The 56,174-nt window shown below is 61.9% G+C and carries 45 protein-coding genes and 1 riboswitch; of the genes, 8 read left to right on the top strand and 37 right to left on the bottom strand.

Annotated features, from left to right (window positions below; genetic code table 11):
- The coding region (locus tag AB7F49_RS17995) for a Na/Pi cotransporter family protein (protein ID WP_428524772.1) at positions 1-1,720 on the top strand (1,720 nt) is incomplete at its 5' end.
- Between the two features lie 2 nt (positions 1,721-1,722).
- On the opposite strand, the gene AB7F49_RS18000 is transcribed toward AB7F49_RS17995, so the two are convergent.
- Both AB7F49_RS18000 and AB7F49_RS18005 read right to left on the bottom strand, forming a co-directional pair.
- Positions 1,723-2,862, bottom strand: a complete 1,140-nt coding sequence (locus AB7F49_RS18000) for an MFS transporter (RefSeq protein ID WP_428524774.1) — start codon at positions 2,860-2,862, stop codon at positions 1,723-1,725.
- Between the two features lie 243 nt (positions 2,863-3,105).
- Positions 3,106-3,399 carry a virulence factor gene (locus AB7F49_RS18005; protein ID WP_428524776.1) on the bottom strand — a complete coding sequence of 98 codons (294 nt, stop codon included), beginning with the start codon at positions 3,397-3,399 and terminating at the stop codon, positions 3,106-3,108.
- A gap of 113 nt (positions 3,400-3,512) precedes the next feature.
- A riboswitch (cobalamin riboswitch) is annotated at positions 3,513-3,720 on the top strand.
- A gap of 359 nt (positions 3,721-4,079) precedes the next feature.
- Between AB7F49_RS18005 and AB7F49_RS18010 the strand changes: the two genes are divergently transcribed.
- Positions 4,080-4,928, top strand: coding sequence for a LysR substrate-binding domain-containing protein (locus tag AB7F49_RS18010; protein ID WP_428524857.1), 849 nt, complete (start codon positions 4,080-4,082; stop codon positions 4,926-4,928).
- A gap of 33 nt (positions 4,929-4,961) precedes the next feature.
- On the opposite strand, the gene AB7F49_RS18015 is transcribed toward AB7F49_RS18010, so the two are convergent.
- Positions 4,962-5,270, bottom strand: coding sequence for a non-heme iron oxygenase ferredoxin subunit (locus AB7F49_RS18015; protein WP_428524778.1), 309 nt, complete (start codon positions 5,268-5,270; stop codon positions 4,962-4,964).
- 122 nt (positions 5,271-5,392) lie between these two features.
- Here AB7F49_RS18015 and AB7F49_RS18020 point away from each other — a divergent pair, with 122 nt between their 5' ends.
- Both AB7F49_RS18020 and AB7F49_RS18025 read left to right on the top strand, forming a co-directional pair.
- Positions 5,393-6,658: an aromatic ring-hydroxylating oxygenase subunit alpha gene (locus AB7F49_RS18020; RefSeq protein ID WP_428524781.1), complete on the top strand. Its 1,266-nt coding sequence runs from the start codon at positions 5,393-5,395 to the stop codon at positions 6,656-6,658.
- A gap of 16 nt (positions 6,659-6,674) precedes the next feature.
- Complete coding sequence (locus AB7F49_RS18025; RefSeq protein WP_428524783.1) at positions 6,675-7,889, top strand: NAD(P)/FAD-dependent oxidoreductase; 1,215 nt, start codon at positions 6,675-6,677, stop codon at positions 7,887-7,889.
- A gap of 1 nt (position 7,890) precedes the next feature.
- Here AB7F49_RS18025 and AB7F49_RS18030 read toward each other — a convergent pair whose 3' ends face one another.
- From AB7F49_RS18030 to AB7F49_RS18075, 10 genes are all read right to left on the bottom strand, one after another.
- Positions 7,891-8,913 (bottom strand): alpha/beta fold hydrolase, encoded by a 1,023-nt coding sequence (locus tag AB7F49_RS18030; protein WP_428524785.1) that lies wholly within the window; start codon positions 8,911-8,913, stop codon positions 7,891-7,893.
- Between the two features lie 18 nt (positions 8,914-8,931).
- Positions 8,932-9,738 carry an FAD binding domain-containing protein gene (locus tag AB7F49_RS18035; protein ID WP_428524787.1) on the bottom strand — a complete coding sequence of 269 codons (807 nt, stop codon included), beginning with the start codon at positions 9,736-9,738 and terminating at the stop codon, positions 8,932-8,934.
- Positions 9,725-10,237 (bottom strand): (2Fe-2S)-binding protein, encoded by a 513-nt coding sequence (locus AB7F49_RS18040; protein ID WP_428524789.1) that lies wholly within the window; start codon positions 10,235-10,237, stop codon positions 9,725-9,727. Before AB7F49_RS18040 ends, AB7F49_RS18035 begins: the two co-directional genes overlap by 14 nt.
- Entirely contained in the window at positions 10,238-11,014 is a 777-nt protein-coding gene (locus tag AB7F49_RS18045; protein WP_428524791.1) for an ABC transporter ATP-binding protein, read from the bottom strand. It abuts the gene before it with no gap.
- Complete coding sequence (locus AB7F49_RS18050) at positions 11,011-12,777, bottom strand: ABC transporter permease subunit (RefSeq protein WP_428524793.1); 1,767 nt, start codon at positions 12,775-12,777, stop codon at positions 11,011-11,013. The genes AB7F49_RS18045 and AB7F49_RS18050 overlap by 4 nt, the downstream gene beginning before the upstream one ends.
- Complete coding sequence (locus tag AB7F49_RS18055) at positions 12,774-13,814, bottom strand: branched-chain amino acid ABC transporter permease (RefSeq protein ID WP_428524795.1); 1,041 nt, start codon at positions 13,812-13,814, stop codon at positions 12,774-12,776. Before AB7F49_RS18055 ends, AB7F49_RS18050 begins: the two co-directional genes overlap by 4 nt.
- 101 nt (positions 13,815-13,915) lie before the next feature.
- Positions 13,916-15,064: an ABC transporter substrate-binding protein gene (locus AB7F49_RS18060; RefSeq protein WP_428524797.1), complete on the bottom strand. Its 1,149-nt coding sequence runs from the start codon at positions 15,062-15,064 to the stop codon at positions 13,916-13,918.
- 12 nt (positions 15,065-15,076) lie between these two features.
- The gene (locus tag AB7F49_RS18065; protein WP_428524799.1) at positions 15,077-17,515 is read right to left on the bottom strand and encodes a xanthine dehydrogenase family protein molybdopterin-binding subunit; all 2,439 of its coding nucleotides are present in this window, start codon (positions 17,513-17,515) and stop codon (positions 15,077-15,079) included.
- Complete coding sequence (locus tag AB7F49_RS18070) at positions 17,512-18,570, bottom strand: 2,5-dihydroxypyridine 5,6-dioxygenase (protein WP_428524801.1); 1,059 nt, start codon at positions 18,568-18,570, stop codon at positions 17,512-17,514. Before AB7F49_RS18070 ends, AB7F49_RS18065 begins: the two co-directional genes overlap by 4 nt.
- 15 nt (positions 18,571-18,585) lie before the next feature.
- The gene (locus AB7F49_RS18075; RefSeq protein WP_428524803.1) at positions 18,586-19,224 is read right to left on the bottom strand and encodes an isochorismatase family protein; all 639 of its coding nucleotides are present in this window, start codon (positions 19,222-19,224) and stop codon (positions 18,586-18,588) included.
- Positions 19,225-19,416: 192 nt separating this feature from the next.
- Here AB7F49_RS18075 and AB7F49_RS18080 point away from each other — a divergent pair, with 192 nt between their 5' ends.
- Positions 19,417-20,187, top strand: coding sequence for a GntR family transcriptional regulator (locus AB7F49_RS18080; protein ID WP_428524805.1), 771 nt, complete (start codon positions 19,417-19,419; stop codon positions 20,185-20,187).
- A gap of 235 nt (positions 20,188-20,422) precedes the next feature.
- Here the strand turns inward: AB7F49_RS18080 and AB7F49_RS18085 are convergent, their stop codons facing one another.
- The 5 genes from AB7F49_RS18085 to AB7F49_RS18105 form a co-directional block, all read right to left on the bottom strand.
- The gene (locus AB7F49_RS18085; protein WP_428524858.1) at positions 20,423-23,011 is read right to left on the bottom strand and encodes an arylsulfatase; all 2,589 of its coding nucleotides are present in this window, start codon (positions 23,009-23,011) and stop codon (positions 20,423-20,425) included.
- Between the two features lie 108 nt (positions 23,012-23,119).
- Entirely contained in the window at positions 23,120-24,823 is a 1,704-nt protein-coding gene (locus AB7F49_RS18090; protein WP_428524860.1) for a DUF1254 domain-containing protein, read from the bottom strand.
- Between the two features lie 216 nt (positions 24,824-25,039).
- Positions 25,040-25,741 carry a hypothetical protein gene (locus AB7F49_RS18095; RefSeq protein WP_428524807.1) on the bottom strand — a complete coding sequence of 234 codons (702 nt, stop codon included), beginning with the start codon at positions 25,739-25,741 and terminating at the stop codon, positions 25,040-25,042.
- A gap of 63 nt (positions 25,742-25,804) precedes the next feature.
- Positions 25,805-26,350, bottom strand: a complete 546-nt coding sequence (locus AB7F49_RS18100) for a DUF992 domain-containing protein (RefSeq protein WP_428524809.1) — start codon at positions 26,348-26,350, stop codon at positions 25,805-25,807.
- A 36-nt stretch (positions 26,351-26,386) separates the two neighbouring features.
- On the bottom strand, positions 26,387-27,223 hold the full coding sequence (locus tag AB7F49_RS18105) for a hypothetical protein (protein ID WP_428524811.1): 837 nt from the start codon (positions 27,221-27,223) through the stop codon (positions 26,387-26,389).
- 306 nt (positions 27,224-27,529) lie between these two features.
- Here AB7F49_RS18105 and AB7F49_RS18110 point away from each other — a divergent pair, with 306 nt between their 5' ends.
- Complete coding sequence (locus AB7F49_RS18110; protein ID WP_428524813.1) at positions 27,530-28,519, top strand: helix-turn-helix domain-containing protein; 990 nt, start codon at positions 27,530-27,532, stop codon at positions 28,517-28,519.
- Between the two features lie 94 nt (positions 28,520-28,613).
- Here the strand turns inward: AB7F49_RS18110 and AB7F49_RS18115 are convergent, their stop codons facing one another.
- The 14 genes from AB7F49_RS18115 to AB7F49_RS18180 all read right to left on the bottom strand — a co-directional run bounded on the left by AB7F49_RS18115 (position 28,614) and on the right by AB7F49_RS18180 (position 47,502).
- A complete protein-coding gene (locus AB7F49_RS18115) occupies positions 28,614-31,565 on the bottom strand; it encodes an Ig-like domain-containing protein (protein WP_428524815.1) in 2,952 nt (983 codons plus the stop codon).
- A 446-nt stretch (positions 31,566-32,011) separates the two neighbouring features.
- Positions 32,012-34,354, bottom strand: coding sequence for a TonB-dependent hemoglobin/transferrin/lactoferrin family receptor (locus AB7F49_RS18120; protein WP_428524817.1), 2,343 nt, complete (start codon positions 34,352-34,354; stop codon positions 32,012-32,014).
- A gap of 312 nt (positions 34,355-34,666) precedes the next feature.
- Positions 34,667-35,104 carry a YbaN family protein gene (locus AB7F49_RS18125; RefSeq protein WP_428524819.1) on the bottom strand — a complete coding sequence of 146 codons (438 nt, stop codon included), beginning with the start codon at positions 35,102-35,104 and terminating at the stop codon, positions 34,667-34,669.
- Positions 35,105-35,218: 114 nt separating this feature from the next.
- Complete coding sequence (locus tag AB7F49_RS18130) at positions 35,219-35,848, bottom strand: biliverdin-producing heme oxygenase (protein WP_428524821.1); 630 nt, start codon at positions 35,846-35,848, stop codon at positions 35,219-35,221.
- Between the two features lie 49 nt (positions 35,849-35,897).
- A complete protein-coding gene (locus tag AB7F49_RS18135) occupies positions 35,898-36,701 on the bottom strand; it encodes a heme ABC transporter ATP-binding protein (RefSeq protein ID WP_428524823.1) in 804 nt (267 codons plus the stop codon).
- A complete protein-coding gene (locus AB7F49_RS18140) occupies positions 36,698-37,789 on the bottom strand; it encodes a FecCD family ABC transporter permease (protein WP_428524825.1) in 1,092 nt (363 codons plus the stop codon). Before AB7F49_RS18140 ends, AB7F49_RS18135 begins: the two co-directional genes overlap by 4 nt.
- Positions 37,786-38,742, bottom strand: coding sequence for a heme/hemin ABC transporter substrate-binding protein (locus tag AB7F49_RS18145; RefSeq protein WP_428524827.1), 957 nt, complete (start codon positions 38,740-38,742; stop codon positions 37,786-37,788). The genes AB7F49_RS18140 and AB7F49_RS18145 overlap by 4 nt, the downstream gene beginning before the upstream one ends.
- 10 nt (positions 38,743-38,752) lie before the next feature.
- Complete coding sequence (gene hemP / locus AB7F49_RS18150) at positions 38,753-38,899, bottom strand: hemin uptake protein HemP (RefSeq protein WP_428524829.1); 147 nt, start codon at positions 38,897-38,899, stop codon at positions 38,753-38,755.
- Between the two features lie 248 nt (positions 38,900-39,147).
- Positions 39,148-42,267, bottom strand: coding sequence for a choice-of-anchor D domain-containing protein (locus AB7F49_RS18155; RefSeq protein WP_428524831.1), 3,120 nt, complete (start codon positions 42,265-42,267; stop codon positions 39,148-39,150).
- Positions 42,268-42,605: 338 nt separating this feature from the next.
- Positions 42,606-43,196, bottom strand: coding sequence for a UbiX family flavin prenyltransferase (locus AB7F49_RS18160; RefSeq protein ID WP_428524833.1), 591 nt, complete (start codon positions 43,194-43,196; stop codon positions 42,606-42,608).
- A gap of 150 nt (positions 43,197-43,346) precedes the next feature.
- Complete coding sequence (locus AB7F49_RS18165; protein WP_428524835.1) at positions 43,347-44,129, bottom strand: ABC transporter ATP-binding protein; 783 nt, start codon at positions 44,127-44,129, stop codon at positions 43,347-43,349.
- A 3-nt stretch (positions 44,130-44,132) separates the two neighbouring features.
- A complete protein-coding gene (locus tag AB7F49_RS18170; RefSeq protein ID WP_428524837.1) occupies positions 44,133-44,909 on the bottom strand; it encodes an ABC transporter permease in 777 nt (258 codons plus the stop codon).
- Positions 44,910-44,918: 9 nt separating this feature from the next.
- Entirely contained in the window at positions 44,919-46,535 is a 1,617-nt protein-coding gene (locus AB7F49_RS18175) for a UbiD family decarboxylase (protein ID WP_428524839.1), read from the bottom strand.
- Positions 46,536-46,542: 7 nt separating this feature from the next.
- Positions 46,543-47,502, bottom strand: coding sequence for an ABC transporter substrate-binding protein (locus tag AB7F49_RS18180; RefSeq protein ID WP_428524841.1), 960 nt, complete (start codon positions 47,500-47,502; stop codon positions 46,543-46,545).
- Positions 47,503-47,651: 149 nt separating this feature from the next.
- On the opposite strand from AB7F49_RS18180, the gene AB7F49_RS18185 reads away from it, so the two are divergent.
- Positions 47,652-48,356 (top strand): GntR family transcriptional regulator, encoded by a 705-nt coding sequence (locus tag AB7F49_RS18185; protein WP_428524843.1) that lies wholly within the window; start codon positions 47,652-47,654, stop codon positions 48,354-48,356.
- A gap of 85 nt (positions 48,357-48,441) precedes the next feature.
- Here the strand turns inward: AB7F49_RS18185 and AB7F49_RS18190 are convergent, their stop codons facing one another.
- The 3 genes from AB7F49_RS18190 to AB7F49_RS18200 all read right to left on the bottom strand — a co-directional run bounded on the left by AB7F49_RS18190 (position 48,442) and on the right by AB7F49_RS18200 (position 50,121).
- Positions 48,442-49,023, bottom strand: coding sequence for a DUF697 domain-containing protein (locus AB7F49_RS18190; RefSeq protein ID WP_428524845.1), 582 nt, complete (start codon positions 49,021-49,023; stop codon positions 48,442-48,444).
- A complete protein-coding gene (locus tag AB7F49_RS18195) occupies positions 49,020-49,664 on the bottom strand; it encodes a hypothetical protein (protein WP_428524847.1) in 645 nt (214 codons plus the stop codon). Before AB7F49_RS18195 ends, AB7F49_RS18190 begins: the two co-directional genes overlap by 4 nt.
- A gap of 304 nt (positions 49,665-49,968) precedes the next feature.
- A complete protein-coding gene (locus AB7F49_RS18200) occupies positions 49,969-50,121 on the bottom strand; it encodes a hypothetical protein (protein ID WP_428524849.1) in 153 nt (50 codons plus the stop codon).
- Between the two features lie 632 nt (positions 50,122-50,753).
- Between AB7F49_RS18200 and AB7F49_RS18205 the strand changes: the two genes are divergently transcribed.
- Complete coding sequence (locus AB7F49_RS18205; RefSeq protein WP_428524851.1) at positions 50,754-53,909, top strand: type 2 lanthipeptide synthetase LanM family protein; 3,156 nt, start codon at positions 50,754-50,756, stop codon at positions 53,907-53,909.
- A 36-nt stretch (positions 53,910-53,945) separates the two neighbouring features.
- On the opposite strand, the gene AB7F49_RS18210 is transcribed toward AB7F49_RS18205, so the two are convergent.
- Positions 53,946-54,515, bottom strand: coding sequence for a hypothetical protein (locus AB7F49_RS18210; RefSeq protein WP_428524853.1), 570 nt, complete (start codon positions 54,513-54,515; stop codon positions 53,946-53,948).
- A gap of 208 nt (positions 54,516-54,723) precedes the next feature.
- On the bottom strand, positions 54,724-56,174 hold a 1,451-nt coding region (locus tag AB7F49_RS18215; RefSeq protein ID WP_428524855.1), incomplete at its 5' end, for an SPFH domain-containing protein.

Consider the following 56,174-nt stretch of genomic DNA (forward strand, 5'->3'; position numbering starts at 1 on the left):
CTGCGTCGCGAAGGGTCGACGCATCGTGAGCGGCACCCAGATCATCATTTCGCTCGTTGGCAGCGTCGCGCTCCTTCTCTGGGGTGTGCGCATGGTTCGCACCGGGATGACACGGGCTTTCGGGCCGGCATTGCGCCGTTTGCTCGGCGAATACGGAAGCAGCCGAACAGGCGCGCTCGCTGCCGGCATGGTCACCACAATAATCCTCCAAAGTTCGACCGCCACCGCTCTTCTGCTTGCCTCGTTCTCTTCCCGCGGCTTGATCGCGCTACCAGTCGCGCTCGCCGCCATGCTTGGAGCCGATATCGGCACTTCCGTTGCCGCTCAAATATTCTCGCTCGATGTGAAATGGATCTGGACCGTTCTGATCGGCGCAGGCGTCGTGATCTTCATGTCGTCGTCAAACGACAAGACACGGGGTATAGGGCGTATTGTACTCGGCATCGGCTTGATGTTGCTTGCGCTTACCCATATCGGAACGGCCGCGGAGCCGTTGCGCGATTCGGCGACCTTCCGCTCCCTTTTGTCCGGGCTCGCCGGAGAGCCAATGCTGGGGTTTTTGGTCACGATCCTGATCACCTGGTTCGCGCATTCCAGTCTGTCGATCGTGCTTCTGATCATGTCGCTCGCTGCAACCGGCGCGCTTCCCGCTCCTCTCACACTCGCACTCGTCCTCGGCGCCAATGTCGGTGGCGCGATCGCGCCTCTGGTCTCCCTGTCGGGATCGCCGGTCGGAGCAAGACGCGTCGCGCTCGGCAATCTCGGGATGCGAACCGCTCTTGCAATACCTGCATTGTTTGCCGTCGGACCGGCGGCAGACCTGTTCGCCATGTTGACCGCCGATCCAGGCCGGCTGGTGGTCAATTTTCACATTGGCTTCAATATTGCCGTCGCGATGATATTCCTGCCGATTACCGGCCTTGTCGCGAAGTTGACCGAGCGTATTCTCCCGGACCCTGCCAAACCTGCGGATATGGCAAAGCCGCGTCATCTCGAAGTGAACGTGCTCGACGCGCCATCCGAGGCATTGGCATGCGCGATGCGCGAAACTCTCAATCTCGGGGGACATGTCGAGACCATGCTGCGAGAGGCGCTGGTAGTGTTCGAGAAGTCCGATGCAAAGCTGATGAAAGAGGTGGAGCGAACCGACAATACCGTCGACTCGCTGCACGAAGCCATCAAGCTATACCTGGTCAAGGTCTCGACCGGCGAATTGACGGAGGAAGAAAGCCGACGATATGTCGAGATACTCACTTTCAATACGAACCTGGAACACATCGGTGACATTATCGACAAGAACCTGATGGAACTTGCCGCAAAGATGATCAAGAACAAGTATACCTTCTCCGACGAGGGCCTTGATGATCTGCGCAAGCTGCATGGGCGGGTGATGGATAATATGCGACTCGCCTTCAACGTGTTTGCGACTCGCGACGTCGCTCTCGCGCGACGCCTGCTGGCAGAGAAGGCCGCCATGCGCAATGCCGAGGTCGCCGCGGCCGACAGCCATTATGCACGACTTCGTGAGGCACGCCGCGAATCGATCGAGACAAGCGCAATCCATCTCGATGTCATCCGCGATCTCAAGCGGATCAGCGGCCATCTTACTTCCGTGGCCTATCCCATCCTTGAAACAGTCGGCGAAATTGCGGAGAGCCGTCTGCGGGTAAGCGATCCGGAGGAATCCGTCGCGCAACTTATGACACGGCCGCGCAGTTGAACTCAGCGTGATTTCAGCATCACGGCGACGACGACGATATTCGCCAGTGCGAGCACCACCAAGGTCGGGAAGAAAATGCCCTTGTCCCAGTGCTCGAGCGATAATGCCGCCGCCCAAGGGGCGAGTGCCTGTGCGATCAGGCTCGGGACGACCAACCTGCCCATCAGGGTCGCGTATCCGTCGGAGCCGAACAGCACGAGTGGCAGTGTTCCTCGCACAATATAACTGACGCCTGCACCGACTGCGTAGACCACGATGGCGATTGCGGCCAAGGTGGCGCTCAACGCAAGCATGGCGGTCCCGACACCCATCATCAGGCCCGCCGCGAGCGTGGTCCACAGCGGATGCACGCGCTTTCCGATCGCAAACTCGGCAAAGCGGCCGGCGACCTGGCTGGGCCCAATCAGCGCGCCGATCGCGACCGCCGCGGCTGACGTATATCCGAAGCCCTGCAAGACCGGGATCAGGTGAACGGAAATCAGGGTCACTATGATCGAGGATAGCATCATGCTGGCCGAGATCAGCACGAACAGCAGGCGGCGATGCACGACCGGATAGGCTTCGCGGGCCTCCGCCGGCGCCTGCGGCACAGCAGATCCGTTCGACGGCATAAGAAGGGCATGCAGCGGAAGCGCGACCACGAAGTGTATGGCCGCATAGATCAGGCACGTCCAACGCCAGCCCGCATTCTCAACAAGATAGGCGCTGAGTGGCCACAGCAGCGTTGATGCGAACCCACCCCAGAGCGTCACCGTGGTGATGAGAGGTCGAGCCTCGTGCCGATACCAGCGCCCGAGCGCTGAAAAGGCCGCGTCGTACAGCCCCGAGGCCATGCCCAGGCCAACCACGCACCAGGCAAGCCAGTAGCTCGGGAGATTCGGGGAGAGCCCTATGCCAGCCAGGCCGAGCGCAAAGCAAATCGAGCCGCAAGCGAGAACAGGTCTTCCGCCAAAACGGTCGACGAAACGGCCGATCCATGGTGCCGAAAGACCGCCTGCGAGGAGCCCGATCGAGACGCCGGCCGCAACTTCGGCGAGGCTCCACCCCGTATCGCTGGTGATGGGCGCGGCGAGAACCGCCAGCAGATAGAACGACGTCCCGTAACCCAGGATTTGGGTGAACCCGAGCGCAGTGACGACCACTCGGCGCGAATCGATCGTGGGCCGACTCGCTCTGGGCGCGCCATTCATGATCCGAACCCGCTCTATTGGCCGCATCCTCCGCCAGGGCGATCTGGCAGACCGGAGCCGGGATGTTGCGAGAGGGCTAACCAAGACGTTGGTTAGGCCTGGAGCGGTCGGGGTTCGTTCGAACGATGCCGCAAGTGGATTCAACAATAACCAAAACGACGACCAAGACCAGTCCTTCGGCTACAATCGGAGGGCTCAGATCTTCATGATCTGCGTGATCGCGGCGGATCGAATCTTTTCGTAATTGTTCTCAAGCTCCGCGACGATTGCGGCTGCGACGTCGTTGACACCGCCGGCGCGTTCGCCGTCCTTGCGCCGATTCCATTGCTCCAGATAGGCGTCCGAGCCTGTCAGATTCTTGCGCATCGCAACGAGATCGATTAGCTCCTGAAAGCGCGCGCTTAGTTGCCGCTTTGCTACGGACGCGCCGTCCCGCACCTCGACGAGTGATGGGATGTCCTGCCAGCAAACAATTACAACCTTGGCCATGGTCGAGCGTCCGGGTCCATTCCGAAACGCATTAAATGCGCTTTATGTTGTGCAAGCAATCTTGCTGCGTCGTTGGCCTCAAATGCTCCAATTGACATGCCGCGCCGGTTGGACTTCAATAATAGCGTGCAGGATTTGATCCAACTGGATCAGCAAGGGAATCCGGTGAGGTGGTCTTGAACAAGCCGTCAAGCCCGGAACTGCCCCCGCAACTGTAAGCGGTTAGTCTTCTTCCATAGTGCCACTGGGCCATTTCCCGGGAAGGCGGAGGCAAGACAGCGACCCGCGAGTCAGGAAACCTGCCTGCACAGTCACCCTTCCCACGCACGGGGTGTGCGTTCCGGGGCGGATTTCCGCACAGGTGACAGACGACGTGTCGCGGAGGCCAGAGCGTGGCCTCGTTAGTACCTGTCTTCGGGCAGGCCCAGGCTTGTTGTGCCTGCGCTTCCGCGACACTATTCTGATCGAACCTTTCGCGTCGCGGAAGAAGCCGCCTCGAACGGAGCGCAGCGACGGCGTTTGCATCCGCTGGCGTGAAACCGCGCACCACGCAACGATTTTGAAAAAGCATGATCAAACGTGGGGTAATCTGATCGTGCCTCGTTGCCTATGGACGCGTGGAAGATGCTGATCGCGCCTGCGCAAGCGACGCCTGTGCGAAAGGATGTTCAATGGACAAGATGCTGGATCTGGATTGCCTCCGGACTTTCTTGAGCATCGCGGAAACTGCCAGCTTTACCCGAACGGCTCATATTGTAGGCCGGACGCAATCGGCAATCAGCATGCAAATCAAGCGTCTCGAGGCCATCATCGGAGGAAAGCTGTTCGAGCGGCAGTCCGGATCGTTGCGTCTCACCAGCCGCGGCGAGACACTTCGCGACTACGCGGTTCAACTGCTTCAGGTGAACGAGGAAGCACTTGAGCGCGTACGCGGCTTCGAACTGAGCGGAAAGGTGCGGCTTGGCGTCAGCGACGATTTCGCAGAGGGGCCTCTGGGCGGAATCCTGTCGACCTTTCGCAAGGCACATTCGCGCGTCAATCTGGAGATTACGGTCAGTCTCACACACGAATTGCTGGACATGCTGGACAACGGAAGGTTCGACCTCGTGGTCGCGAAAAAGCCTTCGGCCGGACCGGAGCGGCCATGCGCCGTTCTCAATTGTGTGGATCTGGTCTGGGCTTGTGCAGCACAATCCGCCATCCTGGATCAGGAACCGCTGCCGATCGTTTCGTTCCCCGAACGCGCCTATCCGCGCGATATTCTGATCGCCGCCCTGAAGAAGCACGGCATTCGCTGGCATATCGCCGCAACCTGCTACAGCGTTGCCGCACTGCGCGCCGCGGTTGCCGCGGACTGGGGCATAAGCGCACTGGCACGTCCGGCGGTGCTTCCGCCGCTGCGGGTGGCATCGCCTCACCCGCGATTGCCCGCGCTGCCGAAATGCGAAACCGCGCTCTTCTGGTCGAGTGGCCGGCTCGGCCCGGCGGTCCATCGGCTTCGGAAATCGGTTCTGGCGGCTTTTCAATAGAACCCGCTCGACGCGATCCCCCTGCGCGCTCCGTCAGTCGATCAGGACGAAAATCCGATCCCCCTCGACCTTCACCGGATAGGTCTTCAAATCGGTCTTTGCCAGCCCGCCGCACCCCTTGCCGGTCTTGATATTGAACATCGCCTGATGCAGGGGGCATTCGATGCATCCATCCACCACATATCCTTCGGACAGGAAGGCGAACTGGTGGGTGCAAATATTCTGTGTCGCGAAATACTCCGCGTCGAGACGATAAAGCGCGATATCGGTGTCGTTCTTCTTGATGCCAAGCACATCTTGGCCCCCGAAATCACCAGTCCCGGCAACGTCGAACCAGGGCATTACACTCCTCGTATGGATGCATATTAAGATACATTCAGGCACAGCCGCTTAGAATTCGGTTGACCCGGGCTTGGCTAAAGCATTATATGTATACATATGTCAATTCCAATGAAGGATGGGCCATGGGCGCGAAAACCCTTGAAGCCGACGGTCGCGGGTATAAGGCACCCACGCATGTCGTGACATTGCCGGGCGCGCTCAGCCCCGAAGATGCGTTGCGCGCGGGCCCCCATTCCCTGGAACCGCTGGGTCGCGGCCTCGAAAGAACCAGGCTGCCGCTCGACCAGGCACGGCATACGCCCGGCTACTTCTATTGGCATCCTGAAGTCTTCCGTCTCGAGAAAGAGCGGATGTTCATGAAGGACTGGCTGATGGTCGGTCGCGAGGAGGAGATCGAAAATCCGGGCGACTACCTGGCCCTCCGCATTCTGGACGAGCCTGTCATTCTGGCACGAAACGACGATGGAAAGGTGAGCGCCTTCTACAATCGGTGTGCGCATCGCGGCGTGGCCGTGGCGCGCGACAGCGGCAACACCAGCGAATTCACGTGTCCTTATCACGGCTGGCTGTACGACCTCGAGGGCAAGCTTCTCGGCGCGCCTCACATGCGCAATTCGAAGTCATTCGATCCGAAGACCTGCCGTCTGAAGCCGATCGCGCTCGAGCGTTGGGGCGGATGGTTCTTCATCAATTTCGACGAGAACCCGGTTTCCTTTGGCGGGTTCATTCGTGATTTCGAGGAGGATTTCGGATTTCTGAAGCAGCAGGATTGCCGGCTCGCGGAGAAGCTCGACATCACGCTCGAATGCAACTGGAAATTCGTCAAGGAAAACTTGATGGATGCCTATCACAGCCCCGTTCTGCACAGCAAGACCATCGGCAAAAATCTCAGCCCGAACCGCTACACCGGCAACCGTGCCGGCAAGGGTGCATTCACGGCGTTCTATTCCGGACGGCCCATGACCTGGGACAACAATTCCCGATTTGGCGTCATGCCCGCGCTGCTGGAAAATGGATATGGGGAAGATTTCGCCTGTGCCGGCCATCTCAGTCCGAACGCGCAGCTCTTCGCGCGTGCGGACAATGTTCATCCGTTCGTGATATGGCCACTGACACCCACCAAGACGCGGGTTTTCTGCTATCAGCTCTTCCCCAAACAATGGTTCAACGTCGAGAACTTCGCGGCGAAGGTGAAGGACTATACCAACTATACGACCGAGGTTCTGAAGGAAGATTCTGCGATGATGGACACGCTTCAGGACGCTTCCTTCTCGCCGCGCTTCCAGCCCGGATACATGTCCGAGAAGGAACTGGGCGTTTACAACGTCATCAATCTGAACCTGGACCGGATTTTCGGAACGCAGGCGGCCAGGACCGCCACCGACTGATCGCCCACGACAGAGCGTGGATTCGCCAGCCAACATCGTTATCGCCGGCGCAGGCCTTGCCGGGCTGAGCGCCGCCGAAGCCCTCCGCCAGCGCGGATATGACGGCCGGCTGATCGTCCTCAATGCGGAGGACGATGCTCCATATGAGCGACCGCCGCTCTCAAAGGACTTCCTGTCAGGCAAGCGCTCGGCCGGGGACCTTCATCTCAGGACGCCTGAATTCCTGTCCGGCGCCATGATAGAGCTGCTGCCGGACACCGCCAGCCGCGTCGACGTCCGATCGCAACGCGTCTTTCTCGCGTCAGGCTCTGCCCTGCCCTTCGACCGACTGCTGCTGGCGACCGGATCGAAGCCCCGAACTTTGCAGGATAGCGCCGATGTTCCGCTGCATTATCTGCGGACGCTGGCCGATGCGCGCGCGGTGAAAGAGCAAATCAGGCCGGGACAGCGGATCGCGCTGGTCGGGGGCGGATATATCTCACTGGAGATCGCCGCGACGGCAGCGACGATGGGCTGCGAGGCCGTGATCCTGGAAAGCCAGCCCCGTCTTCTGCCGCGGATCAATATCCCGAGCCTGACCCAATTCATTACCGCCCGGCACGTCGCCGCCGGGATCCGGCTTCATCTGGGGTGCACCTTAAGGAGATTGCGTCGAACCGGGTCGGTCATGCGCATCGATCTTGATTCATCCCAGTCGGTGGAAGCGGATTGCGTGATCGTCGGAATTGGCGCCGCGCCCGACGTGGCGCTCGCGCAGGAGGCCGGTCTCGACATCGGCAACGGCATTCGCGTTCGCCAGGACATGACAACCTCATGCGAACTTGTCTATGCCGCAGGAGACAATGCCGAATACTGGAATGGCGTTCACGACTGCTGGCTTCGCACCGAGTCCTGGCAAAACGCGGAGCGCCAGGGGCGGATTGCCGCCGGGACGATGCTGGGCAGTCCCGCCATCTATTCCGAAACACCCTGGTTCTGGACAGACCAGTACGAGGACAACATCCAGCTTCTCGGTGCACCGACGCGATGGGATCGGGAAATCCGCCGCGGTTGTCCGGAAGATGGAAAATTCTCCGCCTTTCTGCTGCAGGACGGAATTGTCGTCGGCGCGGCATTCGTCAACGATGCTCGCAATGTACGCCCGACACGCCTGGCGATCGAGAAGAGACAGGCCGCCGATCCGGCGCTGCTGGAGCAGCCCGAAGTGCCGGTCGCGAGGGCCTTCGCATAGTTCACGCATCCAGGAGGTCGCCGATCGCCCGCTCCAGAAAGGCGATGTCCGCCGGGTCGGAGCCGGCCGCCGCGGCACGATGTCCCCACACCGAATCGAGCACCCGCATTTCCGCATTCGGCATATGGGAAACCGCCTCGGCGCAATCGACGGGTGGAAAATACATATCCGTTCGACAGGGCATGACGATCGCACGCGCGCTGATCGCGCGAAGCGCCGCGGGGAAGTCCCCCTTGAACCTTTCATTCGCCGAAATATCGGCCTGCTGCCAGGTGGATATCTGGCACAGGAGATCGTTTGCGTCTTTCGCGGTGAAATTCGGCTCCCATCGGACGCGCAAATATTGGTCGAGATTCTCGCTGCCATCCTGCCGGTTCAGACCTTGCGCGTAGAAGTCATGCGACAAGGCCCATCCCGCATAGATGCGTCCCATGGCCTTGAGGCCGCCATGTGGCGGCGTCCGATAATGCCCGCCCTGAAACGCGGAATCAGCCTGTATCACCGCCCTCACGGAATCGAGGAAGACATAATTGTGCGCACTGACGCGAGCCGCCCCCGAGAACGGCAGCACGCTACCCACGCAATCGGGGAAGTAACTGGCGAACTGGAACGCGGCCAGGGCTCCCATCGAACGGCCGAGAACCAGGCGCAGGCGATCAATGCCGAAATGCTCCGTCACCAGTCGATGTTGCAGCCTGACATTGTCCAGAAGGCCGACCGCGGGAAAGTCAGGCCCTGCAAACGGCGGTTCGGTGTTGCTCGGCGACGATGAAAGACCGTTTCCGAGCAGGTTAGGACAGATGACGAACAGCCTGGCCGGATCAAGCGCCTTGCCCGGTCCGATCAGCCATTCGTTTTGCCGGTCGATCGAAGAGAACCAGGTCGGAAACAATACCGCGTTGTCGCGGGCGGCGGAGAGACGACCATAGGTGCGATAGACCAGTCGCGCCCGCGGCAATGTCGCACCACCCTGCAAGGCGAATGCAACCTGTTCGAAGGTGCCCTGTTGCGATGGCTCTGGCACTCGGCTCAGGCTTTCCGTTCAGGACGCTTGTTGCAGCGATGCGACGGCACGGCCCGCGAGCACTCTGATCAGATGCGCGCGATAATCGGAAGCCGCGTGAATATCGCTGTTCAAGCCATCGGCAGGGACATTGGCACTTTCGGCCGCCTCCGGGGTCCAGGACACCTGGAGCGCGCGTTCGACTTCCCTGCAGCGAAACACGCAAGCCCCTGCGCCCGTCACTGCGACGCGAATCTCGCCATTTTCCAGTTCGCTCACCAGGACGCCGACCAAGGCAAAGCGCGATGCCGGCTGATGAAACTTCACGTAGGCCGCGCGGCGCGGCAGCGAGAAACGCACACGAACAATGATCTCGTCCGGCTCCAGCGCGGTTTCGAACATGCCGACGAAGAAATCGTCCGCCTTGATCGAACGCCTGTCGGTTTCGATTGCGGCGTCCAGCCCCAGCACTCCCGCCGGATAGCAGGCGGACGGATCGTTATTGGCCAGAGAGCCCCCGATGGTGCCCCTGTTGCGTACCTGCCGATCGCCGATCCCTGCAGCCAGTGTAGCTATCACCGGAAGATGGATCTGAACGACCGGAGACGCGGCGACGACGGCATGCCGGCTCATGCCTCCGATCGCGATCTGGCCGGCATTCAGCGAAACTCCGTTGAGTTCGTCGATACCCGAGAGGTCGACCAGATCGCTCGGGCCGATCAGACGCAGCTTCATGGCCGAAAGCAGACTCATCCCGCCGGCCAGGAACTTCGCCTCCGGCCGCCCGCGGACAAGCGCCGAAGCCTGATGAAGCGCGGACGGTCGATGATAATCAAACCTGTACATGCTGACGATTCTCGCCCGCCGCCGACAGGATGGCCTTGATGATGTTGTGATATCCCGTGCAGCGGCACAAATTTCCATCCACCAGGTTCCGGACTCTGGCTTCGTCGAGATCCGGATACTTCTCGATCAACTCCAGCGCGCTCATCACGAATCCGGGCGTGCAATAGCCGCATTGCAGCGCGTGGTGTTCGTGAAACGCCTGCTGGAGGGGGTGCAATTGACCATCCTTTTCCAGGCCCTCGATCGTGAGCACATTGCAGCCTTGCGCCTGCACCGCCAGCATCGTGCAGGATTTCACCGCATCGCCGTTCACGTGGACGGTGCAGCAGCCGCACTGGGCGGTATCGCAACCGACATGCGTACCGGTCAGCCCGAGGCCTTCGCGCAGATATTCGACCAGCAGGGTGCGGGTCTGCACCTGCGCAGTACGCGGCACTGCGTTTACCGTCATTGAGACGCTGAACGATGCGTCTCCAAGCGCTTCCGCGACATCGGTCATTCAACTCGCCCTTTTTCCCGGATGAGCCACGGCGCCTTTTCCCGGGCGCGCTTTGATCTTTGCCAGTCCGAGATAGGTGTCGATAATCCTTTGGTCGTTCGCGAGCTCGGCACTCGGACCATCGAGAACCGGCGCACCCGTCTCCAGAACGTAGCCGTAATCGGCAACCTGCAAGGCCGCTCGTGCATTCTGCTCAACAAGCAGGATACCGACGCCGGTTCGCTTCAGGTCGGAGATGATCTGGAAAATCTCCCTCACGATTAACGGCGCGAGGCCGAGACTGGGCTCGTCCAGCATCAGAATCTTCGGCTTCGACATCATGACCCGTCCAAGCGCCAGCATCTGTCTCTCGCCACCCGAAAGCGTTCCGGCATATTGGGACCGGCGCTCCTTCAGCCGCGGGAAGCGCAGATAGATTTCCTCAAGACCGGCGGAGAGATTGCGCTCGCCCCGGATATATCTGACGAACCCGCCCAGCGTGAGGTTCTCCTCGACCGTCATCGACGCAAACAGCTCGCGCTTCTCCGGAACGAGACTGATGCCCAAATCCACCCGGTCCTCGGTACTCAGCCGGTTGATCGACCGGCCTTCGAATTCAATTGTACCCTCGCAATCCAGCAGACCCATCAGAGCGTTGAGCATCGTGCTCTTGCCGGCACCGTTCGGGCCGATAACCGTAACGATCTGGCCTGCTCCGAGGGACAACGAAACATCCCGCAGCGCGGACACGTTGCCGTATGAGACCGCAAGCCGGCTTACGCTCAGGAGCGCCGTCATGCGACGCTCCCGAGATAGGCTTCGATGACCTTCTGGTTGTTCTGAATGTCTTCAGGCTCGCCTTCCGCGATCTTCTGGCCGAAGTCCATTACGACGATGCGATCGACAAGGTTCATCACGAAGTCCATATCGTGCTCCACCAGCAATATGGTGACGCCTTCGGCCCGCAGGCGCTGCAGGAGTTCGGAGAGCTCCCGCTTTTCGTGATGACGCAACCCTGCGGCCGGCTCGTCGAGCAGCAGGAGGAGCGGATCGGCGGAAAGAGCACGCGCGATTTCGAGCAGGCGCTGCTTTCCGAGCGCCAGGTTCCCGGCCTTTTCCGTCAGGCTATCGCCGAGCCCGACGCGCTCGAGTTGATACGCCGCCTCGGTTCGCAGCATCGCCTCTTCCCTGCGATCCAGATGCAAGGATGCCGGCACAATTCCGCTGACACCCCGCAGATGAGCGCCGATCATGACATTCTCGATAACGGTCATTTCCGGAAGCAGCTTCACATGCTGGAAGGTGCGCGCCAGCCCGCGCCTCGCGATGTCGCGGGCGTTCAGCCGGTCAACTCGCTCTCCCCTGAAATAGATTTCTCCGGAAGTCGCCGGCACGACCCCGGTGATCGCGTTGAATAACGTGCTCTTGCCCGCACCATTGGGGCCGATCAAGCCAAGTATTTCGCCGGCGCGTATTTCGAACTTCAGCTTGTTCACCGCGATCAGCCCGCCAAAGGCCTTAACGACGTCACGAACCTGCAGCACGACCTCATCGGCACCGGGCTTTTCGCGGGACTGCAATTTGGACTCAGTGTCCAGCACGATGGCATCGGGAGATCGCTTTCCGAACCGCGACGCGAACAATTGCATGATTCCGTCGCGCGCCCGTTGCAACAGGAGGATCATTATCAAGCCAAGCGCAATCAGTTCGAGATTGCCGCTCGAACCGAAAAGATTCGGCAACGCGTCCTGCAGCACCTGTTTCAGAACCGAGAACACCGCAGCGCCCAGGACTGCGCCCCAGACGAATCCGATGCCCCCGATCACGGCCATGAAGAGATATTCGATGCCCAGATGCAGGCTAAACGGCGTCGGATTGACGAAGCGAAGCAGGTGCGCGTAAAGCCAGCCCGACATTGCCGCCAGCAGCGCAGCGTAGACGAAGATGATCAGTTTCATCCTCGGGGTGTCGATGCCGAACGCCTCGGCCATCATGGCTCCTCCTTTCAGCGCACGGATGGCACGACCGAGACGGGAATCCAGGAGGTTCGTGACGAGGAGAATGGCGAGAAAGACCACCGACCAGATCAGAAAATATGTCTTGCGTCCGGTGTCCAGTTCGAGGCCGAACAGCGAAATCTCCGGCAGGCCTGCAATTCCGGTATGCCCTCCGAACAGGGCAAGATTTCCGAACAGGAAATATAGACTGATGCCCCAGGCCAGCGTGCTGAGCGGCAGATAATGTCCCGAGAGCCGCAGCGTCACGATCCCGATCAGAATGGCCGCAACCGCCGTCAATGCGAGACCCAGCAACAGGCCGATCCACGGAGAGGCTCCGAACGCGGTGGTCAGCACCGCGGTCGTATAGGCACCGATTCCGACGAATGCCGCCTGCCCGAACGATGTGATGCCGCCGACGCCCGTCAGAAGCACGAGGCCGAGCGCGACCAGACTGTAGAGGCCGATGTAATTGAGCAGGGTGATGTAAAACTCGGGCAGGAAAAGCGGCGCGACGGCAAAGCCCGCAACGATCCCGGCCACAATGACCGACGACCGTTTCACTCTTCGTCTCCCTCAATGACGAGGGTGTGCAGCGAACGCCAGAGCAGAACCGGCACGATAAGGGTGAAGACGATGACTTCCTTGAATGCGCTGGCCCAGAACGACGAGAACGATTCCAGCAGGCCGACCAGGATGGCCCCCGCCGCCGCCGCCGGATAGCTGACCAGTCCGCCAATGATTGCGGCGACAAATCCCTTGAGCCCGATCAAGAAGCCGGAGTCGTAATAGATCGTCGTCAGTGGCGCGATCAGCACCCCACACGCGGCCCCCAGGCCGACCGCAAAGGTCAGCACGATCCCGCCGGCAATTTCCGAGCGAATGCCCAGAAGTTTGGCGCCGATTCGGTTCACCGCGGTGGCGCGCAAGGCCTTTCCATAGATCGTGAGGCGAAAGAAGGCGTAGAGCCCTGCCATCGCCGCGCCGCTTGCAGCGATGACCCAGAGGCTCTGGCCGGTAATCGTCAGGACGCCGATTTCGAAACTCTGCGAGGTTACCGCCTCGGTGCGAACCCCTTCCGCACCGAACATGAGAAGGCCGATGCCGCTGAGTGCGAAGTTCAGCGCGACCGAGATGATGAGAAGCAACAATACCGAGGCACTTGCGACCGGAGCAAATACCAGCCGGTAGATCGAAGGCCCGAGGGATGTGACGATCGCCATGGTCAGCGCGATCTGCACCAGCAGCGGCGGCCGCATCGGCGCCAGCCAAAGGCTGACGCCTGCGACCATCCAGGGGATGGCGATGTAAACGATGCAGGAGCGCACAAGCGATCGCAACGACAACTGACGCCTGGACGACCATATCTGCGCCGAAGCAGCCAGCAGACCCAGCACGACCATCAGCCAGATCGTCGGCGGCACGCGCCCGTACTGGAACTCCGCCAGCGTCAGCGCAGCATACGCGACAAACTCGCCCTGCGGAATAAAGACGATCCGCGTAACGGCATAGACAAGAACCAGAGCAATCGCCAGCAGCGCGTAGATTGCGCCGTTGGTCAGCCCGTCCTGCCCCAGCAGCAAGGCGATATCGAGATTCATGTTCGTCCACGCTTTCGCGATATCCCGTTCGATCGGGACACGGATCAATCGAATACGCGTCGCGGTCAGAAGGACCGCGACGCGTGATTGGACCAGACCGGCTATTTGGCCAGCGCCCAGTTCCCGTCCTTCACGGTGATCATGGCCGGCGCCTCGAGCGAATAGCCGTTATGATCCTGCGGCGTCATGGTAACCACGCCATGCGTGGTCGGCAGGTTCTTGACCGACTCGATCGCATCCCGCAGCGCGACCCGGAATTCCACGCTGCCGGGCTTTGCCTTCTTCAGCGCTTCCGGGATCGCCGCCTGCAGAATGAGGATGGCGTCCCAGGCATTGGCGCCGAATGTCGACAAGGTGTTCGCCCCGAAAGCTGCCTCGTAGCTCTTCTTGTATTCCTGGCTCGGCTTCTTGGCGGGGTGTCCGTCCGGCAGCTGGTCCACGACGATGACCGGGCCGCCGGGAAGCAGCGTACCTTCGACATTCTTTCCCCCCACGCGCAAGAACTCGTTGTTGATGACGCCGGAGGTTTGATAGATGCGATTCTTGAATCCCCGTTCTTTCAGGGTGGCCTGCGGCAGGACCGCCGGCGTTCCCGCGGCGATGATCAGGACCGCATCCGGCTTCGCGGAGATGATCTTCAGGATCTGCGCGGTAACGGACGTGTCGGTCCGATTGTATTTCTCCGCTGCGACGACTTCCAATCCCTTGGCCTTCGCGACTTTCTCGAACTCGGTCGCCCAGCTCTCGCCATAGGCGTCGTTGAAGGCGATATGTGCGACCTTCTTCACGCCATTGCGCGCCATGTGCTCGACCACGGCAGCGGCGATGTTGCCGTCATTGTATGGCGTCTTGAAAATCCAGCGCTTGTTTTCGTCCTGCGGCTGTATCAGCACGATTCCCGCGGCCAGACTGATCACCGGCGTGCGGCTGCGCGCCGCCACCTCGGTCATCGCCAGAGTCGCCGGCGTGATCGAGGAGCCCACCACCACGTCGACATTGTTCTCGGTCGTGAACTTCTCGATGTTCTTGCGGGCTGTGGTGGTGTCCGACGCGTCGTCCAGGATGATGTACTCGATTTTCTGACCGCCGATCTCTTTAGGGACCAGCGACAACGTGTTCTTTTCGGGAATTCCGAGCGATGCAGCGGGCCCCGTAGTGCTCAGTGTGACGCCGACCTTGATCTGCGCCTGGGCCGAGGTTGCCGCCAACATGCCGATGGCAGTCAACGCTGAGAGCATTCTGTAGTACATGATCGATACCCCTTATTTCCCGGTCTGGACTTCAAGTTGCTCGTGCTTGCTCTTCTTCGGTCTTGTATCGGGCTTCTGGATCGCAGACGCTCGATGGCTTCCGGCGCCCAACATCGCGCGCCACACTTTCTGCGACGTGATCGGCATGGAGATTTCGCGGACGCCGAAATGCCACAACGCATCCACGATCGCATTCGCGACCGCGGCCGGCGCACCAATCGAGCCGCTCTCTCCCGAGCCCTTCACACCGAGAACATTGTTCGGATTCAACGTTTCCTGATGCCGGAAGCGGATCGACGGCAAATCATCGGCGCGCGGCATCGTATAGTCCATGAAGCTTCCCGCAACGAGTTGACCGCTCCCGGAATCGTAGGTGCATTCCTCCATCAGCGCCTGGCCGATGCCTTGCGCCACGCCGCCATGCAGCTGACCCTCGACGATCATCGGGTTGATCACGCAGCCGCAATCGTCCACCGCGCAGAAATCCCGCAGCGTCACGCGGCCGGTCTTTGCGTTGATCTCCACGACGGCGAGTTGCATCCCGGACGGGAAATTGCGATCCGGCGGATCGTAGAAAACGGTCTCTTCGAGACCCAGTTCGAAGCCGGCCGGCACATCGTGCCCGGTATAGGCCGCGCGAACGACTTCGCGGAACGACAGGACGCGGTTTGTCCCGGAGCGAATGAACCTGCCCTCGTGCACCGTGACCTTTTCCGGCTCGGTCTCCATCAGATGCGCCGCAAGCCGGGTCATCTTCTGCAAGACGCGGCGCGTCGCCTCCGAGATCGCGGGCCCCATCAGGAACATCGACCGGGACCCCCACGTGCCGAGCCCGGTGGGAATGCGGCCGGTGTCACCTTCCACCAGAAGGACATCCTCCAGAGGAATGCCTAGTTGTTGCGCGGCGATCTGGCAGAACGACGTTTCGTGACCCTGCCCGTGCGAATGCGTTCCGCAGAACAGCGTGACCTTGCCGGACGGATGCAGGCGAATCTGCATGGCGTCGTAGCCACCGATCCTGCGTCCGATCGCCTTGGCGGCCTTGCTGGGCGCGCCGCAACAATCGACGAAACCTGCAAGTCCGATACCGATCAGTTCCCCGCGTTCGCGTGCCGCGCTCTGCTCGCGGCGAAGCGCGGGGTAGTCGATCAGGCTGAGGGTTTTTTCCAGAAGACCCGGAGGATCGGCCACGTCGTATGAGAATCCGAAGCAGGTCTTGTAGGGAAAATCCTCGGCGCGGAGCATGTTGCGCCGACGGATTTCGACCACATCGATGCCAAGCTCGCGCGCTGCATTCTCCAGCAAGCGTTCCAGGACATAGATGCCTTCCGGCCGCCCTGCGCCCCGATAGGCCTCGACCGGGACGGTATGCGTATACACCCCGCGCACCCGGCAATGAACCGAGGGAACCCGATACAGGCCCGACATCACGCGCGGATAATAATGAGCGGGTATGCTGGGACCGAACGCGGTCATGTATGCGCCGAGATTGGCGATGGTGTCCGCTTCGATTCCCAGAATCCTTCCCTCGCGGGTCAGCGCCATGCGGCAGGTCGTGACGTGATCGCGGCCATGGGCATCGGTGATGAGCGATTCCGAACGTGTGGCCACGAATTTGACCGCGCGCCCGAACTTCTTCGCCGCCCAGAGAACCGCGGGTTCTTCGCTGTAATGGGTATTGCGAGGTCCAAATCCGCCGCCGACGTCCGGCGCGATGACCCTGATCTTGTGTTCCGGCTCGCGCAGTGAATCATCCGCAAGCCACTGGCGCACCAGATGAGGAATCTGGGTGCTCGCCGTAAGCGTGTATTCGTCGCGGCCGGCATCGTATTCGCCGATATAGGCGCGCGGCTCGAGCGCGTTGGCGGTGATCCTGTTCTGGATGACGTCGAGTGAAACGACGTGATCGGCATTCCGGAACGCTTGCCTTACGGCCTCCCGGTCTCCGAGTTCGTGATCGAAGGTGATATTCGTCTTGAGTTCCGGATGCACCAGCACCGTGTCGGTGGTCGCATCCGGCCCGTAGGCAATGGCGGGCAACGCCTCGTACTCGATGTCGATCAGTTCCAGCGCGTCGAGGGCCTCGCCTCGCGTCTCGGCAACGATCATGGCTACCGTGTCGCCGACATGCTTCACGAAGTCGACCGCAAAGACCGGGCGCGATACTTCGTTCATGGGCCTGCCGTCGGAGAACGGGACCGGCGCGATCGTGGGCATGGCCCCGCGCCCCTCCGCCTGCCATTCGCGTCCGGTCAGGACGCCGATCACTCCCTTGGCGGCCTGCGCCCGTGCGACATCCAGACGAACGATGCGCGCGCTGGCATGCGGACTGCGCAGGAAGGCCGCATGCGCCAGGTTCGGCAGCTTGATGTCATCGACATAGCGGCCGCGACCGGTGAGGAATCGGCGGTCTTCTCGCCTTCTGACGCCGATACCGATCGTCTCAGTCATGCGGCTTTGGCCACGCGCTGATCTGCGGCGACAACATCTCCGTCGATGGTCATCGGCTCGCCATCGAGGGAGACGGAGCAATGTCCCATCGGGATGTCGACATGGCACGCGGAATTGTTGGAGCCGCCCGCCTCGGAATTCGGGCCGGTCGAGAACAGGAAATTCCCATAATAGGCGCGGGCATCCATGCAAAGGGACTGCGCCTTGTCGCGCATTCCAAGTCCGGTCCACTGCGCCCTGGGCTGCAATCCCCAGCCCACATGAGACACGCCGAAGGCTCCTTCGTCGCCGTAGGATTCCATATGCTGCCGGAGAAACTTCGCTTCGAATCCGCCTTCGATGCTGCGTATGAAGCCATCCCGGATTTCAAGCGTGATCGGCGACGAAACATACATCTTGAACGGCAGCAGCATGTCGCCGACGTCGATCACGACCCGGCCGTTCGCGCTTTTCTCGTTCGGCCATGTCGATGTGAAGCCGCTTGGCCAATGGTCCCAATGACCCTTCTCGTCGGCAAATCCGTATTCCGGAAGCGTGCCGAACTGACCGAGCTTCATCCGGAGATCGGTCCCGGCCTTCGAGGTGACGTGCATTTCTCTCGCCTTCCGCAGGCGATCGTCCGCCGCCATCACCCGGTTCTTGTCTTCCTGCACCGGGATCATCTTGGCGAGGATATCCGGCGGCTCCACCACCATGAGCATGCGGACGCCAGCGTTGAGGATCGACAGCTGTTCCGGAGAATGCAGAAGCCCCATTAGGTCGATGATCATGTCGGCCTTCTGCAGCACGCCGAGCGCGACATGCTGCCCGCTGAGCGGCGTCGTCCCGACATTGAGCGTCCGGTCCGAGCCTTTGAAACCCTTGGGTGACAAAGGCGGCAGGTCCAGACGAAATACACTCGCACCGAAGGAATGGGCGCTGCGCATCGCGGCGTCGATATTCAGGGGATGGCTCGACTCGCCGGTAAGCACGATTACCGTTTCGTTGGGCTGAACCTTCGAAAGGGCGAGCACCTCCCGCCACATGCCGATTCGGAAATCATCGCTGATGGGCATGGTTCGGGAACTCCCTCACGCTGCACGTTTGATTTTTTGCAGTTCCTTCATCACGTCCGGTAGCGCCATGACGTCGGCGTATTTCTGACCGAGATCGAACAGCGACGCCGAATGCGGCCCTTCGGCCCGATCCCCGACGCAATCGGATACGACCATTGGCCGGAACCCCAGGCACATCGCGTCCAGCGTGCTCGCCCGCACGCAACCCGACGTCGTGCAACCGGCGACGATGAGTGTGTCGACGCCTCTGGCGACCAGCAGACCGGCCAAATCCGTGCCGAAAAATGCGGACGGCAATGTCTTGCGAACCACGATCTCGCCGGCGCGCGGCATCAGCTCCGGAACAAAGTGGCTGGCCGGGTTGCTCTCGGTAAGTTGCAAGAGCCTTGGCACTTTCAGGGTATGGACGTTCGCGTCGCTGCCGTCCTCGGCATAGACGATGCGCGTATGAGCGACCGGAAGGCCGCGGCTGCGCGCTTCCGCCAGCAGCGGAACGGTGCTGGCAATGGCATCGCTGATGTTTCCGCCGCCGAACGAGGCGGGATCGTTGAATCCGACCGTGAAATCGACGATGAGCAGGCCCGGCCGGGAGCCGAAACCCATCCGCTTGCCGAAATGCTGCTTCCGGAAGATCGAATCCTCGTCCTGGCTCATCGTCCTCGTCCGGCTTTTGCGTACATACCGATCACGGCCGGCACATTTGCTGGCCGATTTATTTAGAAAAGCTGCAAAACTCTGCAATATGTATACATGTAAGTCAACGATATGCATGCATAAAGTTTGCGCGTACATGGCGTCGGCCCTGGGCCGCGCTCAGTGCGGCGGGAGAGCAAGGAAGCCGAGCGCATGATGGAAGGCGCGAGCCGGGCGGTGTCTCGAAGCGAGGCTGTCGTCGTCGAGATTCGAAATCGCATATTGAACGGCGCATTCGAGCCGGGCTTTCACCTGCAGGAAATTCCGCTCGCGAAAGCGCTCGGCGTTTCGCGCACACCCATCCGCGAGGCGCTCGGCATCCTGTCGAAAGAAGGCCTGCTCGAACCCGGTCCGAAGCGCGGATACAAGATAAGAACCTTCACGCTGAAGGAAGTGATGGACGCCTATGATGTCCGGGCCGACCTTGAAGGTCTTGCCGCACGCATCCTCGCCGAACGCGGACTGACGAGCGACGAGGCGACGAGCATCGAGGATTGCCTCAAGCTGGGGGACGATCTCCTGAAAAAAGGCCTGAATGAGCGCGACCAGCCCGCCTGGCTCGAGATGAACAATACGTTTCACACCATCCTTGTGAGGGCGACCGATAACGCAATGCTCGTCAATTTCGTCGAGCAAAGCCATCGCGTTCCGCTCGCAAGCTCTCGTCACGTTCACTGGTACTCGCTGGACAAGAGCACGTTCACCATCGCGCGGCGCGCACATGATGCGCATCACGACATCTACCGGGCCATCCGGTCGCGACAGAGCGTAAGCGCCGAAGCGCTGATGCGTGAACACATCTATTTTTCCAAGCGTCTGATCTCAGAGCATGTTGGTGAAGCATTTCTGGGCTTCGACTCTCCACATCGACCGGTGCAATCGGGAGACGCCAGTTCCAGAAAGGCGCTCACTTCAGCAACCTAGCTTGCAGGAGCGGACGCCTTCACGGCATCAATATTGTTGAAACGACTTTCACGAATCGTGATGACCCGGCGGGGTCTCCCCCGCCATCGCGCCGCTCCCGTCCGCGAAAGCATGCGACGTGCGGCTGCGGGTCCGTCTTGCGCTTTGCCGCGTGATGAGGCGCCGTGCCGCGTGGCCAATCCTCGTCCTCGGCAAAATCAAGCAGCGCCCCGCCCCTGATCCTGTCAGCTAGACATCACTGCAGGCATTCGCGCATGAAGGGAATCCGCTCGAGCGCGCCGAGCTTCTTCGCGTCGGCCTGTTTGCGGCAGTCCCTGATCTTGTCGACCCGGTGTTCCAGCCGCTGGACCAGCGTCAGATCCTCCGACACCGGGCCGTCCGCGGCCGCGCTCATGGCGGCCTCGAACTTCTTGATGTCGGCGGGCGACAATTGCGGCCGGTCGAGCTTGAGCGTGAGCTTGTTGAGTTTGCCGGTGAAGGTGAAGGGCGGCCTGTAATCGGCATCGTTCACGCCGGTCAGCGTGTCGGATCCGATGTCGAAGCTCTCGTCCCATTGCAGGATCATCGGCAACGTCTTTTCCATCTTCTTGGTATCGACCACCTTGCCGTCGACCTTCAGCGTGCCGGTGCCGGGACGTCCGACGCCGGAGAAATTGTTGAAGGCGAGCGTGCCCGGGCCTTCGCCGTCATACTTGAATTCGAACTCGATCGTGTGGCGTCCCGGCGTGAGCGCGTCCGGTCCTTCCCATTTGATGCGCTGCAAATCGACCAGATTCCACAGCCACACCGGCTTGCCGTTCAGGAGATAGAATCCGTAGCCCGCGAAGCGCCCGCCCGAGGTCAGGATCATGCCTTCGGCGCCGCCCTGTGGCACCTCGATGTCGGCGGTGACGGTGTAGGAAGTGTTGAGCAGCAGCGGCGAATCGCCCTGCGGCAGCCCGACCATCGGCCGCGTATAGACGAACTCGCTGCGTCCCGCGGTAATGTTCGGGCGCGGTGCCACGATGCGGGCGGCGACCGAGGCGTCGAGCGGAAACACCTGGTACTTCTTGGCCTCCGCGATGAACTTCGCCTTCAGCTCCTTGACCTTCTGCGGAAACTTGGCCGCAAGGTCGGTGGTCTGGCTGAAGTCTTCGTTCAGGTTGTAGAGTTCAAGCACCTGGTTGTTCAGCGGGTCCGGATTGGCCGGACCGAAGGCCTGCCACGGCGCGCGATTGACCTTGGTGGCGAGCATCCAGCCCTCGTCATACAGCGCCCATTGGCCCATCATCTCGAAATACTGGGTCTTGTGGCGCGACGCGGCCTTTGCGTTCTTCGCGTCGAACGTGTAGGCGAAGCTCGTCCCCTCAATCGGCTTCTGCTTGATGCCGTCGACGATCTCGGGCGCGCGGATACCCGCCGCTTCGAGAATGGTCGGCAGCACGTCGATGACATGCACGAACTGCTCGCGCAGCGCGCCCTTGTCCTTGATGCGGGCCGGCCATGACACCACCATGTTCTGGTTGATGCCGCCGAGCCGCGATGCGTTCTGCTTGAACCAGTCGAACGGCGTATCGAAAGCCCAGGACCAGCCCGACGACATGTGATTGTAGGTGTGCTCGGTGCCCCAGACGTCGTACCACTTCATCTGCACGTCGGCCGGCAGCATGTTGACGCCATTGAACCACGCGACTTCGTTCGGCGTGCCGAGCGGACCGCCTTCCGCGCTCGTGCCGTTGTCGCCGTTGATGTAGATGATCAGCGTATTGTCGAGTCGGCCGAGCTCCTCGAATTGCTGGATGACGCGGCCGATCTCGTGGTCGCTATAGGCGGCGTAGGCGGCAAACACTTCCACCTGCCGGATAAACAGCTTCTTTTCGGTATCGGTCAGCTGATCCCAGGGCTTGATGACATCCTTCGGCCAGGGCGATAGCCTGGTGTCCTTCGGGATCACGCCGAGCTTCTTCTGGTTTTCGAAGATGCGCTCCCGCAGCTTTTCGTAGCCGTCGTCAAACAGCTTCATCGCCCGGATCTTCTCCACCCATTCCCGGGTCGGGTGATGCGGCGCATGCGTGGCGCCCGGTGCGTATTTGATGAAGATCGGCTTGTCCGGCTGGGTCTGGTGGATCCGCGTCATGTAATCGATGGCGTCGTCCGCCATGCCGGTGACGAGGTTCCAGGTGCCTTCCTTGCCCTTGAAAGGATAGATCTGTGTGGTGTTGCGGAACAGGTTCGGCTGCCACTGATTGGCGTCGCCGCCGACGAAACCATAGAAATACTCGAAGCCCATGCCGGTCGGCCATTGATCGAACGGTCCGACCTGGCTTGCTGCGAAAGCAGGCGTGTTGTGGTTCTTGCCGAACCACGACGTGGCGTAGCCGTTCTCCAGAAGGATGCGGCCGACCGTAGCCTTGTCGCGGTCGATGATCGAATTGTAGCCGGGGAAACCGGTCGATTGCTCGGACACCACACCGAAGCCGGCCGAATGATGGTTGCGGCCGGTGATCAGTGCGGCCCGTGTCGGCGAACACAGCGCGGTCGAGAACATCCGATTGTAGCGTAGGCCCTGATTGGCGATGCGGTCCATCGCCGGTGTCGGGATCACGCCGCCGAAGGTGCTCGGCACGCCGAAGCCGGCATCGTCGGTGATGATCAACAATACGTTTGGCGCGCCTTTCGGCGGTGCGGTACGCGGCGCCCACCACGGCTTTGACCGCAGCGCGTCATCCCGGATAACGCCGCCGAATTTCGGGTCCGGCGACGGCAACTGGCGTCCGCTGATCGGTGCGGTCGCGGCGGGCGAGCCCGGGACGCCGGTTGTGCCCTGGGCGACGGACAAACTCATTCCTCCCAGAATCAGCGATGAGGCGACGGTGACTGTCTGGATGGTTTTCACAGGATGTCTCCTTGGCTGGAGCAATCACAAGATCGACCGGGCGGGTGCTGCGAGTCTCTATTGGATGCATTTCTCGACGAAGCGTACGCGCTCGACCGGACCAAGCTTCTTGGCCTCGGCCTCGCGCCGGCATTCCTCGCGCTTATCTACGCGTTGCTCGATCCGCTGAATCAAGCCTTCCTTCATCGGGCCGGACACCGGTTCGACTTCACTGATCCGCCAGGACTTGTCGAAGAATGGCTCGAGCGGACTGTAGAGCCGCAGGATCACGAACCATCCCTTGCCGGGTATGGTCTGGATCCAGTTGCCGCGTTTGACATCATCAGGCTGTGTGGGCGCGAAATATATTGTTGTCGAGCCATCGGCATTCGGTTCGGCGGCCGGTGACGGATAACTCTGGCTGCCGGCGCGCGGATAGCGCTGCGGCGTGTCGAGCATCGAGCGCGTCATGTTGTCGTAAACAGTGAATGACCAGAAGTTCGCCTGCGGAATCCCCTTCGGCAAGGTCACCTTGTAGGTTCTTGCGCCGTCGAAGTGATTTTTGTCAGCATCCGCCACGGCCAGCAGATATTGAGAGCCGATGCCCGGAACGCGCATCGCCATGGCCGGCGTGATTCCGGTGACGCCGTAGAAGAAGTTCGTTCGCGCGTCCATGGTCCGGTAGCCGGTCGGCGGGAACGGTTTGACGCCTTCTTTCGTGACGAGCGGTATCGGCGTTTCAAACTGATATCCCGTCTCGAACAGGAAGTTGAACCAGGATGAGTTGGGGTAATAGTACCAGCCAGCATCCCGTGGCGACATGAAGAGCGTGCGCGACGTCGCATTCGCGACCTCGAGCGCCTCCGTCATGATCCCCTTCATCCGAGCATCCGGCGCAAAGGGCTTGCCCTTGACGATGCCGATTGCCGCGACCGGTCCCATTAGTTCGGGATCGAGCGATGTTGCCGGCTCGTTCTGGACGATCTCGTTGAGCCGCTCGAAGAAGGTCCAGTCATTCGGCGGAATGGTGTTCATCACCTTGCCGCTGCCTTCGTGAAACACCGTCGGCGGCGGAGGCGTGACGCGTCCGAGTTTCGCCTTGCCCGCCAGAAACTCTGCAATCGGGGTGCCGACGCCGCCCTGCTCGTAGGGGTATACTTTTGTGAACTTGCGGATCTCCTCCACCACCGGCTTCGGGTCGTTGTGATTGGCGAGGAAGGACCGGCCGAACCAAAGTATGACGTTGGTGCGCGCATGCGCGATGTTGAACTCGCCCTCAGGCAGCGTTCCCGTGTAGCCCGGAGGCACAATCAGATATTTGCCACCCATGCCGCGATCCGGGCCAGGCACGCCGAGATCGATCACCCAGCGGAACCAGGCATCCTGAACCGCACCCAGAAAGCGCGGCGGCGTCTCGATTACCACCGGGCCCTTCGACAGGTCGAGCGCGCCCATGACATAAATCGTGTCGGCATTGGCGGTCAGGAACAGCGACTTGGCGTCCATCAGCTCGGAGAAGACCAGCACATCGTTGTCCTTGACCCCGATATCCTGCATGCCCTTGCGCAGCGACTGAATGCTGACGCCGCGCATGTTGTCCATGAAGGCGCGATAGGCATAGGTGAAGTCGAGCTGGTCGTAGAGCTTCTGGGCGGTCGCCTTGCTTGGAACGCCATCCTTGAACTCGAGCGTCCCGATCAGGCTTTCAACCTTGTCCGGCGTGACGAGTGAAGGCGGTATCGCAGGTGCCTGCGCAAAACCTGGTCCGGCAAGCGTGGCCATCGCGCAGGCGAAGCCGGCGGTCGAAGACAGGACGAAGCGTCTCAAAGGCTCACTCCATGCATTCTGGTGTGGGGCGTATCCACGGGTCCCAGCAGCAGCGAGAGCAGTACGAGGCAGGCGACGGCGATGATGCCAGAGCGCTGGTCACCCCGAGCCACGAGAAATTGCTATTGAAGCCTCGTACCGCTCTTCGACGACATCTCCACGCGCTCGAAGCTAGTAACAGGGTGGATACGGATAATAGCCGCAGGCCGGACGCGGATAATAGGCGGGCGGCGGCGGTGCGTAATATGGTGCGGCATAGGCCGCCGCTGCACCGACGGCGGCGGCGCCAGCGGCCGCGGCCCCGGCGTAATAGGCGCCGCGCCAGGCGGTGCGGCGCGCAGCGCCGGCGAACGACAGCGGCGTGAACGGACGCCCGATGATGTCGATGAACACCGCGGCGGAGCCGTCGGCACCATTCAGATCGCCTTCCAGCACGTCGACGTCGAACGTAAGCCTGTCACCCTCGAGTTTCGGCGACTTCAGCACGACGACGACATCCTTCACGCCCGAGCCGTCTTTCGTAAATCCGGAGACCGTGGCGTTCGGCGGATCCTTGGCGAAATTGTCGCTGCCCTTGCTCCAGTCCTCCACGATCCGGCTGGTGAGATCGTGACCGGCCGCGCGCACCGGCCGGTCCGCGAACACGATCGCGTTCGGCGCAACCCCGGTCAGTACGAGCTTACCGCCCTCGAGGCTGGCGCCACGCGAATTGAGAACGAACAGCGACGGGACGACTTGCGGCTTGCCTTGCCCGATGGTCTTCTGAAGTGGGACATGCGGCGCCGTCGCAGCATTGGTGTTCTGGGCATAAACATGACTCGAAGCCAGTACGATGACCGACGCGATCACGGGACCCAGTACGGTTGAATTCATAACGCAGACTCCATTGCTTCTCTCAGAATGCGGTCAGGTTCGGAATTTTTCGGATTTGCAGACCTAAGGCACCCATCTCAGCTCGATGGTCGAGACGCCCACCGAAACATTGAGCGCGACTTCGCCCGAGAGAGACACCGGCTGCAGCGCGTAGGAACGGCCGGAGCCGCCGAAAAGGATATTGGCACCAACGCCGACGCCGACACCGATCTCGCCGCTGGGGCCGACATACGTGCCGGCCAGCGCGCCATTCAAGGGACCGGCTGTGGGGGCGTAAACCTGCCACGCGAGGCCCTGCGCCAGCGTTACACCGACATCGAGGCCCAACGTGCCGAAGGTGCCGCGATAAATTTCAGGCGGAAACGGACCGGCCGGCGCGAAGCGGCACTCCATCGTCTGGAGCGAACCGACAACGAGCCCGATGGTCGGCGACAGGTTGCAACTGAGCAATCCGACATTGACACCGGTCACACCCGGGGGCGGCGGGACTTGCGCGTGAAGGCTTGGTGCCGACAGCGCCAGCACGGCCGTGGTGCCCGCTATGGTGAGGCCTTTGCGCGCATGCCGGCCAAAAAGGAGTGCCAGCATTCGGAAGATGCGTGTCGTCATGGTCCGTTCACCGCTGTGATGTGGGTTGAGATTCGATCAGAATCGCGCGCTAAGGCCCGCGATCGGTCCGTGCTGCAGCATGTCGAACTGGTAGAGCGTATCGCCCGACCCCTTTGAGTAATCGGCATAGAGCGCGCGATAGCCGAGCATGCCTGACCAGGCGGCACCCCAGGCCTGCCCGATGTGGAAGCGGTAGGCGCCGACGGCCTGCCATGAAAATTCGCTGCCGACACCGAAGCCGCCGACATCGCCGCTCAGAGTCAGTTCCTGACCCGGCATGAACTGATGGCGCAGCCGCAGGCCGACCAGCGGATCGACCCAAGTCACGTCGCCTGAACTGGCAACCGCACGTGTGCCATTGATCGTGAAGGTTCGGCGCGGCAGCAGGACCTGTAGCGCCGCGCTGACATCGAGGCTTGCTTCGGCTTCCTGCCACCAGAGCCTGCCGCCGGCGTAGACGTCGAGCGAGGTCGCCGAGCCGGCCGGCGAGCCCCAGCGCACAAGCTCATAGGCACCCGCAAGTTCGGTAATGATCATCTTGACGGTGGCATCGAAATTCGCGCTGACACCGAGCGTGACCCGCGGGTCAAGCGAGGTCGAGCGCGCACCTCCCTTGGAAGCGCCCAGCAGCAGATAGGTGAAGTCGCCGATGATCGCGAAGCGGTCGTTGCGCGCCTCGAAGGCGGTCATCAGGCCGAACAATTCCTTGGGAATTTTCCGGTGGATGATGTCGCCGAAAAAGCTCGCGTCGACGTCGGCGGTATGTCCCTTGATCGTCGAAGAGCCGTTCAGCGACGGCATCCAGGCATAGGGCGTGATGTCGAAACGCCACGGGCTGTAGGCGGGGGCTGCCGAGGGGGGCGGCGCTTTCATCGGCATATCGGCGGCGTGAAGCGCTCCAAGACTGATCGCGGTGAAGGCAAATGCGGCGCAAAAACCTGCGCCGGGAAATCTGACAAGCGCCCGTGTCATTATCTAACGCCCCCGCAGGCGTCGCCGCAGCGACGATCCAGCCACCGATCTTGTGCGGCGGCTGACGTGCGGCACGGTATAGCAGCGCTGCGCCCGGGGTCTTGCCATTTCAGGCCAGACCCGAGGAGTGTCGCTGCAAAGTTGTCTGGCTCTCGGACGGCGCAGATGCTAGAGGATCGCAAAATTTGCAGGTAGGTTGCACCGGCTATGGCCGCCGCATTTTCTTACCATTTTTCCCACCGGTCGCTGACCCTGATCCACGTCCCGCGTTTTCTCAACGAGCGCGGGCTGCGTGCCGCGCCGATCCTGCGGGACGCCGGGATCGTGTCTTCTCAACTTGGCAATCCGGAAACGTGGTTCGATCGCGACGTCTGCTTCAGGCTCGAGGACAGTGTGGCAGGCGCGACCGGTTGCCAGTTCTATGGCCCGCAGATCGCGACCCATTACGAATTGCCGCAACTCGGATGGTGGGGAGAATCGGTTGCACAATCCCCGAACCTGCTGTCCGGCCTGCAATTCGCATCGCAGACCATCGACACGCTTCAGAAGGGCACGCGGTTCAACCTCGTCCGACAACCGCGGTGCATGCATTTCAATTTCAACTATCTCGGGCGCGGTTCGCTCGATCCCATCCAGCATATTTTCGGCACCTTGGTGGTGCTCCGCAAGATCGGACTGATGACCGGAGAGCCGGCCGCCATCAGCGTCAAGATCGCGCGTCCCTATTCGCCGATGTTCGACGGGCTGCATGAATTCCTGGGGGCATCCCTGATATTCGACGCCGACTCGGACGGCATCGTCTTCGACAGCGATATCCTGGGCATGCGGCTGGATCGCCGTCCACCCGAACCCACTCCGTTTCTCGATACCACGCACGACGCCATCGCGCTGATCGCCAGCATGCTGCCATACGAGCATCCCACCCGGGAACGCGTGGCGAAGCGGTTGAATATCAGCGCCCGGACCCTGCAGCGCCGACTCGCCGACTGGGGCGTGACGTTCGAAGAACTGCTCGACGAATACCGGCGAGATCGCGCTTTCAGGCTGCTGATGCGCGAGGACCATTCCATTCTGGAGATCGCCTACTCGCTCGGCTATTCCGATCCCGCGCATTTCACCCGCGCATTCAAGCGCTGGACGGGAATTAGTCCCAGGTCTTACCGCTCCGCCTACTCCCATTCGAATGGAGTTTGCTGAAGCGCGCGACACGGTCGAGCGCTTCAGCCTTGTTTCGTCTCCGGCTCCATCAATTTGCGACGAGCGCGCGTTGTATTAAGACGGCCTCCGATCGCTAGACGAAGGTGAAGTCGCTGGAATGCAGCAGAGAGATGTCGGCGACCTTTTCCAGGGTGATCTGCCCGTGCGCTCCGGCGTCGATCAGCAGATTCTTGCCGGTGTCCGTGGTCGCCGCAATCACCGCATCGAAATCCGCGAAGATCGACGAGTCGAACTGGATCGCGTCTCCTGCGTCCGCCCCGTTGCCGACGAAGTTGCGGATGGTGTCGTTACCGAAATTCGGATTGAACACGTATGTGTCGTTGCCATCCTTGCCGCCATTCAGAATATTGTCGCCCGAATTGCCGGTGATCGTGTTGTCCTCCTTGTTGCCGGTGGCGTTGATGTCGGCATCGCCGGTCAGGATGAGATTCTCGATATTCTTTGCGAGCTTGAAGGTCACCGACGACTCGACGGTGTCGATCCCCCCTCCGGCCTCTTCGGTAACCTTGTCGCCCTTATGGTCGACGACATAGGTGTCGTTGCCGGCCAGTCCGTGCATCTTGTCCGCACCGACCCCGCCATCGATGCGGTCGTCGCCCTCGGTGCCCGACAGCTTCTTGTCTGCACCGGGCGTGCCCATGACCGGGTTTACCAGCGTGATGCCGAATGTGCCGTTGACGTAATCCTCGATGACCACGGTCTGCGGATTGCCGTCGCGCACGATGGTCAGGTCGTCGCCGGTCCAGCTGAGCGTGAGATTGATGATCTGGCTGGACTGGTCCGGCACCGCCAGATTCCACACGCCTTCCGCCACGAAGGTTGCCGTGCCGCCGATGCCAAATCCGCTTGTGGCGCCGGGGGGCGGGCTCCAGGATGAGGGAAACGAATCCGGCCGGAACGTGCCGTGCCAGAGCACGCCGTCGGTGTCGGTGATCGTGGTGGTGCCGGCATCGGTGAAGCGGATCACGAAGGTATCGTCGCCCTCGCCGCCGATCAGCGTGTCGTTGCCGGCGCGGCCATGAATCACGTCATCGCCCGCCCCGCCGTCGACGAAGTCGTCCCCGCCGCCGACGAAGATCAGGTCGTTGCCGTCGCCGCCATTGATAATGTCGGGTTGCGGCGACCGGTTGCTGGTGACGATGTAGTCGTGACCGCCCAGCCCGTTCACTTCGATACCCGCCGTGATCAGGCCGAGCGAATCGCCCGAGAACACGTCATCGCCCTCGGTCAGGTTGTGTGCCGCAGCCACGTCGAGGCTTACGGTCGCCTCGTTGGAGATCACGCCGTCGTCGTCCCTCACCGTATAGGTGAAGCTGTCCGTACCGACGAAATTGCCTGTCGGCCGATAGGTGATCGCGCCGGTCACGGCATCGACAGTGACCGTGCCGTGATCCGGCCCGTCCACGACGGCGACGGTGGTCGCGTCCAGCGTGCCGTCGGCGTCGCTGTCGTTGTCCAGAACGTCGATCACCGTCGCGAGGTTCTTGACCGTCCCGGCGGTGTCGTCCGTCGCGACGGGGGCCGCGTTTTCCAGCGTGATGCCGAATGTGCCGTTGACATAGTCCTCAATGACCACGGTCTGCGGATTGCCGTCGCGCACGATGGTCAGGTCGTCGCCGGTCCAGCTGAGCGTGAGATTAATGATCTGGCTGGACTGGTCCGGCACCGCAAGATTCCAGATCCCCGGAGTCACGACCGTCGCCGTGCCGCCAATGCCGAAGCCGCTTGTGGCGCCCGGGGCCGGACTCCAGGACGACGGAAACGATTCCGGCCGGAACGTGCCGTGCCAGAGCGCGCCGTCCGTGTCGGTGATCGTGGTGGTGCCGGAATCCGTGAAGCGGATCACGAAGGTATCGTCGCCCTCGCCGCCGATCAGCGTGTCGTTGCCGGCGCGGGCGTGAATCACGTCATCGCCCGCCCCGCCATCGACGAAATCGTCGCCGCCGCCGACAAAGATCAGGTCGTTGCCGTCACCGCCGTTGATGATGTCGGGTTGCGCCGACCGGTTGCTGGTGACGATGTAGTCATGACCACCCAGGCCGTTCACCTCGATACCCGCCGTGATCAGGCCGAGCGAGTCGCCCGAGAACACGTCATCGCCTTCGGTCAGGTTGTGGGCCGCCGCCACATCGAGGCTCACGGTCGCCTCGTTGGAGATCACGCCGTCGTCGTCCTTCACCGTGTAGGTGAAGCTGTCCGTGCCCACGAAATTGCCCGTCGGCTTATAGGTGATCTCGCCGGTCACGACGTCGACAGTGACCGTGCCGTGATCAGGCCCGTCGACAACCGCGACGGTGGTCGGGTCCAGGAAACCGACAGTGTCGAAGTCGTTGGCCAGAACGTTGATCACCGCCGCAAGGTTTTTCACCGTTTCCACGGTATCGTCCGCTGCGACAGGCGCGGTATTGAGCGTCAGTCCAAAGGAGCCGTTGCTGAAATTCTGGACCGTGGCGCTCACATCCGCGACCGCCGTATTGGTGATGACGAGATTCGAGCCCGGGCCCGCCCACTGGAAGCGGTAAGTCTGGCTGACTTCCTGGGTGTCGGTCAGCACCAGTTCGTAGAGATCGGATTCACCGGCCACCGGCAGGGCTGTGCCGGCGAGGGCATAACCCACCAATTCCGATTCGCCGGTCGTCATGTCGAAGTCGGTGTGACCGACGAAGATGGTCCCGGTGCCGTCCACATCGACGATGTAGTCGTTGCCTTCGCCCGGAAGGAACTCCAGCACGAAGGTGTCGTCGCCCGTGCCGCCGATCAGCGTATCCGTACCGAGACCGCCGTCCAGCACGTCATTGTCGGCATCGCCCTTCAGGTCATCGTCGCCGGAAAGTCCGAACAGCGCATCATTCCCGTCACCGCCGTTGATGGTGTCGTGGCTTAACCCCCCGCCCGTGCGTGTGCTCGAGCCGATGATCAGATCGTCACCCCCGAGACCATTTATGATCTTCGAATCCGGGGTGAGCGCCTGAGGAAAATATCCGTGGAATTCGTCGCTGTCTTCGGTGAGGTCGATAACAGGCATGGATGGTTCCTTTGGTGGAGCCCTACTCGAAGACCACGCTTTGCTTGGTCGCGTTCGGGATCAGATGCGGCCTCCCGGACGATGACTGCCGGAGGCCAATCGAGCTGTGGGGAAGCCAGCGCCTATGCAGGTCGCGGCCAGGTCGGCGGGATCGGCAGCGACATCAGCGCCGCAGCCGCATCAATGCCCATCAAGGACGGCCGACAAAATTGTTGGGGATGTGAACGCCACGACAAGTCTCCCTGAGTAGATTGCTAGCGTGGCTGGCTGGGATTGGCTTGCTGGCGCCGACGTTCCGATTACTGCATCACAAAATTGGGCGTGTCATCACAGAAATATGCTTCGAATTTAGAAAAGACCCAAATTGCTGGCTTCATTAGAACGCAACGAAACTGAAGCGCAGAGGAATGCGCGCCGATCTGGCGCAACACCGGCCTGATCGACACTCAGAATTTTCCCTGCATCGAGAATGTTATCGTCCGTCCCGGAGCCGGATAGGTCGGCACGCCCATGGCGTCGACATAGGCCTTGTCCATCAGATTATCGACGTTGATGCGGGCAGTCAGATTTTCGTTCAACGCGAAGGACAGGTAGAGGCCGTACAGGTGATAGCTCTTCTGCTCGTAGGTCTGCAGCAGTTCGTCGGTCGTCAGCGGGATCGTCGGCGCCACGTAGGTCATCCGGCCGCCTACGGTCAGCTTGCGATCGAAGAAACGCAGGCCCCCATCCAGGGTATATTTCTCCTTCGGCGGCACGAAAATGAAAAAATACTGCCGTTCCCATTCCGGAAGGAGCGGCAGATATGCATCGCCGTCGGGCGGACCGGCAAAGAACGGATCGAAGACGCCGTCATAGGTCGCCTTCAGGCTGGTGTAGCTTCCGCCGATATAGGCCATTCCCGCGTCGTAGGACGCCTCCAGCTCGAAGCCCTTCATCGTGGTCGTCGGTCCCAGCAGATTCACGAACACGAAAGCCGTCTGAACGAGCTCTCCAAAGGTGCCGGCTTGCGGAAAGCGGCCGGTCCCGGTGGTGATGAAATTTTCGATCTTGGTTTCGTATATGGCGGCCTTGGCGCGGAAACCGTCGCCTTGAAAGAAAATGTTGTCGTATTTCACGTTGACGCCGGCCTCAAACGTCTTTGACGTCTCGGGCAGCAGGTTCGGATTGGGGCCGAACAATACGCCGTTGCCGATATGCCGTCCATATTGCAGCGTTTCCATGATCTGTGGCGGTCGAAAGCCTTCCGCGTATTTGCCGTAAAGCTGCAGCCCCTTGACGGGCGTCACCGCAACAGTAAATGCGGGCGAGACGCGCCCTTCCGACTTGTCGACCAAGAAGGGCTGAACGCATTCTTCCGCGAAGGGACCGCAGGCATTTATGAAGTTGCCGGAGCCGTTCAGCGAATAGAGGTCGTAGCGCGCGCCCGCGATCAGTTCGAGCCATTCACCCTGCTTGAACTTGAGCTGGCTGAACGCACTCGCAATGTCGCGCGCGCCGGCCGGGGTCGGGCCGGAGAACCACTCGGCATCGGACGGGTTGGACTGATCGGATATGACGCCGGTCTTGGTCTGGTCTTTGAAGTACTCGACGCCGTTGATCCACTCGACGTTGAACAGCGGAATGTCGAAGCGGGATGTGTTCGACATGCTGCCGCCGAAGGACGTCAGGCCGTATTGAAGATCGAAATATCCATAGGCGGTGCGCGGCGGCCGGAACTGGTGGTTGTCGGTCGATGACCACCAGACCTTGGCGCTGAGATCGATCAACGGATTCGGCTTCCACGAATAGTCGGCGGTCGCCGTCTGCGTCAGGAGCTGATTGGTGTCGATATACAGGCCCTGACCGGTCGAAAACGAGTTCTTCAGGGCGACATAACCGAACTTCAGGGTCTGGTCTTCCGTCGGACGAAACGTGAGCTTGCTCAGCCCCGACCAGTTGTTCTGGTTGGTGAACGTTACCGGATCGCCTGGCCCGACATATTCGAGTTCGCCATTCTGGCCTGGCTTGTAGGCACCGGTTTCCTTCCGCGACACAGCGGTGACCATTTCGACATTGTCGCTGCGCGCGGCGGTCGCGTGGCTCGTCGTATATCGGTACTCGTTGGTGCCGGTGATGGCGCGCGATCGGATGCCGTGGGTCTTTCCCGGCAGCAGGATGTCGTCGGCTTCGAGCGTGCGCATGGTGACGACGCCGCCGATCACTCCCGCGCCACCGACCGTCGAGACGGGCCCTTTCTCGACAACGACACTGCCGATGAGTTCCGGATCGACATAGACCGAGCTTACCGCGCCATGGCCCGCCTGCTGGAAATTCTGGCGGGCGCCGTCGATCGTCACGTTGACGCGGCCCTGCTCCTGCAATCCCCGGATATTCACCGTCAACCCGGGATTTTGCCGGTCCGTGGGAGTGAACACGCCGGACATGTCCTGGAACAAATCGCTGGTGTTGCGTGGCGTGCGCTGCTCGATCGTTTCGCGGCTGATGACGCTGACCGATGCCGGCGTGTCGTAGACCCAGTCGGGCGTGCCTTGAAAGCCTTTCGGCTGGCTGCTGCTCGGCGCCGCATTGGGGGTACTTTGGGCGCCGCCGTCCTGGTCATCGTTGGCGGGAACGGCGGGCGTGTTTTGCGTTCCCCTGTTCTTGCGGGGCTTGCCGGCGGCGACGTCGATCGGATCCAGCGTGACTTGCGCGAGCGATGGCGTCACGTACACAGAAAAAGCGGTGGCGCCAAGTGCGCCGAGCGCGAACCTGCGCAGAATACCGGATCGGCCTTTGATACGCGACGCCATGCGAACCGTTGCGCTCTGCAGCATCGCGCGCGTTCACGCCGGACAAACGAACCGACGCATGCGCAGCGCGGCACATGAGGCCTTGTCTCTGCTGTTTTGCTGGTTAGCTGGCTCGCTGCAAAGCGCATGCTGGCTGGCTGACGATGTGCCAGCACATCGCATGCATGGTTTTTATCATCGAAGGGGTCGATGTCAATCTGACGAAAAATCGGCGATGAAGACATTGGACTCTGTCTAAAGTACCGGAAGAGATCACTATTTGTCGTTGTGACGGTTGACGCAGCGCGGGGTTCTTCGCACTGCATGAAGCGTTCAGTTCAGGCCGCCCGGAGCATCGCTGTCGCGCACGGCGTTGCGCAGGTCAGGCTCGGGACGGCTGACCACATAGATCGCAGCCGCGATCATGAAGAGTGCGACCATGCCCGCGATCAGCGGGGTGTGCTGAGATCCGAACCAGAACAGCGTATAGCCAAGCGCCATTCCGGATACCGCCATCAGCTTTGCACGCAGCGGTACCGCGCCCTGCTCGCGCCATTGGCGCAAGGGCCGGCCAAAGCGCGGATGATCGAGCATCCAGGCCTCGAGGCGCGGCGATGAACGGCCGAAACACCAAGCCGCAAGGATCAGGAAGATCGTTGTCGGCATCACTGGCAGAAACGCGCCGATGACACCAAGCGCCAGCATCAGACCGCCGAGCGCCAGAAAGCCGGCCTGACGCCCGTCCCGTAACACTCTTCGCAGACGCATCATGGGCATTGATCCGCGATTCCAGCCGACAGCGACACTTCGGCCGAATACCAACTCCTGGATATCTTGGGAGTTTCTGGCAGGTGTCAACGCATCGCTCTTGCGCAGATACGCCGGTCAGCCGGTAAAGACCTCGTTCACCAACCCGTGCACGCGTGCGAAAGCGGCGTGTGCAGCTTCGACAACGCGCTCCTCTTCGGGACCGGTCAGGCTCACGCCATCAAGGGCCGCCGTGAATGTCTTCCAGTGCAATCCGCGCCCTTCCGGCGCAGCCGCGAGATGGCGCGCGCCGAAACTTTCGGAGAGACCGAGCTTCTCCGCCGCCTTCAGGAGGAAGGCGGCACCGAGATTGGAACCTTCCGCGACATAGAGCCATCCCAATGCCGTTGGCAGGTCGGCGTCGGCGCCCTTCGCGAATGCGGGAGCTGCGGCAGGCGACAGAGCTGTCACGCGAAGATCCGCGAGATCCTGTTCGATCAGATCGAAGCGCCGTCGCCCCGCGAGGTCAGGCAACATCCTGTCCAGCACCGGGTTTTCATAGAGTGCATCGATCTCGCGATGGAACTGGTGCTGCACCTTCACAAACAGGCCATATCGCTCGCGGCTCTCGAATGGCCGGTGCGCCATGATCGACTTGTCCAGAAGGTCATGGGTGGCATGGGTCGCCTCCTTCAGCCGCTTGGCGCGGCCGGTCACACCCGCGCTCTCGTTCGCCTGCAGTACATCTGCGTTCAATGGCTTGGTCACTTCTTTTTCTCCCTCGATACGAACATGGATCTGCTGAAATTCCTCTGCCCTACCTCGACGACAGCGGTCGCGCGGAATGCGGCAGCGAGAACGGAATCGACTCGCGCGGCATCACATTGATTGCGGATGCAACTCCGAATACGTCGGCCACGTTGCTTTCCGTGATCGTCTGGACTGGCGCGCCATCCCGCACGATGCGCCCCTCCTTCAGGACGAGGATGCGATCGGCGAACATCGCCGCAAGATTGAGGTCGTGAAGCACCGCTATCACCGTGACGCCGCGAGCGACGCAACGTCGCGCGGCAGACAAGAGATCGAGCTGGTGACGCAGGTCGAGGCTTGCCGTCGGTTCGTCGAGCAGAAGCAAACCCGGCCCGTGGCGCGCTTCGCCACAGGCCAGCTGCACCATCACCCGGGCAAAATGCGCGCGTTGCTGTTCCCCGCCCGACAGCGTATTGACGATCCGGTCGCACATGCCGAGCAGGTCGACCTCCGCCAGAGCCGTCTCGATCATGGCTTCGATCGCTTTTCCGGTCCGCTCGCCCGCCCCCATTCGGACTACCTCGACCACCGAGAATGGAAAAGCAACGCTGACCGATTGCGCGAGCACCGCGCGACGCAACGCCAGCTCGCGCGGGCCGTATTCCGCAGGTGTGCGTCCCTTCAATCTGATGGCGCCGGAACTCGGCGCCCGGTCTCCCGAGATAACCCGAAGCAGCGTAGACTTGCCGGCGCCGTTCGGTCCGATCATGGCGACGGCGGCCCCCGGCGCGATCCGTAGCGAGACGTCCTCGATTAGCACCTTTCCGGGCAATCGCACGCCAACCCCGACAGCTTCGACCAGCGCAGTCATAGTCCGGTCAGGCCCCGCTGGCGCAGCAGGATCGACAGGAATACCGGCGCGCCCAGGATCGCCGTGAGAATTCCGATCGGCACCTCGGCCGGCGCGGCCAGCGTGCGGGCCAGCGTATCGGCACCCAGCAGCAGGATTGCACCGAGCATGGCGGAAGCTGGCAGCAGAATCCGGTGGCCCGGACCAAGAACAAGACGAAGCAGGTGCGGCACGATGATGCCGACGAAGCCGATAATCCCGGCAAACGACACCGCAGCGCCAGTCATCGCCGAGACCAACACGATCGCGCGGCGCTTCAGACGCTCGACCTCGACGCCCATGTGGAACGCTTCGCTCTCGCCCAGCACCAGAAGATCGAGACCGCGCCCAATACTCGGTACCAGCGCCAGCATGGCGACCAGAAACGGTGTGAGGATTGCAACCTTGTTCCAGGTCGCGCCGCTGATCGACCCGAGCATCCAGAACGTCATGTCGCGAAGCTGGCGGTCGTCTGCGGTGAACACAAGCATGCCAATCCCGGCATTTGACAGAGCCGCAATCGCCAGTCCGCCAAGCAGAAACACGGCAATGGAAGTGCGATTTTCGTGTGTAGCGATGCGATAGAGCAGGACGGTCGCCAGCAGCGAGCCGCCGAAGGCCGCGGCCGGTAGCAGCCAGAATGGCAAGCTCATGCCGCTCTCCGCAAGCAACCGGTCGCCTATGACAATGACCGCCGCCGCAGCCAGTGCACCGCCGCCCGCAACACCGACCAACGCCGGGTCGGCAAGCGGGTTGCGAAATAATCCCTGCATGATTGCGCCAGCGGCTGCCAGCAGGGCGCCGACCATCGCCGCCATCGCGATCCGCGGCAGGCGGATGGTCCACAAGACCAGCCGGTCGCGCGCCAAGAATGCGGAATCGCCGTCCGCCGACAGCCATCCGAGCGCCGCCGGCAGGCGCCGCACCGGAATGCCGGCGGCGCCGATGGTGGCAGCAAGTGTCATGACCAGCAGCAGCAGCACGGCAAGCCCGATCACCAGCGTCCGCCGCGCGGCAGCCGAATGCCGCAACCGGCCGAGCCCGCGATGCGCGATGGCTGCGACGGTCATCGGTCGCAGGCGACAGTCGCAGGCGTCGGAGTCGCGCCCAAGCTTTGCGGTGCCTGCAGGTCGGGATACAGCTTCTGCGCGAGATCGCGCGCCGCCGCCGCGATGCGCGGCCCGAACCCCAGCAGATAGAGGCCGTCCATCGCCACGAAGGCGTGGCGCGATGCCGCCGGCGACAGCGCGAAGCCAGGATGCGCGAAGACTTCCCGCGCCGTCAGCGGCTCGGCGCCGCTGCGCACCATTACCAGCACCGCATCCGGCTGAGCGGCGACCATGGATTCGTCCTCGAGCTGCTTGTAGCCCTCGAACTGGTCCACGGCATTGACCGCGCCGGCCATGCGGATGATGCCGTCGGCTGCGGTCTTGCGCCCGGCCACCATCGCGCGGCCGTTGACGAAGGACAAGACGAAGACGACGCGCAAGGGCCTGGCAATTCCGGCCCGCCATTGCGTCAGCGTCTCAAGATCGCGGGCGACGCGTTTCGCGAGACATTGTCCGCGTTCCTCCAGGCTCATCGCCCAGGCCACCAGATGAATCTTGCGCAGAATCCCCTCGCCGGAATAGTCGTCGCCGACCATGACCATCGGCACGCCGGCAGATTCCAGCACGGACAGCGCCTGCGGCGGGCCGGAACCCTTCAACGCGAGGATCAGCGACGGCGATACGCCGAGCACTCCCTCTGGCGAGAGCGCACGCATATAGCCGACATTCTCTTTTTCATTCAGCGCCCGCGATGGAAACTGGCTGGTGGAATCGACCGCCACGATGCGCCCGTCGGCGCCGAGTTCGTAAAGAATCTCGGTGATCGAACCGCCCACCGAAACCGTCCGCGCGCTGTCGCCGACCACGACCTTGCGACCGGTGGCATCCGTCACGGTGATGCCCTGCGCCACAACGGGCGCCGGTGCCAGCATCGCGGCCAGCAACAGGATAGTCGCGACACGGCTAAAGCACATGGTCACCGGTTCATTTGGTCAGAATGAGTTTGTTCTGGGAGGTCAGTCGCAGACGATAGCGATCGGCGCCATGCGCGATGACGATTTCGCGCGCCGAGGCGAACAGGTCACGGCTGTCGAGCTGGTTGTCGGCAAGAGTCAGCGTTCGCTGTGCCATCGACGAGTCCGGCCTTGCATTCACGTTGTCGTCTTCCATTCCCGTGCGAGCCTTCGGCACAGTTTGGATCGACTCCAATCTGGTTTCAGTTTGGAGTCAATTTAAACTGTAAAATCAACGACTTGATCCGGGTTACACGCGCGCCTTTCAGATCGCAAGACAAAGCTGCACATGGCCGTCACGCACCTGCGCGCTTCCATCGTCGTCCCATAGGTCTCTGCGGCTGCAGTCCCGGCGGCTGCAAGCCATCACAACAGATCAAAATCGTGCATGTGGCCGAGAGCATGGATATCGCCTTGCGCGCCACCCGCAGGATCAGACAGGTTCATGTCGATCGACTGGTCGAAAACGAAACTCCCGTCGTCCGGGCTCGTCCCAAGCGCGGCAAGCAAGTCCGCCGATTCGCTCACGTTGCCGGTGAGGTCGAAATTGAACTTGGCCTCATCCGCGTCGTTGGTCTTGAAGCTGAGGGTGCCGGATTTGTCACCGGCCTTCTTGGTGTCGATCTGCACGGTAAAGGTGTCGGAATCGCCGGCGGCGATGGTGCCCGACAGACCTTCCGTCAGCACGAATCCCTTTGGCACCTTCAATTTCTCGATGGTCAATGCACCGTCGCCGGTGTTGTTCACAGTGAACGTCTGAAACACCGTTTCGCCTGTTCCAACCACACCGAAATCGGTGCCGTCGATGACGCTCGGCGTCGTGTCATTGTTCAGGATGACGGTGTCGTTGCCGGTCACCTCGATTTCCGGTGCGCCCGCCAGCGGACCGGACGCGCCCACATTGCCGGTGAGATTGAAGTTGAACGGGGTCTCGTCCGCATCGTTGGTCTTGAAGGTGAGCGTCCCTGACTTGACTCCGGCCTTTTCGGTATCCATCCGCAGCGTAAAAGTGTCGGACCCGCCGGCAGCGATGGTGGCCGACAGACCTTCCGTCAGCACGAATCCCTTCGGCACCTTCAATTTCTCGATGCTCAATTCGCCATCGCCGGTGTTGTTCACCGTGAAGGTCTGAAGCACCGTCTCGCCTGTTCCAACCGCACCGAAATCGGTGCCGTCGGTGACGCTCGGCGTCGTGTCATTGTCAAGAATGACGTTGCCCTTGCCGATCACCTCGATTTCCGGTGCGCCCGCCAGCGGACCGGACGCGCCCACATTGCCGGTGAGATTGAAGTTGAACGGGGTCTCGTCCGGATCGTTGGTCGTGAACGTGATCGTGCCGGACTTGACTCCGGCTTTTGCGGTATCCATCCGCACTGTAAAGGTGTCGGAGCCGCCGGAAGCGATGGTGGCCGACAGACCTTCCACCAGCACGAAGCCCTTGGGCAGCTTCATCTTCGAGATGGTCAGGACGCCGTCGCCGGTATTGTTCACCGTGAAGGTCTGAGTGGCGGTGGCGCCGACCGCGACCGTACCGAAGTCGGTGCCGTCGACAGCACTCGGAGTGGTGTCGTTGTCCAGGATGGTGTTGCCGTTTCCGGTCACACCGATCTCCGGCGGAATCACGATCACATTCGCCTTCAACGCGAAATCAAACGGATTCTCGTTTGGATCGTTGGTCGCGAACGTGATCGTGCCGGACTTTGCACCGACCTTGGCGGTGTCCACGCGCACCGTAAAGGTATCGGAAGCGCCGGCCGCAATCGTGGGAGAAAGACCTTCCACCAGTACGAAGCCCTTGGGCAGCTTCATCTTCGAGATGGTCAGCGCGCCGTCGCCGGTGTTGTTCACCGTGAAGGTGCGAACCGCGGTCTCGCCGATGCCGACCGTACCGAAATCGGTGTGGTCGGTTGCGCTCGGCGTCGTATCACCATCGGCGATCACGTTGTCGTTGCCCCGCACTTCAATTTCGGGGCTGAGCACCGGGCCGGTATTGACGTTGCCGGCAATGGCGAAGTCGAAGGCCGCTTCGTCCGCGTCATTGGTGGCGAAGGTAATCGAACCGGACTTCGCCCCGGTCTTTGAGGTATCCATTCGCACCGTGAAGGTGTCGGAGCTGCCGCCGGCAATCGATGCCGACAGTCCCTCAACCAGCGTGAAACCCTTTGCGAGCTTGAGCTTGGAGGTGGTCAGAACGCCTTCACCGGTATTGGTCACGGTAAAGGTGCGCTCCGCCGTCGCGCCAACAAGCACGTCTCCGAAACTGGTGTGATCCGCCGCACTCGGCGTCCCGTCGCCGTCGACAATGGTCACGCCATTGCCCGACACCACGATCTCGGGGGGCTCGCTGACGACGTTCGTCACGACAACGTTGATGGTCTGGGTATCCGTCTGGCCATCGCCGTCTTGCGCCTGCACGATCACCTGGTAACTGTTGTCGCCGTTCGAGTCCGTCGGCGCCTCGAAATTCGGTGCCGAAACAAAGCGCAGCGCACCGGTGGTCGGATTGATCTGGAACTTGAGCGCGTCCAGCCCGCCTGCGATCGAGAATCCGATCGGCGTCGATTCCGGATCGGTCGCCGCAACCGTCGTCACGGCCGTGCTGTTCTCGGCGACGTTCACCGTGGCAATGTCGCCGCCGCCGTTGGACGTGATGAGCGGAGGCTCACCGTCTCCTGCGAACTCAAAGTCATCCTCGGTCAGCGCTTGATTGAACCCGAGGAGGGTCAGGGTATTGCCGCCACCAAAATCGATCCGCGTATCCTGTCCGCCATTGATAAGAGAGATGTGCGGCTTGAGTTCGGCGAAGCTAGCATAGACCGCCGTGATGCGGATCACATCGCCGGCGCCGAAATCGGTAATGGTGTCCGCACCCTGTGCATCATAGATGAAGGTGTCCGCCCCTCCATCGCCTGTCAGGGTGTCGTTGCCGCCCGCGCCGCCCAGCGTGTCGTCGCCGGCACCGCCGGCCATCGTGTCGTTTTGCGAATAGCCGATAAAGACATCGGCGCCGGTGCTGCCGACGAAGTTGACTTCGTTGGCTTCAAGCAGACCAATGAGGGTCGCGACGGAGCCGAGCCTCGCGTCATCCAGGAGCGCGCTGACCGTGCCTCCCGCAACTTGATCGACCAGTCCGAGTCCCGAAACCTGCAGATCGAGTTGCGACAACGGAAAAGCGCCGGATTCGAATGTCACGCCATAACCGAACGAGATCGATTCGATGTCGCCCCCCACCGTGTGGGTCGCATAATCATACTCGATGGATCCGCCCGGGCCCGCGTCAACAACGACGGCTTGCTTGGTCGTATTCGGAATCAGGTTGGGCTGTTCGGTCGTGGCGTATTGCCTGCCGGAAAAATCCGTCGCCTCGGGCCCAAAATATCCAAACCCTATGGGGCTGTAGTTCACCTCGAAGTCGGAAAAATAAGCCGATACGTCGATGCCCGTGCTGTCCCCATTCGCATTATTGGCGGTGATCGTGATAGCCATTGCCAAGCCTCCGGCGACGAGTGACGCGCTTGGCTGGCTTGGTTTGGCTTGCTAGCGTCGATGCTGCAGGTGTTCTGCAGGAAAACGATGTCGGTGTCACTACATAACGCCGCACGAATTCGGCAAGCGATTTCTATTTCTTTAGATTTATTCTCAACTCGGTTCCGCGCTTCGTCAGGAGCATTGCATCAAGGTCGAGGCACGACGGTACCAACGTCATCGGCCCGGCAAGGAAGTTTCCGTTGAGAGACCGTTACGATGCGCATGACGCATGCTCATGACGCATGCGCGGCCATGACGGACATCCGCTGCGGACCGCAACGAGACTCGTTGCCGTGTCAGGCTTCACCGGCCTTGCGCGATTTTCCGCTCCAGCGGCGCACGGTTCCCAGATCGAGATCGAAGAGATCGAGCATCCGCCCGAGCGTATGATCAATCATGTCTTCAAGCGATTTGGGACGGGCATAGAATGCCGGCACGGGCGGGTAGATAATGGCACCGGCCTCGGTGACCGCGGCCATGCTCCGGATATGGCCCAGATGCAGCGGCGTCTCGCGCAACATGAGCACGAGGCGGCGACGCTCCTTCAGACACACATCCGCGGCTCTTGAAACGAGATTGCCGGTCGCGCCGCTCGCGATCTCGGCCATCGTCTTGATCGAACAGGGTGCGATAATCATGCCGAGGGTCTTGAACGACCCGCTCGAACAGGCCGCACCGAGATCCTGTTCCGGATAGGTGACCGTGGCGAGCGCTTCCAGGTCGGCGACAGACCTGTCGGTCTCGTGCGAAATCGTCATTCGGGCGACGCGCGAGACGATCAGATGGGTCTCGATTCCCGAACCCTTGAGCAGCTCAAGCAGTCGAAAGCCGTAAATCGCCCCCGATGCTCCACTGACGCCGACGATCAAACGCTTGCTCTCGCTCATGATCCCACCCGTAAACGCGTTGTACTGGCGGGCTGCCAGGCACGCGAATAGCTGCTTCTGACGATCGGAACGCCGCCCGCGGCGATCGGTCCCGGCTGAAATGTCGCCCCTTGTCGGCTCAAGACGCGCGCAAGTCCTTCTGCTGAAGGGCTACGCCGCTGTTGCCCTGATGATGTTGGCGAAGAAGTCCTCGGTGATGGCGGCTTCCAGTTCCAGCAGCTTCGGATCGGTGGTCTTGCGTGGCCGCTCGAACGGAACCGGGACGTCGCGATAGACGCTGGTTGGCCGGTCGTAGAACAGCATGACGCGGTCCGACAGTTGCACGGCTTCCGCGATGTTGTGCGTGACAAAGAGCACCGTCGCCTTCGACGCCTGCCACAGGCGCACCAGATCCTGGCGCACGCGATGGGCGGTAATCGCGTCGAGCGCGCCGAGCGGCTCATCCATCAGGAGAATCTGCGGTTCGATTGCCAGGGCACGCACCAGCGCAACGCGATGCTGCATGCCGCCGGACAGTTCGAGCGGATACTTGTTCCTGAAGTCCGCAAGCCCGACCATGCCGAGATAATGATCGATGACCGCGTCCCACCTTTCGCGCGGCGTGCCCGCGGCATCGAGCACCAGGTTTATGTTTTCCGCGACGGTGAGCCAGTTCAGGAGGCGCGGGCTCTGAAAGACATAGCCGACGCGCGGAGGGACCTCGGAGGTGCCGGCACGGATCACCAGATCGCCGATCCGCATGACGCCGGCATCGGGAGCAAGAAGACCCGCCGCGATGTTGAGCAGCGTGGACTTGCCGCAGCCGGAGGGTCCGAGCAGGCTCACGAACTCGCCCGGCCCGACGTCGAAGCTGACATTGTCGAGGACGGGCAGAGAGCTGCCATCCCGGCCGGGAAAGCTCAGGCTCAATCCCTCGACACGAATTGGGTGCATGGCTCAATGGGCCTTCGGCCGCCAGGCGAGGACATGTTCCTCGATCAGGCGGATCGCCACAAGTTCGATGAACAGCATCACCATGACCACGATCGAAGTCCAGGCGAGAACGTGCGTCATCGAAAACAGGCCGAAGGAATAATTCAGCATGTAGCCTACCCCGCGGCTCGCGCCCATCAGCTCGACCACCACGGCAATTTTCCAGGCAATGCCGATGCCGTATCGCGACGAGGAAAAGATGTAGGGCATGATCTGCGGCAGGACCACCTTCCGCAACGTGTTCCAGCGGTTGACGCGGAACGCACGGGCCATATCCAGCAGTCCGGCATCCACCGCCTTGACCCCGCTCCAGATGTTGACGACCACATAGGGCAAGGTGGTTGCCGCGATGGCGACGATCATCGCGGTTTCGGACAGGCCGAACGCCAGCAGCGCGAAGATGCAATAGGCGAGGCTTGGGATCGTCAGCAGGATCATGATCCAGCCGTCGGCGAGCATTTCCAGTCTGGGGTTGAGCCCCATCGCCGTGCCGATCACGATGCCGATGATCTCGGCAATGGCAAAGCCGGCGAATACCCGCCACAGCGTGATGAAGAGGTTGCGCTGGATTTCGCCGTCGCGCGCGAGTTCGACCACAGTTGCCGCGACGGCCGCCGGCGAGGGCAGGATATTCGCCGCGCCGGCGCTCGCTGCGACCAGGGCCGCCACCCACCACGCCCCGACGAACAACAACGCCGACGCGATGTAGATGACAAATCTGCTGCGAAGAACGCCGCCCATGACTGCTGGCTACATGCCCGTCTGCTCGCCTAGCGCCTCGTCGAACAGCCCCGCCGCCGCCGCGTCCGGATTTTCCCACCACACGCTCATCATGCCCTTGGACGTGCCGATGAAGTTCCTGGTGGGATTGATGCCGTATTCGTCCCAGCGGGCGTTTACCTGCTTGATCAGTTCGGTCTCCGGAATCGTCGTCGGCGGATATTTCTGCGGTTCGCCCTTGTTGACGCCTTCGCTGCCCCAGATCGCGCGCGGCTGCCAGGAGAACGGACGCGTCGCGTCGATCAGGACCCGGTCCCAGTAGCCTTTTTCGTCGGGGGACGCGCGCGGATCGATCGGCGAGCCGCGGTGGCGCGGCCAGATCTTGATGTCCTCGGTCGCCTTGACGCGCCAGGAAACCGCCCATGTGACCATCTGGGAGTCCCACGGGTCGATGTCCTCGTCGACCACGATGACGTGCTTCCAGTGCCAGGTGGCATTGGATTGTCCCCAGAGCACCGAACAGATCCAGTCCGGCTGGCCGGCGACGCTCATCTTGCACGACACCACGATATGCGCCGAAGCGCTTTCGGGCAGCGTGGCGACGTCGCGAATGCCGGTGATGCCGGCGTTTTCCAGCGCTTCCCAGGCGGTTGCCGTCTTGCTGACCGACGCCATCACATGGCTCTCGTTGATCGGATGGCCTTCCAGCGAACCCTGGAAGATCGGATTCTCGCGATGCGTGATCGCGGTGATGTGCATGATCGGCGAGCGGCCGGGCACCTCGCCGTAATAGCCCGGATATTCGCCGAACGGACCTTCCGGAGCCGTCTCGGTCGGATCGATATAGCCTTCAATCACGATTTCGGAATTGGCCGGGACCGGAAGATCAATCGTCTCGCATTTGGTCACCTCCATCGGCGCGCCCTTGATGGAGCCGGCGACGTCGTATTCGCAAACACCGCGCGGAATTCCGGAGCTGGCGCAGAACGGCAGGGCCGGCTCGAGGCCGATGATGATGGCGACCGGCATTTTCTTGCCGGCGTCACGGTAGGCGAGGAACTGCTGGCCGATGTGCTGCCGCCCGGGCCGGAGATAGACCGCCAGACGGTTCTTATCGAGAATCATCACCCGATACAGGCCGATATTGACCCAGTCCGAATTCAGGTCCTTCGTGACCACGCCGTGCATGGTCCCGACATAGCGGCCGCCGTCGCGGCGGTGCCAGAGCGGCACCGGGAATTCCAGAACGTTGATATCGTCGCCCTTCTTGATCACGTCCTTGCAGGGCCCGGTTGCCACCAGCTGGTGCGGAACCGTGTGGCGCAAGCATTCACGGAAGCGCGCGATGATGTCGCGCCGCTGGGACGAACGCGGGTCCAGCCCGAACATCATCGCTAGCCGGGCGTAGGAGCGGAATTGTCCGAGAAACACCTGATGCGGTCCGGGTGCCGGATAGTCCTTGATGTTCTGGAACAGCATGGCCGGACTGGCGTCGCCGAGCACGTCGTAGGCGCGGCGCGCGACCGTACCCATCTCTTCATTCCAGTCGACAGGCGCCGTGACCCGGGCCAGTTGACCTTCCTCATCGAGCCAGGAAATCCAGTCGCGGAGATCCTCGATGACGCGGCGGGTGACTGCCTTGTTCATTGTCGTCCTATTTTGCGTATTCGAAGGAGTACCAGTCGTTCGGAACGGACTCGAGATTGCCCAACTCGATCGCCGTATCAAACACTGCCTTGTTGGCGTCGATGAGGGCCTGATCCCATTTCCCCGTGTAGAGTTTGGTGAAACGCTCGTTGAACGTCTTGATGATCTCCGGCGTTTCCTTCAGACCGGACATCTTGATAAAGCCGGTGCTGGCGTAGGCCTGTGGATTCTTGGCGATATAGTCCACCGCCTCCCGGTAGGCGCGAATGAGACTTCGAATCTGGTCGGGATTCTTTTTTGTAAAGTCATCCCAGGCAGCAATTGTCGTTACCATCAGGCGGGACCCAGTGAGCTCCTGCCATGCGGCGTCGACATCCATGATCTGCTTGTATCCGCCGGATTCCAGCGTACGGAGCACCAGCGGGTCTACATTCACCATCGCCTCGATGTCGCCCTTCTGCAGCAGGCCGACCAGCACCGGAGGCGGCGCGACCACGATCTCGAAATCTTTGCGCATTTCGAGCTTCCAGCGCTCCCGCAATATCTTGATCAGCGCCGCGGTGGAGCTTGAGGTCAGGCTGTAGACACCGACTTTCTTCCCCTTGAGGTCGCCGAAATTGCTGTAGGGCGCGTCCTTCTTGGTCACCACATACACGTTGGCCATGATGCCGCTATACAAGGCGGTAACCTTGTCGCCGCGGGCGCGCTGGCGAATGAGATCGGAAGCCACTTCCGCGATGGAAACGTCGAACTGGCGCAACGCAAACGCCTTCTGCAATGCATTCTGATCCAAACGGACCCACTCGATCTTCAGGCCGTGCTTTTCGTCAAGTTTCTGGTCGCTGATCACCAGGGCGGGCATCGTAGTGCCGCCGGCGGTCGCAACGCCGACGCGGATGGGGGTCTGCGCATTGGCGGCAGACATCGCAAAAAGCAACCAGGCCAATCCGGCAATCAGTCTGTTCATACTGCCCCCCGTTTGCTGACCCGCGATCCCGGCACCCGGCGTTTGCGCCCGGCGACTGCGAACTCGCATATAAAGGTTCCTGCACAATATATTTTTTGTCAAGGCTTGGATAATGATCGAAATAAATACATTCTCAGCACATCATGCCCATGTCTTCAGCATCTCGTTCACCCGCCGATCGACACCGCGTCGAGACGTTGTCCAATATTGCCTTCGAACGGCTGCGCGCGGAGGTCATGTCCGGTGATCTGGCGCCGGGCACCAAGCTTCAGGTCGAGCAGCTCGGCCACCGTTACGGCATCAGCCTCAGTCCGATGCGCGAGGCTCTGTCGCGGCTCTCGGAAACCGGGCTTGTCGTCGCCGAATTGAACCGGGGCTACAGAGTGGCCCCGGTCTCACTGGAGGAATACAAGGACATCATCGAAACGCGGCTGCACATCGAGAAAGAGGCATTGCTGCAATCGATCAAGCACGGCGATCTGGAATGGGAGGCGGCTGTTGTCGCCTCCTATCACCGGCTGTCGCGTGTTCACTCGGCTGTCGAAAGCGGCGGACCGGAAATTCTCGAGGAATGGAAGAAGCTGAATCGCGAATTTCACTCAGCAATCATTTCCGCGTGTGGTTCGAAATGGATGCTGCGATTTTGTCTAACCCTCTATGACCAGACCGGCCGCTATCACCATGGTACCCGGCTGAACGGGACCCTCCCGCTTGAGCAGTCGGCCCGCGAGCACAAGTCCCTGTTCCGGGCGGTGCTGAATCGCGACGGGAAATCGGCGGTCAGGATACTGGAGGCTCACGTCCGCAGTGCGGCTGCACGGGTAGAGCGTGGCGAGCGCACGCTTCGCGGCTGATCCCTGGCGGAGTTGCGAGCCCGCAGGACACCATTCGCTCGATTGCCGCCCACACGGGGCCAGCGAACCGACCGCGCTGCCTGAATTATCCGGTCACGTCGTGTTCGAAGCGCTCGATAAAATACAGGCCGATCTTCCCCGTCAATGAAGCGGCGGCGACCGTAGAGACCACCAGCCCGAGAGCGCCGGCCAGCGGAACCACAAATGCAAAGGTGGAGGCTGTTGCAGCGGCAAGTCCGGCCGGCGCTGCGCCTCCAAGCAGGCCGATGACGATCGACCGGGTCTTGTCGCGCTCGAAGGGAACGCCGTAGAGATCGCTGAGGACTTTGACCATCCGCAAATTGACGGCCGTGACGCTGGCCACATTGACAGCCGCCATCGGAACCAGGCCGCCAAGCCCGGCATACATCTTGTGGCGCTCAACCACTCTGAATGCAGAGCGCAGCCGCTGCTCCGCCTGCGGATCGGCGATCATGTTCATGTCGGGATGGACATCATTGGCGGGCGGCGGGGTCGGCGACCAGATATAGGCTGCCGTTTCCGCGGCATCCGCTTCCGCGCCCTGGCGCGGAAGCGGATGCCGCGGCTCGGCCTCGGCTTCCAGGTCGATCGTGCGCGGAATGGTGTGGGCAGGCTTGATGGCCTTGGGCAACTGCTTGCGGGTCATGCTGCGGCCTGCCGGCTGCCGAGCAACAGATCGAGTTCCTCGGCGATCGCGGCGATTTCACGCGCCGCGGGTCCCTTCCAGCTGATCAGGCTGGGCGTCGCACCCCAAAGCGAGGCTTCGGGATAAGCGACCCGGTTGGTCATTTCGCTTTCAAGAACCGGCAAACCGGCCTCTGCCAGTTCAGCCCGGATGTGTCGGGAAATCACTGATTCGCGGGTGGTCTGGGTCAGGAGGCAGCGGAACAGCGGCCGCCGTCCATCGGTCCGCTCGGTCAGAAAGCCGAGTGTGTCCAGCATCCGGTCGACATCGAACGGCGATGGCTTGACCGGCACCAGCAGAAAGTCCGCCGCCGCAAGGCATTCCACCGTCGTCTTGGAACGAAAACCGGGCGTGTCGAGAATGACGAGTCCGCCGGCATTTGCAATGCGGCGCGCCGTCTTTGGCGCATCCTCGGTCGCGTCCTCGATGACCGCAACCCCGCCAAGTGCGCGTTCCCGCGCGGCCAAACGCATGATCGAGCGCTGGGGGTCGGCGTCAATCAGGGTTGGGCGCCGGCCACGCAGATGCCAATACACCGCGAGGCAGCTTGCGACCGTGCTTTTGCCGCTGCCCCCCTTCATCGTGGCCACTGTGACAATCATCTTACGGCCTCCCGCAAAAGACCCGGGCAGTGATTCGCACATATGGTATCGAATTTGGGTGGGGGCGCCTAGAAATTGAGGCAGAAGCCAGCTGGAAATGTGGGGACCGCCGCGGTCCGGCGCAAAAGGAGATTCGGCTTGTCGGAAACCGCGCGAACAACGCCGGCCGTGCGCATCGCAGCATCAGACGCAGATGGTCAGGGCGGCGTCAGCGGCAGATCAGGCAGAAAAACGCGGTGCCGCCTCCGATTTTCAGCGGAGGCGGCACCACAGAGGCCTCATAGTCGAAAAGCGATCCGAAGGATCAGAAGGCCGGGCAAACCGACAAGCCGGTGCAAGAGCCCAGCGTGTAATTCGCAGATGCCTCAGTCCCGGCAGCGCCTTCCAGCGCTTCGTCGGAGACGTCAAAGCCGAGAATCTCTTCTTCTTGGCTCAATCCCAGAGTGATCACGGTCATAGTGCAATTCCTTTCATCCCGCAGGGGCACCGACAGTCCGGCGGAAACTCTAGACGATTCCACCCACTGGCGGAACAAGAATTCGCCAAGTGCGGCTTAAAGTCAATCAGTCGGACGGAAGGTTCACCAACGCAATGTAAACGAACGGCACGCCGTTGGACCCGTGCGAAGCGGTGCGGGAGTTGAGCAAGTCCGCACAGATGCCCGTGCCCGTCCGTGAGCGGGTACAACCGCCGAGACGAGGCGCCGTGGCGGTTGCCAACCCCGGCAGTCCGGCAGTCCGTACATGAGCCGAGCGCTTGTTTTTCGGCCGTTTCGGGCCCCGCGGCACTTTCAGGCGCCTCGTCGGAGACGTCGAAAGTGATCATTTCCTCGTCCCTTCGATTCAACCCGGGCTCGTCGCGATCCATAGCCCAGGGGCGTTTCATCCCGAGGGGCATCCGGTCGGGCGGAAATTTCGGACGGTTTCCACTCACGGGCCGGTCAAGGGATTCGTCAAGTGCAGTATAGAGTCACCTAATGGCCGGTTTGCTCACCATCGTGACAACGAATCGGTTTGTCGACTTGGATCACCAGCGGGCGGACATGCCGGGCGCGACGAAAGTGGGCGCGGCAAGACCTGAGACGGATGGATGGACGCATTCTTTGAGAGGATGATCGAGCGCGCGGCCACGTTTGACGAACGCTTGTCGGAAGACTTTGAGCCGCTGCCGGGTCGCAAGGACGATAGCAATCCAGCGGCGCTGCGGCTCGCCGCCTGGTGTCGCGCCGCCGCAAACGGCGACTGGGGATTGTTCGACCGCCGGCTCGCCCGCGACGAGCTGTCGTTCGCGCAGGTTCTGGGACGATTTGCCACGGCAGGTCGGGCGGCTGGCGCGCCGCCCCCGGCGTGGATCAGCGACGCGGTCTGGATCGAGGGAGCGCTTCGGGATGTTCCGAGCGGAAAGCCGGAGCCCGAGCCGTGCGCGTTCGAAGAATTGCTGTCGACGGTGGTCGAGAGGGCGGAGTCGCGGCTGTGGGCCGAGACCGATGAGCGCAGCCGCGAGAATCTTACGGCAGCCGCGCAAGCTTGCCTGCGCCGGATGCTGCTGAGCGAGCTTTCCGAGCTTTGCGCGCCGGCGCTGTACGAAAGATTCGCAAAAAAACGGGCGGAGGGAGGCGCCGGGACCGCCCAATATGACCGGTTTGTCGAGGAAATGCGGACCGGCGGCATGCGCGACATGTTCCTAGAAGTCCCGGTCCTCCTGCGCCTGATTGCCCTGATCACCCGACAGTGGATCGATTCCTCGGCCGAATTCGTCCGTCGTCTGGATGCCGATCTCGGGCCGCTGCGCCGCGACCTGCTCGCGCGCGATTTGCCGGCACGCGTGGCCCAGATCAGTGGCGACCTTTCCGACCGCCATCATGGGGGGCGGTCGGTGCTGATCGCCACCTTCGAGGACGGTGCGCGCGTCGTCTACAAGCCGAAGGACCTGCGGCTCGACCTCGCCTGGCACAATCTGGTCGAACGGCTGAACCGGTCCGAGCCGCCGGTCGCATTGCGCGCGGTGCGCCCCCTGGTCCGCGAGCACTACGGCTGGACCGAATTCATCGAGCATAAAGGTTGCGCCGACCAGACCGGCTGCGAGCGCTTCTACCGGAGGGCGGGCGCCTGGCTTGCGCTGCTTCACTGCTTCGCCGCGACCGACATGCACCAGGAAAACATCATCGCAACGGGCGACCACCCGGTGCCGATCGATCTCGAGACCATCCTGCAGACGTCCCCCCTCCGTGCGGTGACGGCGGAGGCGGAAGGCGCCGCTTCGGATGCGGTTGCCGACATGATTGCGAATTCGGTGATGGCGGTCGGTCTGCTGCCGGCATACGGCCGCGGCCCCGACAACGCGGTCTTTGCCATGGGCGGGATGACGGCGGACTGGAATTCCCGGATCAAGCTCTCCTGGAGCCACGTCAACACCGACGCGATGCGGCCCGCGAAAACCAAACTTGTCGACCGCAGCAATCCGAATTTGCCGCATGTCGACGGGCGCTACGCGAAGTTCGGCGAATATCGCGACGTGTTCATCGACGGTTTCGAGCAATATTCGAAATTCCTCTCGGATCGGATTCAGGCGACCGGTGCGGACGACCTGCTGCGCGGGTTCGCCGGCGCGCCGGTTCGCAATGTGGTCAGGCCGACGCGCTTCTATTCCATGCTGATCCAGCGGCTGCGCAACCATCGGAGCATGGAAGACGGCACGATCTGGTCGGCCCAGGCGGATTTCGTCTCGCGTCTCTCGGACTGGGACGCCGACAATGACGCGAAATGGCCGTTCCTGCCGGCGGAGCGGGCGGCACTGCTGGCGCTGAACGTTCCGCATTTCGTGTCGCCCAGCGACGGCCATGACATCCGCGACGCGTCGGGCATCGTCACCAGGTCGGCGGGGGCGTCCGGGCTGACCCGGGCGCGCGACCGCATGCAAGGCTTTGACGCACGGGAAATCGCATGGCAGGCCGACGTGATCCGCGCCAACACGACGCCGCCGAAGTCCGCCGAGACCGCGCCATTCGCGATGACCGAACAAGGCGAAACCGCGCCGGACCGGGACTTCTTCCTTGCCGAAGCCGACCGGATCGCCACCGAATTGTCTGCGCGCGCGATCCGGCGGGGCCCCAGCGCCGCCTGGATGGGGCTCGACTGGCTCGGTGACGCCGAGGTCTTCCAGCTCGTCGGCCTCGGTCCGGATCTCTACAATGGCCAGTCCGGGATCGCGGTCTTCCTCGCCGCGCATGCGGCCGTCACCGGACGCGCCGCATCCGCGGAACTTGCTCTCGCCGGAACCGCGCATCTGCGCCGCAAGCTGAAAGACCGGAACGCGGCACGCTTCGCGCGTTCGCTCGGGATCGGCGGCGCGACCGGCATGGGGTCGATCGTCTATGCGCTGACGGTGATGGCCGCGAGCCTGCGCGATCCGGCTTTGCTTGCGGATGCCCATGTCGCGGCCGAACTCATCACCGACGATCTGATCGCCGCCGACCGGCGGCTCGACGTGATCTCGGGCAGCGCCGGCGGGATCCTCGGACTGCTTCGGCTTTATCGCGACACCCGGGCTGACGACGTACTGGCGCGGGCCGCGCGTTGCGGCGAGCATCTGCTCCGGCAGGATCGGCTTGGTCCGCAGCACCGCCGCTCCTGGGTCGGGCTTGGACTCGGGGCTCGCGCCCTCAACGGCATGTCGCATGGTGCCGCGGGTTTTGCCTATGCGCTCGCCGCCCTTTCCGAAGCGACCGGACGCGAGGAATTCGGAGTGGCCGCGGCCGAAAGCCTGGCATTCGAGAATTCCAGCTACGATGCGGATCGGAGCAACTGGCCCGACTTGCGTCACGAAGGCAGTCCGGGCTGGGCATGCCGCTGGTGTCACGGCGCACCCGGTATCGGAATGGCTCGTGCTGCGATGTTGAAACACGGCGGCATGGACCCTGTCCGGCTGCAGGCCGACATTCGCAATGCGCTTGCCGGTGTCGAGCAGGGCTGGCCGAGTGAGATCGACACGCTGTGCTGTGGCACGCTCGGCAGCGTGGAATTCTTCTGCGAGGCCGGCGAGGCGCTCGACCGGTCCGATCTTCGCCAGCGCGCGGGCCAGCGCCTGACCGCCGTCGTGCAGGCTGCACGCCTGGCCGGCGACTATCGGTGGAACAGCGGCGAAGCGAAGTTCAATCTCGGCCTGTTCCGCGGCCTGGCCGGTGTCGGCTATACGCTGCTGCGGCAGGCCGACGACGCGCTTCCCAACGTTCTGATCTGGGATTGACGCAACGCGGTCCGCGGCTGGACCCGGCTGTTGCGCCTATTGCGGCTTGGGTGTGCAGGTCGCGTGCAGGATGGCCGTGAACATGTCGAATGATTGAACCGTGACACCACATGTGGTGGCCTGGTCGGCATCCACGTTGACCACGTCACCGGCGTTCAGGAGCCGCTGCGTGCCATTGATGTTGATGTTGACGCCCTGAATGGTGGGCGAGCCGACCAGGCCGACATGGACCCGCCCGTCGGCAACGTTCAACGACTGATTGGGCCTGACCACGAAGATGTTCTCGGACGGCACGATCTTGTTGAGCACGCCCTGCACTTCGTTGAGCTTGAGCGTCAGTGCGCTGATGCGATCGGCGCGCTGGTTCAACTCTGCGCTGACCTCCTGCCGCTCTTCCCGCAATTGCTGAATCGTCAGGTCGCGCTGCAGCAGCTGGCGTCGGCTCAGTTCGCGTCCGGTGATATGACCGATCAATGCGACGCTCAGGATCAGAACGGTTTCGATCAACAGGATATAGACCCGCCTCCGGCGTGTCAGTGCCCGCCAGACATCCCGCGAGGTCATCGTCGTTTCGGCCGGGCGATGGGTGTGCTTCCTGGCGATCACGACAACGGTCCTCCCGCAGATCGCACGATGCTAGAGCATTTTCGCTTGTCTTCGAATCGCGAAAATGCGTCGCGTGCCTGAATTGGCGGGTTTTCCGCGCCGCCGCCTGCCTCGCTCGAAAACGCTCCGGCGGATGGTTGCGCGACCTGCCACAACTCGCATCGCACGCCCGCAACCTCTCGAATGGCTAGTGGCATCGATACGCTCGCTACGGCCGTTCTGCCGACCGCGGCGCCGGACCATCCGCGGCGGGTGGCGGGGGCGCCTCGGCTGGCCGGGCGCCGCCAGTGATCCGCGACAGGACCGCCTCGTAACTGGAGAGATCGAGCGGGTTGAACGCCGCCGCCTTGTCCGGTTTGGCCGGGGTCGCGGACGACGCCGGACCAGGGGTCTTCTTGTCGGCATTCGGCGGCGTATCGGCTTTCGGCGCCGCTGCCGGGGCGGTTTGCACCTGCACGGCACCCGGCTGCACCACGACGGTGGTCGAAGACGTTGTCGGCGCGGCCTGCGATCCAGCCTGTGGTGCGGCCTGTGGCGCCACCTGCGATCCGGGAGCGCTCTGGCTCACCGGAGCGGGCTCGGAATTCTCCTTTCGCGGCACCTGCGTCGCATTGGCCGGCGAATCGATATTGCCAAGAATGATCGGAAGACCGTCCTTGCCGCCGCCGATCACCACGATCTTCGAGTTCGGCGATTGCGACAGCGCCAGCGTCGCCTCGATGCCGCGCCAGCGAAGATAGGAATCGGAAATACCCTGGCTGACGGTCTGCTGAAAGGCAGCGATGCCGTTCGCCTCGATCTGCTTGCGTCTCGATTCCTGAGCCTCCCGCTCCACGCGATAGCGGTATTCCTGAATCAGATAGAACTGCTCGGTCTGCCGGTTGATCGCGGCCACGATGGCGGGCGGAAGCTCGATGCTCAGAACCAGCGTGTCGAGAATCTGAATCGAGTATTGCAAGGCATTGTTGTAGTTTCTCGGATCCGGCTGCTCCATCGCCTCGGGCTGAACCAGCTTGTTGAGATTGACGCTGAGGCCGCGGCGCGCGTTGTCGCGAACCTTCTCCTGGATGATCTCGCGCGACGTATACACCTCCTGGGCGGTGTATTGCGAAATGACCTGACGGGTCTGGCTCCCGATTTCCGGGCTGAGAACGGAATTCAGGTAATCGGGACCGATGAATTTGTGCAGGACGGCGACAGCGTTGTTGAGCAGCTGGTACCGGATGTTCATCTGCACCGCGACGTTGACGCCATCCCGCGAAATGGCGTTGTAGGTCTGGGCGGTGGACTGGAGCCGGAGATTGTAGATGAACAGCCGGTCCCACGGCCAGACGAGATGAAGGCCTTCGCCGCGCAATTGCTGCGGATTGAGCATGGTGCCGCGGCCGGCAAAGCACCAGCAATACAGGTCGAAGGTGTTGAACCGCTTCCAGAGAACGCCGACATGGCCGCTCGGGACGGTGATCACGACGTAGCGCCACAGCACCGTGACCGCAAGGAAGAGGACGAGCAGCAGGAATGCGAAGCTCGGCAGGCGGCGCGTCAGGAAATGCCACGCGCCGCGTCTCCTCACCGGCGGCGGGTTGCCATCCAGAGTCTCGGGATACCTTGCCATCAGTCGTTCCTCATCGAACGCCCTCAGCCGCCCACTTTTCGTTC

Source organism: Pseudorhodoplanes sp. (assembly GCF_050250235.1).
Taxonomy (GTDB): domain Bacteria; phylum Pseudomonadota; class Alphaproteobacteria; order Rhizobiales; family Xanthobacteraceae; genus Pseudorhodoplanes.

Coding starts and splice junctions, on each gene's coding strand:
- AB7F49_RS18005 (WP_428524776.1), bottom strand. CDS start 3,399: ATGGCCAAGGTTGTAATTGTTTGCTGGCAGGACATCCCATCACTCGTC.
- AB7F49_RS18010 (WP_428524857.1), top strand. CDS start 4,080: ATGCTGGATCTGGATTGCCTCCGGACTTTCTTGAGCATCGCGGAAACT.
- AB7F49_RS18015 (WP_428524778.1), bottom strand. CDS start 5,270: ATGCCCTGGTTCGACGTTGCCGGGACTGGTGATTTCGGGGGCCAAGAT.
- AB7F49_RS18020 (WP_428524781.1), top strand. CDS start 5,393: ATGGGCGCGAAAACCCTTGAAGCCGACGGTCGCGGGTATAAGGCACCC.
- AB7F49_RS18035 (WP_428524787.1), bottom strand. CDS start 9,738: ATGTACAGGTTTGATTATCATCGACCGTCCGCGCTTCATCAGGCTTCG.
- AB7F49_RS18040 (WP_428524789.1), bottom strand. CDS start 10,237: ATGACCGATGTCGCGGAAGCGCTTGGAGACGCATCGTTCAGCGTCTCA.
- AB7F49_RS18045 (WP_428524791.1), bottom strand. CDS start 11,014: ATGACGGCGCTCCTGAGCGTAAGCCGGCTTGCGGTCTCATACGGCAAC.
- AB7F49_RS18055 (WP_428524795.1), bottom strand. CDS start 13,814: ATGAATCTCGATATCGCCTTGCTGCTGGGGCAGGACGGGCTGACCAAC.
- AB7F49_RS18060 (WP_428524797.1), bottom strand. CDS start 15,064: ATGTACTACAGAATGCTCTCAGCGTTGACTGCCATCGGCATGTTGGCG.
- AB7F49_RS18065 (WP_428524799.1), bottom strand. CDS start 17,515: ATGACTGAGACGATCGGTATCGGCGTCAGAAGGCGAGAAGACCGCCGA.
- AB7F49_RS18070 (WP_428524801.1), bottom strand. CDS start 18,570: ATGCCCATCAGCGATGATTTCCGAATCGGCATGTGGCGGGAGGTGCTC.
- AB7F49_RS18075 (WP_428524803.1), bottom strand. CDS start 19,224: ATGAGCCAGGACGAGGATTCGATCTTCCGGAAGCAGCATTTCGGCAAG.
- AB7F49_RS18080 (WP_428524805.1), top strand. CDS start 19,417: ATGATGGAAGGCGCGAGCCGGGCGGTGTCTCGAAGCGAGGCTGTCGTC.
- AB7F49_RS18085 (WP_428524858.1), bottom strand. CDS start 23,011: ATGAGTTTGTCCGTCGCCCAGGGCACAACCGGCGTCCCGGGCTCGCCC.
- AB7F49_RS18090 (WP_428524860.1), bottom strand. CDS start 24,823: ATGGCCACGCTTGCCGGACCAGGTTTTGCGCAGGCACCTGCGATACCG.
- AB7F49_RS18095 (WP_428524807.1), bottom strand. CDS start 25,741: ATGAATTCAACCGTACTGGGTCCCGTGATCGCGTCGGTCATCGTACTG.
- AB7F49_RS18100 (WP_428524809.1), bottom strand. CDS start 26,350: ATGACGACACGCATCTTCCGAATGCTGGCACTCCTTTTTGGCCGGCAT.
- AB7F49_RS18105 (WP_428524811.1), bottom strand. CDS start 27,223: ATGAAAGCGCCGCCCCCCTCGGCAGCCCCCGCCTACAGCCCGTGGCGT.
- AB7F49_RS18110 (WP_428524813.1), top strand. CDS start 27,530: ATGGCCGCCGCATTTTCTTACCATTTTTCCCACCGGTCGCTGACCCTG.
- AB7F49_RS18115 (WP_428524815.1), bottom strand. CDS start 31,565: ATGCCTGTTATCGACCTCACCGAAGACAGCGACGAATTCCACGGATAT.
- AB7F49_RS18120 (WP_428524817.1), bottom strand. CDS start 34,354: ATGGCGTCGCGTATCAAAGGCCGATCCGGTATTCTGCGCAGGTTCGCG.
- AB7F49_RS18125 (WP_428524819.1), bottom strand. CDS start 35,104: ATGATGCGTCTGCGAAGAGTGTTACGGGACGGGCGTCAGGCCGGCTTT.
- AB7F49_RS18135 (WP_428524823.1), bottom strand. CDS start 36,701: ATGACTGCGCTGGTCGAAGCTGTCGGGGTTGGCGTGCGATTGCCCGGA.
- AB7F49_RS18140 (WP_428524825.1), bottom strand. CDS start 37,789: ATGACCGTCGCAGCCATCGCGCATCGCGGGCTCGGCCGGTTGCGGCAT.
- AB7F49_RS18145 (WP_428524827.1), bottom strand. CDS start 38,742: ATGTGCTTTAGCCGTGTCGCGACTATCCTGTTGCTGGCCGCGATGCTG.
- hemP (WP_428524829.1), bottom strand. CDS start 38,899: ATGGCACAGCGAACGCTGACTCTTGCCGACAACCAGCTCGACAGCCGT.
- AB7F49_RS18155 (WP_428524831.1), bottom strand. CDS start 42,267: ATGGCTATCACGATCACCGCCAATAATGCGAATGGGGACAGCACGGGC.
- AB7F49_RS18160 (WP_428524833.1), bottom strand. CDS start 43,196: ATGAGCGAGAGCAAGCGTTTGATCGTCGGCGTCAGTGGAGCATCGGGG.
- AB7F49_RS18165 (WP_428524835.1), bottom strand. CDS start 44,129: ATGCACCCAATTCGTGTCGAGGGATTGAGCCTGAGCTTTCCCGGCCGG.
- AB7F49_RS18170 (WP_428524837.1), bottom strand. CDS start 44,909: ATGGGCGGCGTTCTTCGCAGCAGATTTGTCATCTACATCGCGTCGGCG.
- AB7F49_RS18175 (WP_428524839.1), bottom strand. CDS start 46,535: ATGAACAAGGCAGTCACCCGCCGCGTCATCGAGGATCTCCGCGACTGG.
- AB7F49_RS18180 (WP_428524841.1), bottom strand. CDS start 47,502: ATGAACAGACTGATTGCCGGATTGGCCTGGTTGCTTTTTGCGATGTCT.
- AB7F49_RS18185 (WP_428524843.1), top strand. CDS start 47,652: ATGTCTTCAGCATCTCGTTCACCCGCCGATCGACACCGCGTCGAGACG.
- AB7F49_RS18190 (WP_428524845.1), bottom strand. CDS start 49,023: ATGACCCGCAAGCAGTTGCCCAAGGCCATCAAGCCTGCCCACACCATT.
- AB7F49_RS18195 (WP_428524847.1), bottom strand. CDS start 49,664: ATGATTGTCACAGTGGCCACGATGAAGGGGGGCAGCGGCAAAAGCACG.
- AB7F49_RS18200 (WP_428524849.1), bottom strand. CDS start 50,121: ATGACCGTGATCACTCTGGGATTGAGCCAAGAAGAAGAGATTCTCGGC.
- AB7F49_RS18205 (WP_428524851.1), top strand. CDS start 50,754: ATGGACGCATTCTTTGAGAGGATGATCGAGCGCGCGGCCACGTTTGAC.